Here is a 55,879-nt window from a genome sequence, read left to right as displayed (position 1 = left end):
CGCCGCTTACGACCAACGGGAATTTCCAAGCGTGGATCTTGATTACACCGAACAGCAGAAGGCCTTCCGCCAGGAAGTGCGCTCCTGGCTCGAAAAGCATGTTCCCGGCAAGCCGCTGCCGTCCTTCGACACCAGCCGCGAGGGTTTTGAGGCGCATCGCGCCTGGGAACGCGTGCTGGCCGACGGCCGCTGGGGCATGGTGACCTGGCCGGAAAGCTATGGCGGACGCGGGCTCGACCTGATCCAGTGGCTGATCTTCGAGGAAGAATATTACCGCGCCGGTGCACCTCTGCGCGTCAACCAGAACGGCATCTTCCTGCTCGGGCCGACGCTGATGGAGTACGGCACGGAGGAGCAGAAGGCCCGCTTCCTGACGGCGATGGCCTCGGGCGACGAAATCTGGGCGCAGGCCTGGTCAGAGCCGCAGGCCGGTTCCGACCTTGCTGCCGTGCGCGCAACAGCCATTCTCGAACGCGACGAATATGTACTCAAGGGCCACAAGATCTGGTCCTCGCGCGCCGTCTTCGCCGACTGGGCCTTCGGCCTGTTCCGCACCGATCCGGCCTCGCAACGCCACAAGGGCCTGTCGCTGATCTTCTTCCCGCTCAACGCGCCCGGTGTGCGCGTGCAGGCGATCCCGCAGATCGACGGAGAGACCGGCTTTGCCGAAATCTTCCTCGACGATGTGCGCGTGCCTGCCTTCAACCGCCTCGGCGGCGAAGGCGAGGGCTGGAACATCTGCATGGCAACCGCCGGCTTCGAGCGCGGGCTGATGCTGCGCAGCCCGGCGCGCTTCCAGGTGGCGGCGCGCAAGCTGGTCGAACTGTTCAAGGCGCATGAGGCGGAAGTAGAGCCGACGGTGCGCGCGGCGGTGCTGCAATCCTGGATGGACGCCGAGGCCTACGCGCTGTCGATCTATGCCACAGCCTCGCGGCTCGCCGCCGGCGGCCATATCGGCGCCGAGGCCAGCACCAACAAGATCTTCTGGTCGGAAATGGACATCGCCATGCACAAGGCGGCATTGTCGATCCTGGGCGCGCGCGCGGAGCTGCTGCGCACGGCGCCCGAAGCCGGCGACATCGGCCGCTGGCTCGACGGCTACTTCTTCTCGCTGGCCGGGCCGATCTATGCCGGCTCGAACGAGATCCAGCGCAACATCATCGCCGAGCGCATGCTCGGTCTGCCGCGCGCATAAGGGGAGGCGAAAAGATGGATTTCCGTTTCTCCGAAGAACAGACGATGACGGCGGATGTGGTGCGCGAGCTGCTCGCCGATGTCTGCCAGCCGGCCGACCTCCGCCGGCTAATGGGCGCTGGCGTTGCCCGCGACGAGGCGCGATGGACCAAGATTGTCGAGATGGGGCTCGCCGGCGCGCTGGTCGCCGAAGACAAGGGCGGGCTCGGCTTGTCGGCAATCGACTTCGTGCAGATCGCCGAGGCTTGCGGCTACGCCGGGCTGCCGGAGCCGCTTGTCGAGAATGCGGGTGTGGTGTTGCCGCTGCTCGCGGCCTTCTCCGCCAACGGCCGGGCGGCCGCACTGCTTGAAAGCGCTCTTGTTGGCGACGTCACTGTCACGGTGGCGCACCCGACCAATCCGTTCGTCGCCGATGCCGATACCGCCGAGGCGGTGCTCGTCGTTCGAGACGGTGCCGTGCATCTGATCGAAACCGCCAAGGCGAAGATCGTGGCGCAGCCCAGTGTCGATCCGTTCCGCCGGCTGTTCACGGTCGAGTTCGAGCCGAGCGACGCAACGCTGATCGCTGGCGCCGATGAGGCCGCAGGGCCGCTGGCCGCCGCGCTCGACCGTGGCGCGCTGTTTGCGGCTGCCCAAATGCAGGGCATTGCCCAGCGCTGCGTCGATCTCGGCGTCGCCTATGCCAAGGAACGCCAGCAATTTGGCAAGCCGATCGGCTCCTATCAGGCGGTGAAGCACCATCTCGCCACCGCCCAGGTGAAGATCGAGTTCGCCCGGCCGGTGCTGCATGCGGCAGCTGCACAGCTGGAGAACGCCGACCTCTACAGCCGCGCCCGCATTTCGCAGGCCAAGCTCGCCTGCACCGACGCTTCCGACGTTGCCGCCCGCACCTCGATCCAGGTTCACGGCGCCATGGGCTATTCCTGGGAGGTGGACGTGCACTTCTTCCTCAAGCGCGGCATTGCGCTCACCAACTGGTGGGGCGGCCCCGCCTTCCACCGCGAGCGTGTCGCCGCCCGCGTTTTCGCGCGTCCGCTCGGACCCGAACACACCTTTGCCAGAGAGGCCGAACATGCCTGAAGCCTATATCGTCGACGCCGTCCGCACGCCGGTCGGCCGCAAGAAGGGCGCGCTCGCGCAGATGCACTCCGCTGATCTCGGTGCTCAGCCGATCAAGGCGCTGATGGCGCGCACCGGCGTCGATCCGAATGCGGTCGATGACGTTATCTACGGCTGCACCGACACGATCGGCTCGCAGGCCGGCGACATTGCCCGCACCTGTTGGCTGGTGGCTGGCCTGCCCGACCATGTGCCTGGCGTGACCGTTGATCGCCAGTGCGGTTCGGCCCAGCAGGCGGTGCATTTCGCCGCCCAGGCGGTGATGAGCGGCACGCAGGACCTGGTGATCGCCGGCGGCGTGCAGAACATGAACATGATCCCGATGGCGTCGGCCATGCTGGTCGGACCGCAATTCGGCTTCCCCGATCCGTTCAGCACCTCGCCGGGCTGGCTTGCCCGCTACGGCGACCAGGAGGTCGGCCAGTTCCGTTCGGCCGAGATGATCGCCGAGAAGTGGCAGTGCAGCCGCGAGGAAATGGAGCAGTTCGCGCTCGAAAGCCACCAGCGGGCGATTGCCGCCATCGACGCAGGCCGTTTCGTAAACGAGATTGTTCCGATCGGCGACTTCGCCGTGGACGAGACGCCGCGCCGCGACACGACGCTTGAGAAGATGGCGACGTTGAAGACACTGATCGAGGGCGGCCGCGTGCATGCAGGTGTTGCCAGCCAGAATTCCGATGCGTCGGCGGCACTGCTGATCGCCTCGGAGCAGGCGGTGAAGGACCACAACCTCAAGCCGCGCGCCCGCATCCACCACATCAGCGTGCGCGGCGACGATCCCATCTGGATGCTGACCGCACCGATCCCGGCAACGCGCCATGCGCTGGCCAAGACCGGACTGAAGATCGAGGACATCGACCTGTTCGAATGCAACGAGGCGTTTGCCTCGATCCCGCTCGCCTGGATCAAGGATCTTGGCGTGCCGCGCGACAAGGTCAACGTCAATGGCGGCGCCATCGCGCTCGGCCACCCGCTGGGCGCCACGGGCGCACGCATCATGACGACGATGCTGAACGAGCTCGAGCGCCGCAAGGGGCGCTATGCGCTCCAGACCATGTGCGAAGGCGGCGGCCAGGCTAACGTGACGATCATCGAAAGGCTCTGACCATGCCGGTCTATTCCTTCGAGGGCATCGTGCCTGTGGTCGATCCGAGCACATACCTGCATCCGACGGCCGTGCTGATCGGCGACGTGACCATCGGGCCGCGCTGCTACATCGGCCCGGGCGCTTCGCTGCGGGGGGATTTTGGCCGTATCGCGGTGATTGGCGATGCCAGCGTGCAGGATAACTGCACCTTGCACACCGGCGCGGGTTCCGACTGCGTCGTCGGCCGAGGTGCTACCGTGGGCCATGGCGCGATCCTGCATGGCTGCACGGTGGGCGAAAACGCGCTGATCGGCATGAATGCCGTGGTGCTCGATGGTGCGGTCATCGGCGACGACAGCCTGGTGGCGGCACTCAGCCTGGTGAAGAACGAGGTGGTGACGCCGCCGCGCAGCCTGATTGCCGGCAATCCGGCCAAGGTGATCAAGGAGATGCCGGAAGCCGCGATCATCTGGCGCAACAATGGCGACGGCGAATATCAAAGGCTGGCCGACAGGTCGCTTGCCGATCTCGTGGAATGTGAACCGCTGCGTGCGGCGGAGCCAGAGCGCAAGCGCAATGCCGGGCAGGCGCGCGCCGTGCGGCTGTCGACTGGGACAAAGTGAGAAGGACTGACATGGCAGGGATCTGCGAAAACAGGGTTGTGATCGTCACCGGTGCTGGCCGCGGCCTGGGCCGCGCCTATGCGCTCGGCCTCGCCGCCGAAGGCGCCAAGGTCGTGGTCAACGATCTCGGCGTTGGCACCCATGGCGACGCGACGACGGAGACGCCGGCGCAGCAGGTGGTCGACGAGATCAGAGCGATGGGTGGACAGGCCGTTGCCAACTATGACGACGTCACCGATTTCGAGGCCGGCGGCCGCATCGTCAAGGCAGCGCTCGATGCCTTTGGCGACCTGCATGCCGTGGTCAACAATGCCGGCTTCGTGCGCGACCGCATGTTCGTATCGTGCACACCTGAAGAGTGGGATGCGGTGCTGCGCGTGCATCTGCGTGGCCATTTCTGCACCAGCCGCCACGCTGTCGACTACTGGCGCGCCCAGCAGAAGGCGGGCAAGCCGGTCGACGCACGCATCGTCAACACCTCGTCGGGTGCCGGCCTGCAGGGCAGCGTCGGCCAGAGCGCCTATTCGGCGGCCAAGGGCGGCATCGCCTCGCTGACCTTGGTGCAGGCAGCTGAGCTTCGCCGCTATGGCATCACCGCCAACGGCTTGGCGCCGAACGCGCGCACGCGCATGACCGAAACCGCCTTTGCCGATGCCATGCAGGCGAAGGATGGCGAGTTCGACATCTTTGCTCCGGAAAACACGGCACCGCTCGTCGCCTGGCTGTGCAGCTCGGCATCGGCCGATGTGACCGGCCAGATCTTCGAGCTGATCGGCGGCAAGATCCGCGTGACGCTCGGCTGGAACGACGGCCCTGAGTTCGAGAAGGGCAGCCGCTGGGAAGCAGCAGCGCTTGGAGACAAGATCAAGGAACTGGTCGCAGAGCGCCCGGCACCGAAGGCCGTCTACGGCGCATAGACGAGCATACCGGGAAGTAGTCGAAAGGGCGTCGGGCAACCGGCGCCCTTTTTTCTTTGCCAGACAGCTCTCCCGAAACGGTGGCGGTCGCACGGCAGGGCCGGCCAGGAAAAAGGGCGGCGCTTGCGCACCGCCCTTTGATCGAACTCTGTGCATGCCGCTCCGGACCCAGCGTCGGAGGGCAGGCGGGTGCGGTCAGGCGTCTTGGGGGACCTCTTCGCGCAAGAGGTTCTTGAGCACCTTGCCTTGAGGGCTGGTCGGTAGTGACGGGCGGATCTCGACGCTGCGCGGGCATTTGTAGTTCGCCATGTTGGCGCGCGACCAGTCGATGATTTCCTTTTCGGTGGCGCTGGTGCCTGGACGAAGCACCACATAGGCCTTGCCGACTTCGCCGAGACGCTCGTCCGGCACGCCGATGACGGCGACGATGCCGATCGCCGGATGCGTGCTGAGCATGCGTTCGATCTCGGCCGGATAGCAGTTGAAGCCGCCGGTGATGTACATGTCCTTGAGGCGGTCCTCGATGCGCAAATTGCCGTCCGCGTCGAAGTAGCCGACGTCGCCGGTGTGCAGCCAGCCCTCGGCGTCGATGGTCCTGGCGGTCGCTTCGGGGTCGTTGAAATAGCCCTTCATGACGATGTAACCGCGGATGACGACCTCGCCGGGCTGGCCGTCTGGCAGGAAATTCCTGTGGTCGTCCATGATGCGGACTTCGACGCCGGGTGCGGCCTTGCCTGCCGTGTTGGCGATGACGTCGTCGCTGTCGGTCGCCAGGCACATGGTGCCGTAGCCGCCGCATTCGGTCAGGCCGTAGCCGTTGACGACGCCGGCAAAGCCGAGTTCCTCGCGCATGCGGCGGATCAGGATCGAGGGCACAACCGCACCGCCGGTGACGCCGAGGCGCAGGCTTGACGTGTCGAACTTCGCCAACTCAGGATGCTGCAGCATGCCCTGGAAAATGGCGGGCGGACCGGGGATGACGCTGATCTTTTCCTCCGAGACGCGCTTGAGGATCTCGCCGGCATCGTAAGTGAGGTGCGGCATCAGAACGGCGCCACGCATCATCGAAACGATGGCACCCGAGCGGTAGCCGAAAGCGTGGAAGAAGGGTGGGATGACCAGGATGCGGTCATGCTCGCGGATGCCGACGCGCGTCGCCCAAGCGTCAATGGCCTTGAGGCACTGCTGGTGGCCGTACATGACGCCCTTCGGGTAACCCGTGGTGCCAGAGGTGAAGAGCATGTCGCAGAGATCGTCGGGACCGACCGACGCCTCGCGCTCGGCCAGCTCGGCGTCGCTGACGCCGTCGCCTGCGGCAACGAAGCTGTCCCAGTTCTGGTCGCCGTTGCGTGTATCGCCGATGACCACGACCTGGCGCAGGGTGTCGCGCGTTTCGGCCTTCAGCTGGTCGGGGTAGTAGGTCCCCAGGAACGTACCGGCAGAAAACAGCATCGAGGTGCCGCTGCGCTTGACCAGTTCGGCGATTTCGATGCCCTTGAAGCGCGTGCTGGCCGGGATCAGGACAGCGCCTGCGGTAACCAGGCCGAGCGCCGTGGCGAACCACTGCCAGGTGTTGGGAGCCCAGATCATGATCCGGTCGCCTTTCTGCACGCCGGCGGCGACCATCGCCTTCGCAACGCGGCGGCGCATGGCGTCGAGCTCGACGAAGTTCAACGTAACGCCGCCATCCTCGACCGCCATCCGCGTGCCATAAACTTCGGCTGCGCGCGCGCAGAGATTTTGAATGGTGGTGAATTTCCAGTCGGCGTCTTCTGATATCATCTGGTTACCTGTCCGGCGCGGGCCGATACGACGATTTGGCTGGGCGCTTGTGTGCCAACCGGGCTAGTTTGCCGGAACATAGGCATGGGAGGCCGCCCGGCATCGTCCGAAGGGACGAATAATCCCGCCAAAGATCGACTTAAAGCCGTGTAGAACTGCGCGCAACGGCAGATGCGCGACGACGCCCGAGCAGCCTGGAGTTTCGACATGAGCAACGCCCCGCAACCGGCCCTGGCGACCTTCGAGGGAAGGGTTGTCCTCGTCACCGGCGGCACCAAGGGCATCGGCCGGGCGATTGCCGAGGGCTTCCTGGGTGCAGGCGCCACCGTTGTCGTCTGCGCCCGCACCGAGCCGGACAGTCTGCCGCATTCGAACGGGCGCCGGGCGATCTTCATGCAATGCGACGTTCGCACGGCGCAGGCCTGCAAGGAGCTTGTCGACCGTGTCGGCGAAGAGCATGGCCGGATCGACGTTCTGGTCAACAATGCCGGCGGCTCCCCCCATGTCGACGCAGCCACCGTGTCGCCACGCTTCTCCGACGCCATCGTCAACCTCAACCTGATGGCGCCTGTCTACCTTTCACAGGCGGTCTACCACTGGATGGCCAGGCTGCCGGAGGGCGGCAACATCATCAATATCGCCAGCGTTTCCGGCCGTCGGCCGTCGCCGGGCACCTCGGTCTACGGCGCGGCCAAAGCCGGCCTGCTCAGCCTGACCACAAGCCTTGCCCAGGAATGGGCGCCCAAGGTACGCGTCAACGCCATCATCGTCGGGTTGATCGAAACCGAAAAGGCCGACGAGACTTATGGTTCGCGCGAGGCGCAGCAGGCGATCGCCGCATCCGTGCCGATGCAGCGCATGGGCCGCGGCGATGATATCGCGCGCGCCGCACTCTATCTCGCCAGCCCGACGGCGACCTTCGTCACCGGCGCGACGCTCGAGGTGCATGGCGGCGGCGAGACGCCATTGTTCCTCGACCTGATCAAGCGTTACGCACCGGACGCGAGCTGACGGTGGCCGATCGGGCGGAAGCTCAAGGCGCCGTGCCCGATCACGACCAGCTGGTCGTGTTGCTTTATGCCGGCATCAGCGAGGCCAGTCCGTTCGACGGTTTCCTCAAGGCGTTGCGCGCGGCCGTCGATGCCGAGAGCAGCACGCTGATCATCGAGCGCCAGCGCCGCGACAGGCCGGGCGCCATCTATTCCGGCGCGGCCTCCGAGGAACGCATCGCCCGCTACAATGCACTTTACAAGCAAGATCCCTTCATCGACCTGCCGCTTGGCAAGGTGACGACGCTGGCCGAGCTCGTTGGCGAGGAAGGTTTTTCGCATTCGGAGTTCATGACAAATTTCATGACCGGCTCTGGCTGGATGCATGTCGTGGGCGCCGATATCGTCGAGGCGTCGGGTGCAAGGGTGCGGATGCGCGCAACGCGGGTGCTGGGCCGCGACAATTTCGGAACAAGTGAGCGCGAGACGTTCCAGCGGCTGCTGCCGCATCTGACGCAAGCGATGAGCCTGTTCCTGCGGCTCAACGGCCTTGAATCCGAACGCGAGCTTTTTGCCGGCGCGCTTGGACGGCTGGCGGTCGGTGCGATCATCGTCGACAAGGAGTGCCGCATCCTGCAGGCAACGCCGCAGGCCGAGGCGATCCTGGCCGAAAAGGACGTGCTGAAGAACGACCGCGGCCGGCTGCGCCTGCTCGATGATGCAGGTCCGAGCGGTGCGTTCACCGCGGCCGTCGCGGAGATCGCCGAAGCGGACCCCGCCTCCTTTGCCGGCTCGCGGGCGTTTTCGATCCATCGCTCCAGCGGCGAAGCGCTCGGCCTCGTCGTCCGGCCGGCACCACATTCCGCCAAGCTGCATGCGCCATTGCGCGGGGCGGCACTCGTCATCATCGCCGACGCCGGCAGCACGGTGGCGCCGCAGCCGGCGATCCTCGTCCGGCTGTTCGGCCTGACGCCGGCCGAAGCCGAACTCGCCGCACTGATGGGGCAGGGCCTCGACCTCGACGACGCCAGCGCAGCCCTCGGCGTCACCAAGAACACGGCCAAGGCACATCTGCGCATGGTGTTTTCCAAGACCGGCGTTTCCAGGCAGAGCGAGCTGGTCCGGCTGCTTTTGCGCTCGGTCGACGAACTGAGCTAGAGCCTTTCCGCTTTTCTACGAAACGCGGCAAGGCTCCAGCTTCTCGCCCTGACGCAACTCCGCACGGAAAACCGCGCCACACTTTTCCTGGAGTTGCTTGGCTCGCCCGTTCGAACGATGCCGCAAGGCGAGCCCTGCGCGATGATCCGTTCATTGAAGGACGTCGGCAGGAGGAGCGCGAAATGTCCGTTGAGATCAACGAGCTGGTGACGGACACGCGGGCGGCGATGCGCCGGCTGGCAAAATCGGTCGTCATCCTGACCACGAATTACCATGGCCAGCGGCTGGCCATGGCGGCAACCGCCGTCGACAGCCTGAGCATGGAGCCGCCATCGTTGCTTGCATGCGTCAATCGCAGCGCGTCGATCTTTGCCGCCTTCCAGGCGAAGTCGCCTTTCTGCGTCAACATATTGGCGCGCAATCATGAAGCATTGGCGCAACGCTGCGGCGGCCAGGTGAAGGGCGAGGCCCGCTTTGCCGAGGGCGATTGGCGCGAGCGTGACGGCATTCCCTATCTCGGCGATGCGCAGGCCAACATTTTCTGCGCCAATGACGGCGAGTTCTATTACGGCACCCACGGCGTGTTCGTCGGACGGGTCACCGACGTCGCACTGTTCGGCAGCATCGAACCGCTGATCTATGCCGATTCCCGTTATGTCGGGGCCCATCTTTCCATGTGACCATGGTTCGTAAGACCCACAGATGAAAAGGCCGGCATCTAGTGCCGGCCTTTTCGTTTGATGGCAGAGACAAGCGACCGGCCGGATGTACCGGTCGCGTGTACGGATCATTCGGCAGCGGCGACGCGCAGCTTCTTGCCGCGGAAATGGGGGATGACTTCGGAGCCGATCAGTTCGATCGTTTCCATGATCGCTTCGTGCGGTACCGTGCCCATCTGCGACAGGAACATGATCTCGTCGGCGCCAGCCTCGAACAGCCGTTCGACATAGCGGATGCAGTCGTCAGGCGTGCCGTAGGCATCGTTGATGTCGTCGAGATAGCCATAGGCCTGTGGATTGTAGGCGATCTTGTCTTCGCCGAGCTTGGCGAACTTGTGCTCGCGCACCTTGTCGAGCGCGGCCAGATGCTCTTGCGGGCTCATGTCGTCGACCTTCGGCTTTGGGCCACCCTGGTACCAGTGGGAAAGAGCCTCGGCAAAGAAGCGCTGGCCGCGCAGGCCGATGCGGCGAGCCTTGTCGCGGTCGCGCATGACGATGGCCGGGCACAGCGCCGACAGGTGCTCGGTCGGGCGGAAGCCGACCTGATCCTCTGGCTTGCGCTCGGCGAAGGCCTTGCGATAGGCGTCGCTCTTGGTCTTGATCTCGTCAGGTCCGCCGAAACCCATGACCAGTGCGCCGAGGCCGCGCGAACCTGCCGTCACCACCGCTTCCCAACGCGTGCAGGCCATGTACATGCGAGGATGCGGTTGCTGCAGCGGCTTGGGGTGCACCGGGCGGGCGGGGAACTTGATGTACTGGCCGTCATGCTCGACGCTGTCTTCGGTGAAGAGGCGTGGGATCAGGTACATGCTCTCGTCGATCAGCGGCTGCAGGTCGGACAGCTGGTAGCCGAAGGCGCCGGCTTCCTGCTGGCTGCCGCCCTTGCCAACGCCGAAATTGACGCGACCGTTCGACAGGATGTCAAGCATGGCGACGCGTTCGGCCACCTTGATCGGGTGGTTCATCGCCGGCGGCAGGCAGACGACGCCATGGCCGATCTCGAGCTTCTTCGTCTGGCCGGCGACGAAGGCCAGGAACGTCTCCGGCGCTGACATGTGCGAATATTGGGTCAATCCGTGGTGCTCGACGCACCAGACGCCGTCGAAACCATGCCTGTCGAGCTGGACGCATTGCTCGGCCATCTCGCGAAACACCTGCTGTTCGGCCTCGCGATGGGTTTCGGCGATCTGTGCCTCGTAGATCATGGAAAATTTCACTGGCAGGCTCCTCCGCTTGAGACAAATGCCCTCTCGGCATGGGCACAACTTTCTGGCGGGAGCCCCGGAAATTCATCGTTCGATCGGGTGAGGGCGTTGCCGCAGGGCGGCGGCTGTTGGGCCAGAACGGAAACGCGCTGGCTCAATTCAATGGTCCTTATGGACGATGTGTGGCAATCGCGTTAGGCCGAAACGGCGGCATCGATTTCCGTGGAGACCAGACTATGACTTCCAGCATTCGCAGCCGGCGCGCGCTCATCGCCGCCCTGATGTCGTTCACCGCCCTTGCCGGCGCAGGCGCAGCCCAGGCCGAGGAGACAATCAAGATCGGCGGCATCATGTCGCTGACCGGCGCGGGTGCATCGATCGGCAAGAATGCCGAAGTGGCGTGGAAGCGCGCCGTCGACGATATCAACGCCGCCGGGGGCATCCTGGGCAAGAAGGTCGAGCTGGTGCTTGCCGACACCATGACCGACCCGACGCATGGCGTGAGCGAGATGCGCCGCCTGATCGAAAGCGAGAAGGTGCAGGCGGTTGTCGGTCCTGCGACCAGCCAGGAAACAACGCCGCTGATGCCAATTGGCACCGAGGCCAACATCGCCCAGATTTCGAGTGCTGCCTCGACGCAGCTGACCCCGCAGGTCGGCCCTTACCACTTCTCGACCTCGCCGATCGGCGAGAACCAGATGATCCCGAACATCGCCTATGCGCTCGACACGCTGAAGCTGACCAAGCTGGCGCTGATCTCGGACAATGGCGGTATGTCGAAGGCGGCGGTGACCGACATCGTCAACTACATGAAGAGCAAGGGCGTCGAGCCGGTCGCCATCCAGGAATTCGCCTTCCGCACCGAGGATATGACCCCGCAGCTGTTTTCGCTGCGCAACTCCGAGGCGGAAGCTGTGCTGCTGATCAACTCGATCGGCGACGACGCGCGCAAGATGCTGGAAAACCGCTACGATATCGGCTGGGACGTGCCGGTACTGGCAAGCCTGACCATGACCAACTATGCCGTCGGCAACGCCGCCACGATCGGCACCGAGCCGTTCGAAGGCATCTATTCCGTGCAGTTCGAAGGCATGACCTATTGCCCGGGCGATGCGCTCGGCGAAAAGGCATTCGCCAAGTTCGCCGAGAAGGCCAAGGCCGACATCGCCGACCTCGACCGCATGGGCGGGCCTTCGGCGCTGGTGCCCTACTACATCCAGCCCTTCATCCTGGCGGCCGCGATGAACGGCTCGGGCAAGACCGACGGCAAGTCGGTGGCGGCCTGGATCGAGGCCAATGCGGGCGAGATCAAGACGCTGACCGGCAAGCTGGCTGCCAGCGCCGACAACCACTTCCTGCCGTCGGTGGAGAGCCTCAAGGTTGTCAAGAACCCGTATCAGTTGCGCGAGGATGGCCTGGTCGAGCGCGCCGACTGCGTAAAGTAAGCAGAAGAACGGTTCATCTGTTGAAGGTGTCGCCGGTTTCCGGCGGCGCCTTTTTCGTGGGCTCACCCGATCGAACGATGCTGCAACGCCCTTGGTTGGCTTCAATCGAAGCCAGGTATCAGGGAGGAGTTGATGGCCGAAATGAAGGGCAGGGTGGCGTTGGTGACTGGCGCTGCCAACGGAATCGGTCGCGCCACGGCACTCGCTTTCGCCAGCCGGGGCGCGTCGGTGGTTCTTGCTGACACGGACGAAGCCGGCATTCGTGCCTTGGCCAATGAAATTGACAAGGTGGGCGGCGAGGCGATCGCGGTCTCGACCAACGTTGGCGATGCCGAGCAGTGCAAGAACATGGTCGAGGCCACACGCAAGCGTTTTGGCCGCCTCGACATGGCTTTCAACAACGCCGGCATTTCCGGCGGTGGGCCAGACCGCGCCGATGTTGCTGCCTACGATCTCGATGTATGGCGCAAGGTCATGGACATCAATTTGTCGGGCGTTTTCTACTGCACGAAATACGAGCTCCCGCTGATGCTGGAGGGCGGTGGCGGGGCGATCGTCAACACGAGCTCGATCATGGGGTTTCGCAGCAGTCCCAATATCGCAGCCTATGTCGCGGCCAAGCATGGGGTGCTGGGCCTCACCAAGGTGGTCTGCGAGGAATACGCCTCACGTAACATCCGCTGCAACGCAGTTGCGCCAGGCGTCGTCGAAACGCCCATGACCAGGCGCTTCTTCGAAAATGCCGATATTGGCCGAGCGGCACTGGCAACGATCCCGCAATCACGCTTCGGTCAGCCGAACGATCTTGCGGAAGCGGTCGTATGGCTGTGCTCGTCAGCCGCCGCCTATGTCAACGGCGTCTGCCTGCCGGTCGATGGCGGGTTCTTGGCTCGCTGAATCGGGCATCAACCAACAAACATCCTGGAAACTTACTGGCCCACCCGACGGTCCGCCGGCGATGCTGGGTGCCGGAAGCGCCAAGGCCGAAGATACCATCAAGATCGGCGGCCTGGTGTCGGTCACCGGAGGCGCGGCATCGATCGGCAAGATTGCCGAGACCGCTTGGAGGCTGGCGATCGACGAGATCAATGCGTCAGGCGGTGTGTTGGGCAAGAAAATCGAGTTGGTCATGGCCGACACGATGAGTGATCCGACGCACGCCCTGAACGAGGCGCGGCGCCTGGTCGATAGCGAAAAGGTGGAGGCCGTGCTCGGTCCGGCGACAAGCCAGGAAACGGTGCCGACACTTGCTGTGACCACCGCCGGCAAGGTGACGCAGATTTCAACCGCCGCATCGACCCAGATTACGGTGGAAACGGCACCGTATCATTTCACCACGTCGCCACGGGGTGCCAACCAACTCATTCCCAGCATCGATTATGCGCTCAACACTTTGAAGGTCACCAGGATCGGATTGATCTCCGACAATGGCGGGGCGGCGAAATCAGCCATTGCCGACATTGTTCCCTACATGAAGGACAAAGGCGTCGAACCTTCTGGCGTGCAGGAATTCACCTTCCGCACCGAAGACATGACGCCCCAATTGCTGGGGCTACGAGGTTCCGGGGCAGAAGTTCTGGTTTTGATGAATTCGACTGGAGACGATGCCCGCAAGTTCCTCGAAAACCGGATGGATATTGGCTGGAACGTGCCGGTGCTGGCCAGCCCGGCGATGACAACGACTGCCGTGGGCAACGCAACAGTCCTCGGACATGAACCGTTCGAGGGTGTTTACAGCCTGCAGTTCGAAGGGCTGACCTATTGCGATGGAGATCCGCTTGGCGGGTCGCTGTTTGCGCAATACACCAAGCGCGCCAAGGCCGCTGTCCCGGATCTCGAACGTATCGGTGGGCCAGCATCGCTTCAGCTCTACTACATCCAGCCCTATCTGCTGGCAGCTGCGATGAATGGCTCAGGTAAGACCGACGGACCGACGCTGACTGCCTGGTTGGAAAACAACGTCCAGACGGTGGACACCATAGTTGGCAGGCTGTCGGCCAGCTCCAGCAATCACTTTCTGCCACCTGCAACCAGCCTGAAGATCGTCAGGAACCCGGACCAGCCACGCGAGGACGGCCTCGTTGAGCGCGCCGACTGCGCGCAGTAAGCAGCAGAACGGTTCATCTGTTGAAGGCGTCGCCGGAATCCGGCGGCGCTTTTTCGTGGGCTCACCCGATCGAACGATGCGACTGGCTGCGGGGCCGTCCTTCATTCAGGCGGAAAAGTGGGAGGTCGACGATGGACATGACGCTCGATGCGGATATCGCTGCCATGGCGGAGATCATCGCCAGGCGGCCACCGCTCAACCTTGCCAATGTCGATATCCCGGCCCTGCGCGCGGCAGTGAATGCGGCGGGATGGCCGACGGAACGCACCGAGATGGCCTCGGTCGAAGATATCAGTGTCGCCGGTGGCGTTGGTACGATACCGGCGCGGCTCTACAAGCCTCGACAAGACGACACTCTGCCGCTGCTCGTTTTCCTGCATGGCGGCGGGTTCGTGCTGTGCTCGCTAGAAACGCATGACAATTTCTGCCGGGCGCTGGCCAAGGCGGGAGACTGCGCGGTCCTGTCTGTCGATTACCGGCTAGCGCCTGAGCACAGGTTTCCGGCGGCCTATGAGGACGCGCAGACCGCGTTTGAATGGGCCGTAGCCAATGCGGCAGCGCTGGGCTGCGATCCGCAACGGCTCGCGCTTGCCGGAGACAGCGCCGGCGGCAACCTGGCGGCAGCAGCGGCGCTGCATGCGTCGCCTGATGCGCGCCGGGTGCTGCGGCACCTCGTGCTGTTTTATCCCGCCGCAGACCCCACGGCCTCAGGCGCGAGCTACGAGACCTATCCGCAGACGCCGTTCCTCAGCGCAGAGATGATGCGCTGGTACTGGCGCCAATATGTCGGCGAGCCGGCCGATCTGGTCGATCCGCGGGTGGCGCTGCTGAGGTCTGGCGACATCGCCAACTTGCCTGAGATGACAGTAGCCATTGCCGAATTCGACCCGTTGCGCAGCGAAGTCGAGGCCTTCTGCATGGCGCTGGCCGAGGCGGGCGTCGATATCGAGGCGCGACATTATGACGGCGTCTCGCACGGCTTTGCCAGCATGGTCGGGCTGGTCGGCAAGGCGCGGCTCGCCATCGACCACGCCGGCGCGAGACTGCGTGATGCATTCGCTGCGAGGGGCTGAGATGCTGGAGCAACGGTTGGCGCGTGCCGAGGCAATGCTCGACATCATCGCGCTCGAGGCGTGTTATGCCCGCGCCTGGGACTGCGGCGACGGCAATGCCTGGGCCGATGTGTTCACTGGCGACGGCGTGTTCGAGATAGCCGCGGTCGGCGACCGCCCGGCGCTCAAGGTCGAGGGCAAGGACCAGCTGTCGACTTTCTGCCTGGATTTCACGTCAAAATTCACCGGCGTGCACGTGCCGGGGCTGCCGTTGCTCGAAATCGACGGCGACGAGGCCACGGGGCACCTGCATTTCCAGTTCGTCGCCATCGGCCGTCTCGGGACGAACCACACGATGAGCCGCACCGCCTGCGGCCAGTACGACGTGCGCTATCGCAGGACTGAAACCGGCTGGCGCATGCTGCATCGACTTGAAAAGGCGTTCAGCAGCGCACGCTCTGAATTCTTCGATTTCTGAAAGTTCATCGTCTTTCCTCGAGGATCAGGTCGGCGGCGCGCCAGGCCAGCGCCATGACGGGGCCGTTGGTATTGCCCGAGATCGGCACCGGGATCACCGAGGCATCGATGACACGCAAACCTTCGAGGCCGCGGACGCGCAGCCGCTCGTCGACAACGGCATCGGCGTCGTTGCCCATCCGGCAGGTGCCGACCGCATGCAGCCCCGACACGAAGGTCGAGCGGAAGGCTGCCAGCAACTCGTCGTCGGTTTGAAGGGCCTTGCCCGGCCACAGCTCTTCCTTGACGAAGGGGTGCAAGGCCGGCTGGGCAACGAAGTTGCGCATGATACGCATCATGGCAACCGCTGTGCGCCTGTCGTGCTCGGTCGCCAGCCAGTTCGGCCGTATCGAGGGCATGTCATCCATGTCAGGCGTGCGGATCGTGACCTCGCCGCGGCTCTCTGGCCGCAGGGCGTAGCCGATGATGGTGAGGCCTGGCTTGTCCTCCAGCTTCAGCTGTCCCTGCAGCAGCCCCCGGGCGAAGGTATAGGGCGACAGCGACAGCTGCAGGTCGGCATAGTCGACATCGGGCGATGAGCGGACAAAGCCGCCCATTTCGGACGCGCCAAAACTCATCAGCCCCGTGCCGGCGAGGTAGTAGCGCAGGACTTCACCGATCAGGCGCAGGCCGCCGAGCCGGCGATTGTGGCCGTGAAGCCCAGCGAGGCGATAGGGCAGTGCGACGACCAGATGCTCGGCGAAGTTCCGGCCGACTCCGGGCAGTTCGGCCACGATCCCGACACCGGCTGCCGAGAGCACTTCCGGCCGGCCGATACCGGAGACCTGCAGCAATTGCGGCGACTGGATCGCGCCGCAGGCGACGATGACCTCCTGTGAGGCGCGAGCGATGCGCCTTTTGCCGCCAGCAAGATATTCGACGCCGACAGCCCGCTGGCCCTCGAACAGGATGCGTTGCACCTGCGCACCTGTACGCACGACGAGGTTCTTGCGTTTCATCGCCGGGCGCAGGAACGCTCGCGCGGCACTCATGCGCCGACCCCGGTGGTCGACCGTGTGGGTGTAGGCGCCGATGCCTTCGCGCCTGTCGCCGTTGAGATCGTCGAGATGCTCAAGCCCAAGTGAGGCGCCGGCGTCGAGGATGGCTTTGCCTAACGGATCGCCGAGTGGATGGCTGCTCACTTGCAGCGGGCCATCGCCGCCCCTGATGGCATTGCCACCAAGCTGGTGCTTCTCGATCTTGCGGAAAACCGGTGCAATGTCCGACCAGCTCCAGCCGCTCACGCCGAAGCTCGCCCAGCTGTCGTAGTCCTCGGGCGCGCCGCGGCAATAAAGCATGCCGTTGATCGAGCTCGATCCGCCCAATCCGCGGCCGCGCGCCCAGGTTTCGTCCCGAGGCCGGTCCTTTTCATGCTCGACAGGAAAGTTCCAGGAGCGCTTGGGGTGTTTTGTCAATTTGACCCATGCCCGGGGCATGCGGACGAAGAGATGAAGGTCGGACGGACCGGCCTCCAGCACAAGCACCCTGTGTCCCGGATCTTCGCTCAGCCTGCTGGCCAGCACGCAGCCGGCCGAGCCGGCGCCGACGATGATGGTGTCGAATTCGCTCATGCCGCGATGTCTGGACCACCTGTGGCCGCTCGCATCCCGCAAACGAACTACCCGGGCGAGGGTGGCAGCGGTCCAGATGGGCCAGAATGTGCGCTAGTCCGCATGGACGATGTTTGGCCTTCGCGCATCCTGTGATTTCACCCTGAGGAGTCGTCACGCCATGCCGCGTGGCGGCCTTGCGCGCATTCGAATGCCGGCGCGCATCCAGACCGGCAGTTGAAGCCTAAGTTCCTGGGGAGGAATGACATGAAGAAATCCATTCTCGCGGCAGCCCTGCTGCTGTCGACCGCGCTGACTGCCGCCGCGCAGGATGCCAGCGTCAAGCTCGGCGTGCTCAACGACCAGAGCTCGTCTTTCTCCGCGCTCGGCGGCACCGAGGTGACCGAGGCGGTCAAGCTCGCCATTTCCGACTTCGGCGGCGAAGTGCTTGGCAAGCCGGTCGAACTGGTGTCGGCCGACCACCAGAACAAGCCGGAAATCGCGCTTTCGATCGCCCGCGAATGGCTGGAGCGTGACAATGTCGATGCGCTGTTCGACGTTGCCAACTCGGCGATCGCGCTTTCGGTCAACAACTTGCTTGGCGAGCAAAAGAAGCTCGGCTTCTTCGTCTCGCCGATGACCGACAAGATGACCGAGGCCGACTGCAACGGCTACGGCCTTGCCTGGGCCTATGACGCCTATTCGCAGGTGCGTTCGTCGGTCAGCGCCCAGCTCAAGGCAGGTGGCGAGACCTGGTTCATCCTGTCGCCCGACTACGAGGCCGGCAAGGTGATGGAAGCCGGCGTCAAGACCGCGGTCGAAGACGAAGGCGGCAAGATACTCGGCCAGGTGCGCGCGCCGCTCGGCACCACCGATTTCTCGTCCTACATCCTCCAGGCCCAGGCGTCCGGCGCCAAGGTGCTGGCGCTGACCGTCAACGGTCCCGAATTGATCAACGCGCTTAAGCAGGTGCAGGAGTTCGGCCTGATCGACCAGGGCATGCGTGTGGCGGTGACCGTGCTGCACCAGTCGGACGCGCGCGCCATCGGACTCGAGGCGCTGAAAGGCATCCAGTTCGCCGCCGCCTGGTACTGGAACACCGATGACGCTTCCAAGCACTTCAAGGAAGAGATGCAGAAGAAAACCGGCAACGCGCCGGGCTGGGTCGCAGCTGGCGCCTATTCGGCTGCCACCAACTACCTCAACGCCGTCAAGGCGGCCGGCACCGACGAGCCGACCGCCGTGCTCGCCAAGCTGCGCGAAGGCAAGATCAACGACCTGTTCGCCAAGAACGCGACGCTTTTGCCCAACGGCCGCCTGGCGCACGACATGCAACTGCTCGAAGTGCGTGCGCCCGGTGAAGCGGCAGACGCGCAGGACGTGTTCAAGGTCGTGACCACTGTCCCGGCCGACCAGGCCTTCCGCTCTATCGACAAGAGCGCCTGCAAGCTGGGCAAGAGCTGAGCCTCGATGCCGGGCTGCGATATCGCGGTCCGGCATTCGACCTGTGGGAGCAACGACGTGCCGGGCTATCTGATCTTCGAGATCGAGGTTACCGACGAGGCGGCCTGGAGGCACTATCGCGAGTTTGCCGGGCCGATCATGGCTGCAAGCGGCGGGCGTTTCGTCTTGTCGAGCGATCGCATCGAAAGCCTCGAGGGCGGCTGGCAGCCGGCGTCGATCTCAGTGGTCGAGTTCCCGAGCACTGACGATGCCCGCCGCTTCTACCATTCAGCCGGCTACCAGAAGGTGGTGGGGCTGCGGCAGCTGGCATCACGCGGCAAGGGCATTCTCGTCGATGCATGACGAACGGCCCCTGCCGCGCATTTTCTAGAGAACGTGGAGGACAAGGTGCGACAAGGCACTGCGGACGACTACATCATCGAGGCGTCCGGGCTGAGCCGGTATTTCTACGGCTTCGCAGCCGTGAAGGACGTTGACCTCAAGGTCCGGCGCAACACTATCCACGCGCTGATCGGCCCCAATGGCGCCGGCAAGACGACGACGTTCAACCTGATCACCAAGTTCCTTTCGCCGAGCGAAGGCACGATCCGCTACAATGGCGAGGACATCACCGCGCTGAAGCCGGAAGAGGTGGCGCGCAAGGGCATCGTGCGTTCGTTCCAGATCTCGGCGGTGTTCCCGCGCATGAGCGTGCGCGAGAACGTGCGCATGGCGCTACAGCGGCCGACGGGTACTTCCTACCGCTTCTGGCAGAGCGAACGCACGCTTGGGGTGCTCAACGACCGCATCGACGAGTTGCTCGATTCCGTCGGCATGCTCAACTATCGCGATCACGTCGCAGTCAACCTGCCTTACGGGCGCAAGCGCGCGCTGGAGATCGCAACGACGCTGGCGCTCGATCCCGAGATGCTGCTGCTTGACGAGCCGACCTCGGGCATGGGCCACGAGGATGTCGACCGCATCGCCGAACTGATCCGCAAGGTATCAAGCGACCGCACCATCCTGATGGTCGAGCACAATCTGTCGGTCGTTGCCGCACTTTCCGACACCATCACTGTGCTGGCGCAGGGGCGTGTGCTCGCCGAGGGCAATTACGAGACCGTGTCGCGCGACCCGCGCGTAATCGAAGCCTACATCGGTGGCGCAGATGACTGAGATTTCCAAGGTGGTTCTCGACATCGCCGACCTGCATGCCTGGTATGGCGAGAGCAAAGCCCTGCATGGCATGAATTTCGAAATCCGCGAGGGCGAGCTCGTCACGCTGCTGGGCCGCAACGGTGCCGGCAAGACCACGGCGCTGCGCTGCATCATGGGGCTGGTGCGCAAGAAGACCGGAGCCATCACCTATCGCGGTGACAATCTCGCCGCCAGGGCGCCGGAGATCATCGCCCGGCGCGGTATTGCCTATTGCCCGGAGGAGCGCGGCATCTTCTCGAGCCTGTCGGTTGCCGAAAACCTGGAGCTGCCGCCCGTCATCGCCAAGGGCGGCATGACGGTGGACGAAATCCTCGAACTGTTCCCCAATCTCAAGGCGCGCTGGCAGAGCCCCGGCACCAAGCTGTCGGGCGGCGAGCAGCAGATGCTGGCCATCGGCCGCATCCTGCGCACGGGTGCCAAGCTTTTGATCTTCGACGAACCGACCGAGGGCCTTGCGCCCGTAATCGTCAAGCAGATCGCGGTCGTGCTCGAAAAGCTGAAGGCGAGGGGCTTCACCATCCTGCTGGTCGAGCAGAATTTCCGCTTCGCTGCAAAACTCGCCGACCGGCATTTCGTCGTTGACCACGGCAAGGTCGTCGAACGCTTCAGCCGCGACGAGCTCGCCGGCAACGAAGCCAAGATCCAAGCTTATCTCGGGGTGTGATGGCCATGATGGACCTGATTGGCGTTCCGCCTGCACTGCTTTTCGGCCAGCTTCTCGTCGGCCTCATCAACGGCTCGTTCTACGCAATGATGAGCCTCGGCGTGGCGATCATCTTCGGCATGCTGCGCATCGGCAACTTCGTTCATGGCGCGCAGTATATGCTGGGCGCGTTCGGCGCGTGGTATCTCATGCGCCTGCCCGAGCTGTTTCCCGGCCTCGGCCTGCCATCCATCGGCTACTGGTGGGCGCTGGTCATCGTGCCGCTGGTGGTGGCCGTCATCGGCGCGCTGATGGAGCGCATCTTCATTCGCCGCGTCTACGATCTCGATCATGCCTATGGCCTGCTCTTAACCGTCGGCCTGGCCATGGCGATCGAAGGTGCGTTCAACGTCTATTACGGTGCGGCCGGTCAGATGTATGGCGTGCCTGATACGCTGAAGGGCGGCATCAATCTCGGCTTCATGTTCCTGCCGATCTACCGTGCCTGGGTGATCGCGGTGGCAATCGTCGTCTGCTTCGGCACCTGGTATGTCGTCGAGCGCACCAAGCTCGGCTCCTACCTGCGCGCCGCGACCGAAAATCCCGACCTCGTGCGCGCTTTCGGCATCAACGTGCCGCGTCTTCTGATGCTGACCTACGCCTTCGGCGTCGGCCTCGCCGGTTTTGCCGGCGTCATGGCCGCACCGATCTACCAGGTCAGCCCGCAGATGGGGCAGGGCATCATCATCACCATCTTCGCGGTGGTTGTGATCGGCGGCATGGGCTCGATCTTCGGTGCGATTGTCTCGGGCCTGATGCTGGGCGTGATCGAAGGCCTGACCAAGGTGTTTTATCCGCAGGCGTCGTCGACGGTCATCTTCATCATCATGGCACTGGTGCTGATCTTCCGCCCGGCAGGCCTGTTCGGCAAGGAAACGACCAGCCATTCTGTCGCCGACGTCTCGTCGGGCCGCTCCGGCAGTTTCCTTGAAAACGGCCGCCTGTGGTTGGCGATCTTCGCCATCGGAGGCGGCCTGCTGCCGTTCGTGATCTACCCAGTCATGGGCATGAAGATCCTGGTTCTGGCGCTGTTTGCACTCGCCTACAATCTGATCTTCGGCTATGTCGGCCTGCTCGCTTTCGGCCATGCCGCCTTCTATGGCGCCTCGTCTTATGTGACGGCCCACGCGGCCGCTGCCTGGGGGCTGCCGACCGAGCTTTGCATCCTGCTCGGCGTTTCGGTTGCCACCGCCATCGGCGTTCTGTTCGGGTGGCTGGCAATCCGCCGGCAGGGGCTCTACTTCGCCATGATCACGCTGGCGCTGGCGCAGATCATCTATTTCTACGCCGTGCAGGCGCCGTGGACCCATGGCGAGGACGGCATCCAGTCGGTGCCGCGCGGCACGCTGTTCGGCCTCATCGACCTCTCCAACACGCTGAACATGTATTACGTCACGCTCGTCGTGTTCCTTGTCGGCTTCGCCTTCGTCTACCGCATCATCCATTCGCCCTTCGGCCAGACGCTGAAGTCGATCCGCGAGAACGAGCCGCGCGCCATTTCGCTCGGCTATTCGACCGACCGCTTCAAGCTGATCGCGTTCACGCTTTCGGCGATGCTGTCAGGCGTCGCAGGCGGCCTCAAGGCGATCATCTTCCAGCTGGCGTCGCTGGCCGACGTGTTCTTCATGACCTCGGCGGACGTGCTGTTGATGACGCTGATCGGCGGCGTCGGCACCCTGCTCGGACCGGTGGTCGGTGCGGCTGTTCTGGTGACGCTGCAGCGCGAACTTGCGACGCTCGGCGCCTGGGTGGTGGTTGTACAGGGGGCGATCTTCGTGCTTTGCGTGCTGTTCCTGCGCAAGGGCATTGTCGGCACGCTTGAGGAATTCCTGTCGAACCGTGCCGAGCGCAAGGCGCAGAAGGGCGTCAAGACCACCGAAGCCGTTGCCAAGACCGAGGCCGCACAGTGAGCATTCCATCGACCGTAGTCATCGGCATGGGGCCTGGCCTCGGCCAGGCCCTGGTCAAGAAATTTGCCCGCGAAGGCCACCGCGTAGCCTTCGTCGGGCGGCGCGCCGAGGCGATAGCGCGATATGAGCACGAGCTGCGGTCCGAGGGGCTAGACGTTGCCGGGTTTGTCGGCGACGCCGGCAAACCAAAGGACATGGACCGGGTTCATGCCTCTATCCGCGAGCAGCATGGCGATGCGGACGTGTTGCTCTACAATGCTGCAATCGTCGAGCCGGCCCGCTTTGTCACGCCGTCCCGCATGGACGAGGTGAAATATGGCACGGCCGACGGCTGGCGCTCGCATGGCGAAGCGGCCAGCGTCGACTACGTCGTGGATGCCTTCAGGACCAATGTCGCCGGAGCGCTGCATGCCGCGCAGGCGGTGGCACCCAGGATGATCGAGCGCGGCCGGGGCACGATCCTGCTGACTGGTGGTGTGCTCGCCTTCGGACCCTGGATCGAATGGGGCGTGACTTCGCTCGGCAAGGCAGCACTCCGCAGCCTCGGGCATTCGCTGGAGAAGGAGCTGTCTCCTGCGGGCATCCAGGTGTCGACCGTCGCCATCCATGGCACGATGCAGGCCGGAACGCCTTACGACCACGATCTCATCGCCGACGCCTACTGGCACTTGCACGTCCAGCCGCGTGAGCAGTGGAGCCCGGACTTCCATTTCCGGGCCGACGCCGCGGACGGCGGAGACCCGGACGCATGACTGTGCCCGCGATCCGCTTCGACGGCATGCGGGCACTGGTAACAGGCGGCGCAAGCGGCATCGGCGAGACGGCAGCCAAGCTGCTGTCGGATCTCGGCGCACGGGTGGTCATTGCTGATCTTAGCCGGGCGAACCTCGACGGGGCCGCGTTGCGCACGGGCGCGGTCGGGGCGACCCAAGGCGATGTCGCCAGCGAAGCCGATGCGGAACGCATGGCAAGCGAAGCGATTGCCATGCTCGGCGGCCTCGATCTGGTGTTCAATTCAGCCGGCATTGGTGACGATCTGGTGCCGCTGCATGAGCAGTCGGTGGAGCGTTGGCAGCGCGTGGTCGACGTCAATCTGGGCGGCACCTACTTGATGTGCCGGGCGGCGTCGCGTCCCATGCTGGCACAGAAGCGAGGGGCGATCGTCAACGTGTCGTCCATCGTGGGGATCGGCGGCTTTCCAAGGCGCTCGGCCTATGCGGCGGCCAAGGCCGGCATCAACCACCTGACGCATACGCTGGCCTGCGAATGGGGGCCGTCGGGCATCCGGGTCAACGCGATCGCGCCGGCCTATACGCGCACGCCGATGGTCGAGGCACTGCTCGAGCGCAAGGCGTTCGATCCGACGATCCTCGAACGACGCACGCCGCTCGGCCGGCTGGCGCTGCCGACGGAAATGGCGCAGGCGGCCGTGTTCCTGCTGTCGGACTGGGCCTCCTACATTACGGGCACCGTGCTGCCGGTCGATGGCGGCTGGAGCGCGTTCGGTGGCGCTGGCGACGTAGCCAGCGCCTGATAAAGCTCCATTGGTTCATCAAAAAATATCGCCAACATACTGACAGATAAAGAAAAGGCTGCGCAGTGCACGGCCTTTCGCTTTGGCGCTTACGGGCTCACTTGTTCCTGAAATCGGCGATGCGGTTTTCCCGCAGTGCCAGCACCAGCTCGCGCTTGCGGATCTTGGCGGCTTCCACCGGCATGGTGTCGATGAAGTGGACAGCGCGCGGGGCCTTGTAGGCGGCGAGGCTCTCGCGGCAGTAGCGGATCAGTTCTTCGGCCGTCGCGTCGTGCCCGGAGGCCTTGACGATGACTGCGACCGGGATTTCGCCCTTGCTCTCGTCGGGCGCGCCGACGACCGCGCACATGGCGACAGCAGGATGCTTGTAGAGCAGCGCCTCGATCTCGAGCGGATAGACGTTATGGCCGCCGGCGATGATGACGTCCTTCTTGCGGTCGACGATGAACAGGTAGCCGTCCTCGTCGACATAGCCGAGGTCGCCGGATTTCCAGCCGCCATTGCCGAACGCCTCGGCAGTCGCCTTTTCGTCCTGCCAGTAGCCCTGGGCGACGCAATCGCCCGAGATGATGACCTCGCCGATCTCGCCTTGCGGGATGGCATTGCCCTCATCGTCGACGATCGAGATACGTGAACTGCCGACGGCAAGGCCTGCCGAACCCGCCTTGCGGATGCCTGATGTCGGCTCCATGACGTTCTGCCCGCTGGTTTCGGTCGAGCCGTAGACCTGGGTGACACGGGCGCCCGAAAGCTCCTCGAAGCGGCGGATGACAGGCTGCGGCACGGGCGAGCCGCCCGTCGTGCAGATGCGCAGCGAAGACAAGTCATGCTTTGCCGGGTCGACCTCATTGACCATGTAGACATACATGGTCGGTGTGCCGCCAAAATAGGTGGCCTTGTAGCGGCCGATGTCGGCGAGAACGCGCTGCGTGTCCCAACGCTCGTGCAGAACGATGGTGCCGCCGGTGTAGAGGCACAGGTTCAGCGTCACCGTCAGGCCGAAATTGGTGAACAGCGGCACGGCGCAAAGGTAGGTTTCCTCGGCAAAGCGCGTCCGGTGCGACACCATCATGTCGCGCAGCGTCGAGCACTGGTTGAGCTGCGATTGCGCAGCACCCTTTGGGGCACCCGTCGTGCCCGAGGTGAAGAACAGGGCGCAGATGTCGTCGATGTGGCAGGCTACATCCTCGAAGGTCGAGGGTGCCTGAGCCATCAGCGTCGATAGATCATCTGCCCCGCCGTTGCCGGAGGCGACAAGGCAGTGGGCGAGGTCGGTGAACTCGTTGCGGATTTGCGAGAAATAGGACCAGGTCGAGCCATCGGCGACCAATGCCTTCATGCCGGTCTGGGTGACGATCTTGCGCAGCTCGGCATGACGGAACATGGCGCTCAACGGAGCAGGGATCGCGCCGAGCCGCTGGCAGGCCCAGAAGCCGATCGCCATCATCGGCGTGCTCGGCAGATAGAGGCCGACGCGGTCGCCCTTGGCCACGCCGCGCGCCTTCAAAACACTGGCCAGCTGGGCGGTCAGTTCGGCGAAGCGCGCATAGGTGATCGTTTCCTTGTCGGTGACGATGAAGTTGCGCTCGCCGATCAGCCGCGCGTTCCGCGCCAGCACCTGGCTCAGGATTTCCATGCTCGTATTCCTGCAGTCGAAATTGGGATTCTGCGCCGACTAGAGAACCCGGCCGGAAAGCCGGACATCGTCTGCACAGACTAAATGATATCCGGCGCGGCGGTCACGAAATCAGGATGCCGCCGTCGATGGGCAGCTGATGCCCGGTCATCTTCCGCGATTCGTCCGAGGCCAGGTAAAGCGCCGCATTGGCAACGTCGATCGGCTCGGCAATGCCAAGCAGATAGGCGTCGAACTGGGCCTTGAGATGCGGCTCGCGCTCGAAAAAGCCGAGCACCCGGTCGGTGGCGACGGCACCCGGCACCAGCACGTTGACGCGGATGTTGTCCTTGGCGAATTCCACCGCCATCGAGCGGGTCAGCGAGATGACGCCGCCCTTGGCCGCCGAATAGGCGTCACGATTGGGGATGCCCATGGCGCCGACGATGGACGAGCAGTTGACGATCGAGCCGCCACCCGACTGCTGCATCAACGGGATGGCATTGCGGCAGCAGACCCAGGTGCCGAAGAGGTCGAGCTTGATGCAACGCCAGAACTCCTCGAACGGCGCTACCGTCACCGGGCCATCCGCGGAGCTTGAGCCGCCGGCATTGTTGTAGAGCACGTCGAGCCGGCCCCATGTGCCCATCACCGTCTTGAACGCGGCCTCGACGCTTTCGGGTTCAGTCACGTCGGTCTCCACATAGAGGGCAGTGCCGCCCGAGCCGTTGATGGAGGCGGCGATGGCCTCGCCCTTGTCGCGGCTGCGACCTGCGACCGCGACCCTGGCACCTTCCTGCGCGAACAGCCGTGCCGCCGCCTCGCCGATGCCGCCGGTGGCGCCTGATATGAATGCAATTTTGCCTGCCAGACGGGCCATGCTTGTTCTCCTCGAAACGTACCCGCGAACCTGCGCGCGTCAGCGCCGGCAACATCGTCCGAAGGGACTAACGCCGCCGCGCAATTCCACCGTTTCGCAGCCCAAAGGCGGGGTTCCTTGCGACTAGTCCCATCAGACGATGTTGTCGGTCTGCCCCTGTCCCATTCCTTGACTCGATTGAAGAATTTGGCAGTGCCGAAATGGCAGCAAGAAGCGGCGTAGGGAAATGAAGGCAGTCATCTGCAGGGAGTTCGCCCCAAGGGCTGAGCTCAGGATAGAAGAAGTCCCGGCACCCGTGGCAAAGCCCGGGCAGGTGGTGATCCGCATCGAGGCATGCGGCATCAACTTCTTCGACGGGCTGATGGTCGAGGGCAAGTACCAGACCAAGCCTGAACTGCCTTTCACGCCGGGCAGCGAAGCCGCTGGCGTCATCATCTCGGTCGGCTCAGGCGTCGAACGTCTGAAGGTGGGCATGCGCGTCCTGGCCTTCGCCGGCATCGGCGGCTATGGCGAACAGGTCGCGGTCGATGCCTGGAAGGTGTTTCCGATCCCTGCCGAGATGAGCTTCGTCGAGGCCGCCGGTTTTCTCATTACCTATGCGACTTCGCATCACGCATTGAAGGATCGGGCGCAGATCAAGCCGGGCGAGACCCTGCTCGTACTGGGGGCCGCCGGTGGCGTCGGATTGACCACAGTCGAGCTCGGCAAGCAGATGGGCGCACGCGTTATCGCCGCCGCCTCCAGCGACGAGAAGCTGGCGCTTTGCCGCCAGTACGGCGCCGACGAGACCATCAATTACTCGACCGAGGACCTTCGCCAGCGGCTCAAGGAGCTGACGAACGGGCAGGGCGTCGACGTCGTCTATGATCCGGTCGGCGGCGCGCTGACCGAAACGGCGGTGCGCAATCTCGCACTGTTCGGTCGCCATCTGGTGATCGGCTTTGCCGCCGGCGACATTCCCAAGATCGCGCTCAACCTTCTGCTGCTCAAGCAGTCGGCGTTGCTCGGCGTGTTCTGGGGCGCTTATGCGCGCTCGGCGCCGGAAAAGAACGCAGCAAACATCGCCGAGCTGATGGACTGGTTCGCCCAAGGCAAGCTCAGGCCGCATATCTCGGCCGAGTATCCACTCGAACGCTTCGCCGAAGCGCTCGACGTGGTGATGGAGCGTGCCGTGAAGGGCAAGGTCGTTCTGGTGACAGGCAATTCAGGAAATAGCAGGGAAGGAGTGCCGGCATGACCGAGCAACTCGTCAAGACCGTCTCGGTCGCAAAGTGTGGCAACATCGTCGTCGCCACCGTCGACAATCCGCCCGTCAACGCGCTGTCGCATTCGGTGCGCGCCGGGCTGATCGAGGCCGTTCAGGCGCTGGAAAGCGACGCGGAAGCACGCGCCATGGTCATCGTCTGCGCGGGCCGCACCTTCATTGCCGGCGCCGACATCCACGAGTTCAAGAAGCCTATGGTGGCGCCGCTGCTGGGCGAGGTGATCGACACCCTGGACGCCGCCACCAAGCCGATCGTCGCCGCCATCCACGGCACGGCTCTCGGTGGTGGTCTCGAAGTGGCGCTCGCCTGCAGCTATCGCATCGCACTCGACGGCGCCAAGGTCGGCCTGCCTGAGGTCAAGCTCGGCATTCTTCCGGGTTCGGGCGGCACGGTTCGCCTGCCACGCCTGGCAGGTGTCGAACAGGCCCTGACGATGATCAGCGAAGGCGGCCAGATTTCGGTGCGCGACGCCCGCGAAAAGGGCATCGTCGATGAAGTTGTGTCAGGGGACCTCAAGGCTGCGGCCATTGCCTTTGCCGAGAAGGTGATTGCCGATGGCGCAAAGGTTCGCCGCACCAGCGACTTGCCGGTGCCTGCCTTCGATCCGGCCGTACTGGAGACAAGCCGCACGGCATTGTCCAAGAAATACAAAGGTTTCAAGGCACCTCTTGTTGCGGTTGACCTGATCAGAATGGTCACCGAGACGCCAGTCGCGGAGGCGACTGCGATCGAATACAAGACCTGCAAGGAACTGCTGGTTTCGCCGCAGTCCAAGGCACTGCGCCATATCTTCGCCGCCGAGCGCGAGGCGTTGAAGATTGACGGCGTCGGTGCCGAGGTGAAGCCGCGCGACATCAAGAAGGTTGCGATCGTCGGTCCTGGCACGATGGGTCGGGGCATCGCCGCTTGCTTCCTCAACATCGGCATTCCGGTGACGCTGATCGGCCTCACGGACGAAGGCCTGGCTTCCGCTACCAAGGCGATTGGCAAGATCTATGAAGGCTCAGTCAAGCGCGGCAGCCTGACGGCCGAAGAGATGGAGCGCCGCATGGCGCTGCTGACGCCGACGACGTCCTATGACGGTATTGGCGACGTCGACCTGGTGATCGAGGCGGTAACCGAACAGCTCGACGTCAAGAAAGAGGTGTTTGCCAAGCTCGACGCTGTCTTGCGCGACGATGCGATCATCGCAACCAACACCTCGTTCCTCGACATCGAGGAACTGGCGGCGACCAGCAAGAATGCGACCCGGGTTGCCGGCATGCACTTCTTCAATCCGGCCAATGTCATGAAGCTGCTCGAAAACGTCCGGGCGGCGAAGACGGCTCCCGACGTGCTCGCCACCACCACTGCGCTGGGCAAGCGCCTCGGCAAGGTGCCTGTCATGGTCGGGCGTTCCGAGGGTTTCGTTGCCAACCGCATGCTTTCCAAGCGGACGCGCGAAGCACAGTTTTTGCTTGAGGACGGTGCGACACCGCAGCAGGTCGACCGCGTGCTAACCGCCTTCGGCTTTCCCATCGGCCCGTTCGCGCTGGCGGATCTCGCCGGCATGGACATCATGGCAGCGGCACGGGCCGCGCGTGTCGCCCGCATGTCGCCGCGCGAGCAGCAGTGCAACATCGTCGACCGCCTGGTGGCAGCTGGCCGCCTCGGCCAGAAGTCGGGCGCCGGCTACTATGTCTATGACGAGAACCGGAAGGCCTCGCATGACCCCGCAGTGGACGAAATGCTCGACGCGCACCGCCGCGAACGCGGCTTCACCGCGCGCACCATCACCGATGAGGAAATCCTCGAACGCTGCCTCTACGCCATGGTCAACGAGGCAGCCAAGATCCTCGATGAAGGTGCGGCCGCACGGCCGAGCGATATCGACGTCATCTGGACCAACGGCTTCGGCTTCCCGACCTATCTGGGCGGACCGATGTTTTATGCCGACCAAGTCGGCCTGCCGAAGGTCAAGGCGGCGCTCGACAAGTATGCGGGCCTCGTGGGCGATCAATATTTCAAGCCGGCCGCGCTCATAGAGCGGCTGGTAGCCGAGGGCAGGGGCCTTTACGGCTGACGCCGTGGATCCTTGCCGAAACATTACGAAGAACAAACGGATTAGGTATCTATGAACAAGGAAATGGACCTGAAAGCGGTCGTTGGCGATTTGCGCGACGGCATGACGATCGGCTTTGGCGGCTGGGGTCCACGCCGCAAGCCGATGGCGCTGGTGCGCGAGATTCTGCGCTCGGACCTCAAGGACCTGACGCTGGTCGCCTATGGTGGCCCCGAGATCGGCATGCTGTGTGCGGCCGGCAAGGTCAAGAAACTGATGTACGGCTTCGTGTCGCTCGATGCGATGCCGATCGAGCCCTATTTCCGCAAGGCGCGCGAAGCCGGTGCAGTCGAGGTTTCCGAGCTGGACGAAGGCCTCCTCCTGCTCGGCCTGCAGGCAGCCGGCCACAATTTGCCGTTCGCCGCGACGCGCGTCGGGCTTGGCTCGGACGTCATGAAGTACAATCCGCACTTCAAGACTGTGAAGTCACCCTATGACGACGGCGAAGTGCTGCTCGCCATGCCCGCGATCAAGCTCGACGTGGCTTTGATACACACCAGCCGTGCCGACCGGCTGGGCAACACCCAGACCGATGGTCCGGACCCGTTCTTCGACGGCCTGTTCGCACGCGCCGCCGACAAGGTGTTTGTCACCACTGAAGTTCTGGTCGACCGCATCGGCGACGAATATTCCGACAAGGCCAAGTCGAACCTGTTCGAGCGTTGCCTGGTCACCGGCGTGGTCAAGGCGCCGCTCGGTGCACACCCGACGGCGGCTCACGATGCCTATGGCTGGGACATGGGGCACCTCAAGGCCTATGCCGCGTCGGCAACCGAAGAGGGCGGCTGGCAGGGCTATGTCGACCAATACGTGAAGGGCGATGAGGCCAGCTACATCGCGAGCGTGGGCGGCGAAGCCCAGATCCGCGCCCTGCCGCTCCCCATTTTCTGATCGGATACGACATGACGACTGCAAAAGAATTCACTCTTGCCGAACTTATCATCGCCACCGGCGCGCAAACCTGGGCGGCGGATGGCGAAGTTCTGGCCACCGGCATCGGCCCGTTGCCGCGCCTTGCGGCTGGCCTTGCCAAGCTGACTTGCGCTCCGGGCATCATGATGACCGACGGCGAAGCCTACCTCGTCGAGGACCCGATCCCGCTTGGACCGCGCGGCGACTACAAGCCGAAGCTTTCCGGCTGGATGCCCTACAGCCGCGTCTTCGACAGCGTCTGGAGCGGCCGCCGCCATGCCATGGTGACGCCGGTTCAGGTCGATCGCTACGGCCAGGGCAACATCTCCGCTCTCGGCGGCGATTTCAAGAAGCCGAAGGTGGCGATGCTGGGCGTTCGCGGTTTCCCGGGTAATTCGATCTGCCACAAGAACTCGATGTTCCTGCCCAACCACTCCAAGCGCACCTTCGTCGAAGGTGAAGTCGATGTGGTGGCAAGCGTCGGCTACAACGCCAAGAACTGGCCGGAAGGCGCCAAGCCTGCCGACGTCAAGCTCGGCGTGGTCATCACCGACCTTTGCGTGTTCGACTTCAACGGTCCTGACCATGCAGCCCAGGTGCTGTCGCTGCATCCGGGCGTGACCTTCGAGCAGGTGCAGGAGGCGACCGGTTTCCCGCTGCTGCGTGCCGAAGGCATGACCACCACGGCGGCACCGACCGAAGAACAGCTGGCGATCATCGCCAGGCTCGACCCGCACAATGTCCGCGCCACGGTGCTGAAGGGCAATCCTGCCGGCGTTCGCGCTGCCTGATGCGCACGCGCCGCCGGTGAAACAGCCGGCGGCACCTCTCTCGAAATACCAGCGGCGGACGGAATATGGACTTCGAATACAGCGCAAAGACCAAAGACCTGCTCGAGCGTCTCAATGCTTTCATGGATGAGCACGTCTATCCAAACGAACACCGCTATCACGAGGAAGTGGAAGCCGATCGCTGGGGTCATCCGGCCGTCCTTGAAGAACTGAAGGCAAAAGCCAAGGCCGCCGGACTGTGGAACCTGTTCCTGCCGGAATCCCGTCATGGCGCGGGCCTCACCAACACCGAATACGCGCCGCTCTGCGAAGTCATGGGCCGGGTGCATTTCTCGTCGCAGATATTCAATTGTTCGGCACCTGACACCGGCAACATGGAAACCATAGAGCGCTATGGCACCGAAGAGCAGAAGGCGCGCTGGCTGCCTGGTATGCTCGACGGTTCGATCCGCTCCGCCTTCGCCATGACCGAGCCCGATGTCGCTTCGAGCGACGCCACCAACATCCAGAGTTCGATCGTCCGCGACGGCGACGACTACGTCATCAATGGCCGCAAGTGGTGGATCTCGGGCGTCGGCGACCGCCATTGCGAACTGCTGATCTTCATGGGCAAGACCGATCCAAGTGCTGCCAAGCACCAGCAGCAGTCGATGATCCTGGTGCCGATGGACACGCCCGGCATCAAGGTGCTGCGCCCGATGACAGTGTTCGGCTATGACGACGCACCGCACGGTCACATGGACATGACGTTCGAGAACGTCCGCGTGCCGGCAACCAACATGCTGCTCGGCGAAGGCCGTGGCTTTGAAATCGCGCAAGGCCGTCTCGGGCCCGGCCGCATCCACCACTGCATGCGCCTGATCGGCCTGGCCGAACGTTGCCTTGAGCTGATGTGCAGGCGCGTGAAGAACCGCATTGCCTTCGGCCGGCCGATCGGCGAGCAGTCGGTGACGCTGGAGCGCATCGCCGAGTCCCGCATCATGATTGACCAGGCACGCCTTCTGACGCTGAAGGCCGCCTACATGATGGACACTGTCGGCAACAAGGCCGCGCGCGCCGAGATCGGCATGATCAAGGTCGCGGCGCCCAACATGGCCTGCAAGGTCATCGACTGGGCGATCCAGGCGCATGGCGCGGCCGGCGTGTCGCAGGATTTCGTGCTCGCCAACTATTATGCGCATGCCCGCAAGCTGCGTTTCGCCGACGGCCCCGACGAGGTACACCGCAACCAGATCGGGCGCATCGAACTCGCCAAATACTTGGACTGACCGGGGAGGCGCGCCATGGATGCCAGCCGTTTCGTCGGCACCGAGCCGCTTGCCGCCGACAGCAAGATCGACGTCGCGCGGCTGCATGCCTATCTCAGGGCCAACATCGAAGGCTGCGAGGGTGCACTTACCGTCGAGCGCTTCCGTGGCGGCCAGTCCAACCCGACGATGCTGCTGTCGTTCGATGGCAAGCGTCGTCTGGTGCTGCGCAAGAAGCCCGACGGCATATTGTTGCCGTCGGCGCACGCGGTCGACCGCGAATTCCGCGTCATCAGCGCGCTGCGCGAAACCGACGTGCCAGTCGCGGGCGCCAAGCTTTTGTGCGAGGACGAGAGCATTGTCGGTGCGATGTTCTATGTCATGGATTTCGTCGAGGGCCGCTCGTTCTGGTCGCCTTCACTGCCAGATCAATCGCCGGCGGAGCGCCGCGCCATCTACATGGAGATGAACCGCGTCGCGGCGGCGCTCCACAACACCGACTACAGGGCTGTAGGGCTCGAAAGCTTCGGCAAACCGGGAGAATATGTCGCCAGACAGGTGGCGCGCTGGTCCAAGCAGTATCGCGCCTCGGAGACCGAAACCATCGAGGCAATGGACCGGCTGATCGACTGGCTTCCCACCAACATTCCACCTGAAACACGCACATCACTGATCCACGGCGATTTCCGCATCGACAACATGCTGTTCCATCCGACCGAGCCGCGGGTTCTGGCGCTCGTCGACTGGGAGCTGTCGACGCTCGGCGAGCCGATAGCGGACTTTGCCTATCACATGCTGACATGGCGCTTTCCAAACAAGCCCTATCGCGGGCTCGGCGACCTCGACATTGCCGCTCTCGGCATTCCTGACGAGCGCACATATCGCGACGCCTATCTCAAGGCGACCGGGCAGGACGGCGTGTCGGACCGCCATTGGTATGCCTATCTCGCCTACAGCCTGTTTCGCGTTGCCGGGATCCGCCAGGGCATCATGAAGCGTGTGGTCGACGGCAACGCTGCGAATGCGCATGCCCGCGAAGCCGGCGCGCTGGCGAGGCCTGTGGCCGAATTTGGCTGGCACTACGCCGAACTGGCGATGAAATCATAGGGGGAATGAGCCGCATGAGCACGACGCAGACGCTGTATCCGGTCGAAGGCACGGCCATCGTTATTGGCGGCAGCGGCGGTGTAGGCGCCGAGATCTGCCGGGTGCTGGCACGCGACGGCTGCGACGTGGCGCTGACCTATCACAGCAACCAGGCCAAGGCGGAGGCCGCTGCGGAGGCCGTGCGTGGCGAGGGCCGCAAGGCATCCACCCACAAGCTCAACATCGAAGATGTCGAGGCGACCCGTACCTTCATCGACGGCGTGGCCGAGGCTGGCGGCATTCATACGGTGGTCTATGCCGCCGGGCCGCTTGTGCCGCTGATCCATCTCAGCAAGATCGAGCCCGAGCAGATGCGCAAGCACCTGATGCAGGACGCTTTCGGCTTCTTCAACGTCGTCCATTATGCCATCCCGCATCTACGCAAGACGCGCGGGTCTTTCGTCGCCTGCCAGAGTTCCGCGCAGTATCGATTTGCCGCCGCCGACGGCCTGTCGGTGGTGCCGAAATCGGCCGTGCATGCACTGATGAAGGGCGTCGCCAAGGAAGAGGGGCGCTACGGCATCCGCTCCAATGGCGTGGCGCTCGGGATCATCGAGACCGGCCAGCACACCGAGCTCAGCAAGCTCGGCTACATCGACGACAAGTACATGCAGGCAGCCGCCATGGCCACGCCACTGCGCCCCAACGGCAAGGCGATCGACATCGCCGAGGCCGTGTCGTTCCTGGCGTCGAGTCGCGCCGGGTTCATCTCGGGCGAGGTGATCAATGTCGACGGCGGCTACCACGTCTGACCGCAATTCTCGCGCGGGCAAAAACGCCCGCGCCGCTGTCTTCCAGGCGCATCGTGCTCTCCGCCATCGATGTCGGACCGATGCGGTAGTCTTTTCAGACGATGTTTGGCAGCCCTGCCGCTCCTAGCAAGTAGTTGGAAAACTTCGGTTCCGGACCCTTCGCAGCAGATTTGATCGCCGCGTTTGTTGCCCGGTTTCTTGCCGAAAACAACTCTTCTGGAGCAGTCCTTTGCGTGAAGCCGTCATCGTTTCCGTCGCCCGCACCCCCATCGGCAAAGCCTTTCGTGGCGCCTTCAACGACACCGAGGCTCCCGCGCTGTCCGGTCATGTGGTGCGCGAAGCGGTCAAGCGTGCCGGCATAGCGCCCGACGCCATCGAAGATGTCATTCTGGGTTGTTCTGCCCAGCAGGGCACGCAGGGCTACAACATCGGCCGCCTGACCGCAGCCGCCGCCGGCCTGCCGGACAGCGTGCCCGGCATGTCCATCGACCGCATGTGCTCGTCGGGCCTGATGGCTGTGTCGATCGCCGCCAAGCAGATCATCGTCGATGGCATGGAGACGGTTGTCGCCGGCGGTGTCGAATCGATCAGCCTGACCCAGAACAAGCACAAGAACACTTTTCGCGCGCGTTCGCAGGCCGTGGTCGAACAGTGGCCGCACATGTACATGACGATGATCGAGACCGCCGAGATCGTCGCCAGGAAGTATGGCATCAGCCGCGACGCACAGGACGAGTTTTCGCTGGCCAGCCAGCTGCGCACAGCTGCCGCCCACCAGGCCGGCCGCTTCGACGACGAGATCGTGCCGATGGCGTCGCGCAAGATGTTGGTCAACAAGGAAACCAACGAGACCAGCTTCCAGGACGTGACGCTGATGCAGGACGAGGGCTTCCGCGCCGACACCAACCTCGAAGGCCTGGCCAAGCTGAAGCCTGTCTTCGCCGACGGCGAGGTGATCAAGACAGGCGAATACGTCACCGCCGGCAATTCATCGCAGCTTTCGGATGGTGCTGCGGCACTCGTGGTCATGGAAGCCAGGCGCGCCGAACAGCTCGGCCTCAAGCCGCTGGGCGCCTATCGCGGCATGACAGTGGCCGGTTGCGCGCCTGAGGAGATGGGCATCGGCCCGATCTTCGCGGTGCCGAAACTGTTGCAAAAGCACGGCCTCAAGGTCGACGACATCGGCCTGTGGGAACTCAACGAGGCTTTCGCCAGCCAGGCCGTCTACTGCCGCGATACGCTCGGCATCGATCCCGACAAGCTCAACGTCAATGGCGGCGCCATCGCCGTCGGCCATCCGTTCGGCATGACCGGCGCGCGCACCACGGGCCATGTGCTGATCGAAGGCCGTCGTCGCGGCGTGAAATACGGCGTCGTCACCATGTGCGTCGGCGGCGGCATGGGGGCCGCCGGCCTGTTCGAAATCTTCAACTAACCAGAAAAAACCGGGAGGGTTCGATGACTGGAACTGAGATCGAAATTCAACAGGGTCTCAGGCCCATACTCGGACCCGCAACACAGCTCGGATTTGTCGTCCGCGACATCGAAGAGGCCATGCGCCACTGGATCGACGTGTTTGGCGTCGGTCCTTTCATCTTCATGGAGCGCGGTGTCAGCCAGCCGGTCGGCACGACCTATCATCGCGGACAAGCGGTGCAGGTCGAACTCAGGCTGGCATTCGCCTATATGGGCGACGTCCAGATCGAGCTGATCGAACAGACCAACGACGCCTCGTCGCCCTATACGGATTTCCTGAACGAAGGCCGCGAAGGCCTGCAGCACCTGGGCTTCTGGGTGCATGATCATGACGAGGCGACCGCCAGGGTCGAGGCGGCTGGCTACGCGCGCGACTACGAGATCCGGGTCGCCGGCCAGACGCAGTCGATCATCTACTACAAGTCGCCGTCAGTTTACGGCCCGATGCTGGAGATTGTTCCGCCGATGTGGCGCCGGTCGCGCCAGGCGGTGCTGGAGCATATCCGCACCTACACCGGCACCGATCCAATCATCCGTTTCGATACCTACAGCGCCTTCATCCAGCACGCAGGCGTTACGTTCGACTGATCCAGCCCTTGCGCGAAGAAAGGCCGTCGGGAACCGGCGGCAGTTTTCTATTTGACCAGTTTTTCCAGCTCGTCGATCTGCTGGCGCAGGCCAGAGATCGTCTGGCGCACGGCTTCGGCGTCGCGTGGGCGGTCTTCGTGGGCGCGCAGGCCGGCAAGCGCCATGTCAGCGATGATCTCGCCGATCTCCTGGGGTGTCTTTGCGCCCGAGGGGGAATACCAGCGCGATGTCCAGTTGGCCATGCCGATCACCGCGAAGGCCGTGACCTTGGGGTCGACGGTCCGGAACTCGCCGCTGGCGATCCCGTCCGATATGCAGCGGACATAGAAATCATAGATATGGCGGCGGCCCTGGTTGTAGAGCGGGCCGAGGGCTTCGGGAATCTGGGTTTCGAGCCGCGACAGGAGGATGAAGCGCGAGCCTGACGAGAGGCGGCGAACGATGCCGTCGACGATGGCGCGGCGCAGCCGCTCCGACGCCGACAAGCCGGGCTCGGCCATCAGTTCCTGCAGCCGGTGCGAAGGCGTCAGCGCCTCCGATTCGACCAGTGCCGCCAGCATTTCTTCCTTGTTGCGGAAGTAGTGATAGACCGCCGAACGGCCGAGGCCGAGCGCCTGGGCGATGTCGTTGATGCTGGTCTGGACATAGCCCTTGCTGTCGAACAGCTCGGCGGCAATGTCGATCAGTTGCTCGCGCACCAACTCCTTGCGCGGATTGGTTGTCGCGCGCGCGGAAGCATCGCGATCTAGATATTCTGCGCCTGCGCCGCCGTCCATCTGTGCCATACGCGCTATCCTGCTCAAGGCCGCAGCTCCACGCCCTGGATACTCGCCGGACTGTTCGACAACCGGAGGTCGAATCGCCCGAAGGGCACGCTGCTGGCCGGATCGAATATAATACGGTTCGCGTTTCTGTAAGCCTGCCGTGATGCAGGATTTGTGTCGTCTGGCATCTGTGTCACGATTTTGCTTCACCGAGATCGCCGGAAAGCGGTCGATACAGCGGGGCGCCGAACATGGGGCGGCGCGATGCGGGCAATCGGCCGTCGGCGTCGACGACGCCATAGCGGCCTGCCAGTTCGGTCGAATAGAAGGTACCGCCGGTGAGCGCCATGGCATCCCCCGCGGCATGGATGGCCGCCAGGACGCGGCCGATGAAGAACGGCGTTTCGATATGCGGCAGGTTGCCGGCGTTGTCACCGACCACGCCGCCGGCGGCGATGCCCGCCAGCGTGCGTTCGGTGCCGATCAGTCCCGGCCACAGCGATATTGCCGCAACGCCGAACGGCCTCAGTTCATGCGCCATGTCGTGGGCTAGCTTGTCCTGGCCGGCTTTGCCGACACCGTAGGGCAGGCTGTGGCGATAAATCTTGCCGCCAGGCCCGGAGGTGTTGGCGATCAGCCCGGAGCGCTGGCGAACCATGATCGAGGCTGCGAAATGGCTGGCGGCATAGCTCGAGCGCAGGCCGACATCGATCATGTCGCGCCACAGCGACAGCGGGCGTTCCCAGAAATTGCCGTCGGGCACTGCCCAGTCGGGCATGGCGAAGGCGTTATTGACCAGGAGGTCGAGCCGGCCTCGTTCGGCATCGACGCGCTTGAACAGAGCTTCGGTCTGGCTGTCGTCAAGGTGATCGCAGATAGCGGCGATGCCCTTGCCGCCGGACTTATCTGTGGCTTCGGCGGTATCGCGAACAGTCCCACCCCATGGGCCGATAGCCTTTCGGTCGCTGCGACCGGTGCAATAGACGGTGAAGCCGGCCTCGCCGAGTGCGATGGCGATGCCTCGGCCGAGGCCACGGCTGGCGCCGGTGACGACGGCGACCGGGCGGGACTTTTCTGCGCTGCTCAATTCGGCTTCCTCGCATAGCCGAGGCCAAGCGGCTGCTGCTTGCCGGCCAACGTCTCGGCGAAGGCTGCTCCGACGGCTGCGTAGGTCCAGTCGCCTTCGAGCACCGGATCGGCGATCAGCGGATGGGTGACGAAGGACAGCTGCTTGCCGGCGATGCGAACGACCTGGCCGTTGATCTTCTCCGACGCATCGGAAAGCAGGAAGCTAACGACCGGCGCGTTGATCTCGGGATCGGGCAGGGCGGCGTAGTGCACCTCGCGGCTGGCGGCCTGCTCGGCCATCAAGGCCTTGTTCTGGGCAGCCATTGCGGTTTCGGCCAGTGGTGACAGCGCATTGACGCGCACGCCCGAGCCGCGCAGCTCCATGGCCCAGCTGTAGGTCAGCGAAGCGACCCCTCCCTTGGTGGCACCGTAGCCGCCGAGTGCGACGTCACCGGCTTGAGAGCCCGACGCGACATTGACGATCGAGCCCCCTTGGCCGGCGGCGAGCATGCGCCGCGCGGCGTGGCTGGCGCAGGCGGCGGTACCGATGAGGTTGATCTCGACCATGCGGCGCATGTCAGCCTCGGTGAGGTCGAGGATCTTGCCGATCCGAAGGATGCCGGCATTGTTGACGATGCCTGATATGGCGCCGAAGGCGTCGATGCAGGCATCGACGAGCGAATGGGCATAGCTCCAGGACGAGACGTCGCCAGCGTGGGCAACAGCCTTGCCGCCAGCAGCCATGATCGAATCGACAGTCGCCTGCGCCGCCTGGGCGCTGATGTCGTTGACGACGACCGCAGCACCAAGGCGCGCGGCATGGCGCGAATAGGCTGCTCCCAGCCCTGACCCGGCGCCGGTGATCACCACCGACTTGCCTTGAAGTGAATTCATTGCGTGTCCTCCCGGCCTGCCACCATGAGGGGGCGGTGCCGTCGGGGCATCCCACGTTCGGACGATGCCGGCGGCGAACGCATCCTGGGGCCTGAGGAGGAAGAAAACCGGGTCAGCTGCTCTGGGTCACTCCGCTCGACAGCAAATCGCGGGCCTCCGGCTGGCCGTCGAGCAAGCGATTGACTCGGTTCTGCACCCGCCATCCTTCAGGGGTGCGGACAAGTTCCCAGCGGTTGGCGCTGGCACGCTCGACACGCCAATGGTCGCCTTGATTGAGGTAGACACGCGAATAGCCTGTCGCCACCGCACGGTCGCCGTCGACAGCGATATGCGGCATGCTCAATACATGGGCACAGCCGTCGGCGACGTAATGGATATGCGGCTCGATGTCGACCAGCGAGCCGACGTTCCCGGCACCGACAAGCGGGTCGCCGCCGAAATCATAGGTGCCATCCTTGGCCCAGAGCGAGGCCGTGACGCTGCCGGTGCGGCTGTCGACAGAGGGGCCATAGGTCGCAAACAGCTGGTAGATGTCGAGCTGGTCCTCCAGCCCCTTGATGCGCGCCTCCAGCGCCGCAAACCGTGCTTCGATATCCGACATGTCTTGCCCTCTGCCTTGTTCGTCGGCCCTATAGCTGCCGCACCCGGCGCGTCCGCCATCGTTCGTTTGGGGGATGAAGCTGCTTTGATCTGACGCAACGCTGGCCTGATTTCAGGGGAGGACTGAATGGACCTGGCAGAGCGGATCGCGGCCGAGCACGAATGCGCCAAGCTGGTGCAGCGCTACTGTATCCTTGTCGACGAATACAGGCACGAAGAACTTGTGGCGCTGTGGGCGGCTGACGGACTGTGGGAGACCTGGAAGGGCCCGCTCAACGGTCATGCCGAGATGCGCGCCTATCTCGACGCCAAGGCTCAGACCGACACGACGATCCACATCGCCCACAACATCGTCATCGATTTGGTTGACGAGAACCACGCCACCGGCGTCGCCGCATTCGCCTATTTCGGAACCAGCTGCGACGATCCGAAGGCGACTGTGCCGCGCGTCGTCGGCCGCTATTTCGACCGCTTCGTCCGCACCATGGACGGGTGGCGCTTCGCCCACCGGCGAACCGACATGACCTTTCGCTCCAGCTGAACCGCGCTCAGCCGACCGTCTGGGCGCCGTCGACAACCAGGACCGCGCCGGTGACGAAACAGGCCTCGTCGGATGCCAGATAGGCGAAGGCGCTGGCGATGTCTTCGGGCTCGCCGCTTTCCTTGCCGGCAAGCTTGGGTGGCTTGACCATGATATCATGATTCTGGTCTTCGATCGGCTGCAGCCCGGTGCCGATCTCAGTGCGGACCCGGCCGGGGCAAATGGCATTAAAGCGCACGCCCTTGGGCGCGTATTCAGTCGCAAGCGACTTGGTCATGGCGATGATGCCGGCCTTGGAGGCGGCGTAGGCTGCGGCATATGCGATGCCTTGCAGGCCTGCGGTGGATGCCGTGGAGACGACATTGCCGCGCGAGGCGATGAGCGCCGGCAAAGCCTGATGCACGATGTGGAAGACACTTTCGAGATTGATGCCGAACACCAGCGACCAGTCGTCGCCGGTCTGGTTGGCGAAGTGGTCGCGCCGGTAGATGCCGGCGTTGTTGATCAGGCTGTCGAGGCGGCCGTGGAGCGCGAGCGCGCCGTCCACCATCCTGCGCGCTGAAATCTTGTCGGCAGCGTCATAGGCAAGCGCATCCGCGCGGATTCCGAACTGTTCGCTGGCCAAGGCGCAGACCTGCCTTGCGCCTTCGAAGTTGCGGTCGGCGAGGATCAGCGTCGCGCCCTCGCAGGCCAGGCGCAGTGCCGTGGCGCGGCCGATGCCCGATGCGGCTCCGGTGACGAGCACCACCTTGTTGTCGAAACGCTTGAGCGCCATAGTCACCTCCCGTGCAGCGTGCGACCGCTTCGGGCCGATGGCTCGGAGTAGACTAGCCGGGGCAGCGTACCAGCATCCCACATTTGGACGATGTTGCTGGCGCTGGCAGATGGCATCCGGCATGAAGTGTTTCGTTGCGATGTCCTCTTGGAGCCGCGGCGCCGCCCCATTTCGTGCCCGACAGGACCGCATGATCATCGAATTCACACCCGACCAGCAGATGATCCGCGAGGAAGCGCAGCGCTTCTTACGCGAACAGTCTTCCTCCGAGGCTACCAGGCGGGTCGTCGATGCCGGCGCAAGCCACGATGTCGGCTTGTGGAACAGCATTTCGCACGAGCTTGGCTGGTGCGCCATGGCAATCCCCGAGGAGTTTGGCGGGCTGGGGCTCGGCGCGACCGAAGTGGCGATGCTGATGGAACTTACCGGTGCGCGACTTGCCTGCGTGCCATTCTGGTCGACGGTGTGCCTGGCGGCACCACTCATCGAGGCGGCCGGAAGCGAGGACGCCAAGACGCGCTATCTCGGTGCCATCGCCGCAGGCGAGATCGCCGCGACTGTCGCTTTTGGCGATCTTTCCGTGGCAGACCCGCTGGCGGTCACTTCGGTCAAGGCGGTGAAATCGGCGGGCGGTTATGTGCTGACCGGCAAGGTGGCGCAGGTGATCGACCTTGCCGTCGCCGATCTGGTGATTGTGCCGGCCAAGCTCGATAACGGCGCGATCGCCCTGTTCACGCTCGAGCGCGACGCCGGACAGGTGATCGTGCCACTCAAGGTGCTGGACGGAACGCGTCCAATCGCATCGCTTGAGTTGGCTGGCGTCGCGGTCTCGGCGGCACAGCGTGTCGACGCCGGCGGACTTACCGCTGCGGCGGCGCAGTCAGCGCTTGCGTTCGCCAATCTCGGACTGGCCGCAGAACAGCTTGGCGCGGCGCAGGGCGCGCTCGACGTGACGCTCGCCTACATCGCCGAGCGGGTGCAGTTCGGACGTACCATCGCGTCCTTCCAGGCGATCAAGCACCGCTGCGCCGAACTGGTGGTCGGCATTGCCGAAGCACGCTCGCTGGTCTTCGGCGCGGCCGCGAGCCTGGGCGAGGCCGACGCCGACGAAAGCGCGCTCGAAATATCAGGCGCACGCGTGCTTGCCTCCGACCTGCAGTTCCGTGCTGCCGAAGAAGCGATCCAGCTGCATGGCGGCGTTGGCTTCACCTGGGAATATGATCCACATCTCTACTTCAAGCGTGCGCAGGCGAGCGCCGCGCTGCTCGGCGCGCGGGATGCTCATCTCGACAGCATTGCCGCATCTGTCTTCGGCGACGGAGGTCAGAAATGAGCGACCTGGACACCTTCCGCGCCGAAGTGCGCGAGTGGATGGCAAGCCATCTCACGGGCAAGTTCGCGGAACTGAAATTTCGTGGCGGTTCCGGCGAGGGCGATGCCCTGCCGGAACTGCGCAAGGAATGGGAGCGCGAGCTGGCGGCCGGCCGCTGGACCTGCCCGGGCTGGCCTCGGGAACATGGCGGGCGCGGCCTGTCAGTTGCCGAGCAGGTCGCCTTCCAGGAAGAATACAGCCGCGCCGGGGGACCGGGCCGCATGGGGCATATCGGCGAAGGCCTGATGGGGCCGACGCTGATCGCCTTTGGCACCGAGGAACAGAAGAAGCGCTTCCTGCCCGGCATCCTCAACGGCACGGAGTTCTGGTGCCAGGGCTATTCCGAGCCGAGTGCTGGCTCCGACTTCGGCAACATCAAGACCCGCGCCAAACTCGACCCGGTATCCGGCGACTGGATCGTCTCTGGCCAGAAGGTGTGGACGTCGCTTGCGCATCTGTCCGACTGGATCTTTGTCGTGGCACGTTGCGAGGAGGGTTCGGTCGGCCGCAACGGCTTGATCTTTCTGTTGATGCCGCTCGCTCAATCAGGCGTCGAAATCCACCCGATCAAGCAAATCGGCGGCGGCGCCGAGTTCAATTCGGTGTTTTTCGATGACGCGCGCGCCAACGCCAGGGACGTGGTCGGACAGCCCGGCGATGGCTGGAAGATTGCGATGGCGCTTCTCGGCTTCGAGCGCGGCATCTCGACGCTCGGCCAGCAGATGAGCTTCCAGCAGGAACTCGACCTTATCGTCGAGATATCCAAGGAAAATGGCTCCGACCGGTCGCCCGCGATCCGCCAGCGCGTCGCCTATGCCTGGACCGGCCTGCGCGCCATGCGCTATCTCGCCATGCGCGTGCTGAGCGACGACCAGTCGGCGGAAACGCGCCGCGAGGCGCTGACCTACAAGTACCAATGGTCGAACTGGCACCGCGACCTCGGCCGCCTGGCCATGGACGTGCTGAAGATGGATGCCAACGTCGTTTCGCACGATCCGCGACGTGAGCGCCTGCAGCAGATGTTCCTGTTTGCGCGCGCCGACACGATCTACGGCGGCACCAACGAAATCCAACTCAACATCATCGCCGAGCAAGGGCTCGGCATGCCCAGGGAGCCGCGCGGCAAGCTGTAAGCCGCGGCAACTTGGCGCATAGGTTTGGGAGGACCTGAATGGGCATTCGACAGGCGGACCTCAACGAACTCGCGGCGCGAGACGCGCTGCGGCGGCTGGTGACGGCCTATTCGCGAGCGGTCGACCGGCGCGACTTCAAGCTGCTGCGCAGCCTCTATCACGACGAGGCGTTCGAGGAGCATGGCGACATGTTCACCGGCGGACCGGACGAATACATGGCCTTCGTCGAAAAGGCGCTGTCGAGCTATGCCGCGACCGCGCACTACGTGGTCAACACCAGCTTCGAGATCGAAAGGGATCGTGCCGAGGGCGAGGTCTACAAGATCAACTATCACCGCACGCACGGGCCCGATGCCCATGAGGTGATCACTGGCAGCCGCAGCCTCGATCGCTACAGGCGCGACGACGGCGAGTGGCGTTTCCTCGGACGCTCGATCACGCTGGACTGGTCGACCAGGCGTGCCGTCGACGCCGACGCCTACAGGGATTTCGCCGCCGGCAGCCCGCCTGGACGACCCGGACCCGACGACCTGTCCTACCAGGTCCTGACGCTTTTCGGCCGCCACGGCTGACGCCCAAACCAGTTTTCAGACTACGATTTCCACAGGGAGGGAAAGCATGACTGACCAAAGACAATTCGCCGGCAAGATCGCCGTTGTGACAGGCGCCGGAAATGGCATCGGGCGCGCGGCGGCCATCGCCTATGCCCAGGAGGGCGCCGACGTTGCCATCCTCGACCGCGAGGCCGAGGCACTGGCAGAGACCGCCGAGCTGGTGCGGGCTCACAAGGTCAAGGCGCTGCCGCTGGTCGGCGATATGATGAACCAGGAGGTTGTCGTCGACAGCTTTGCCCGTATCAAGCGCGAGCTTGGCCCGGTCGACATCCTGCTCAACAATATCGGCCAGACCGCGCGGGAGAACTATTCCGAGTTCTGGCAGGCCAAGCCCGAGACGCTGCAGTTTGTGGTCGGCGTGTCGCTCATGACCACACTCACCTGTACGCGCCAGGTCGTCGAGGACATGCGCGAGCGCCGTTCGGGCAAGATCGTCTCGATCTCTTCGGATTCGGCGATGAACGGCGACATCGGCACCGTCGACTATGCATCGGCCAAGGCCGGCGTGCTCGGCTTCACCCGTGCGCTGGCCCGCGAACTCGGGCCGTTCAAGGTCAACGTCAATGCCGTCTGCCCGGGGCCGACCAACACGCGCGCCATGCAACGCATCCCCAAGGATGCCTATGAGCGGGCCAAGAACATGATCCCGCTCGGCGAACTCAGCGAGCCGGAAGACATTGCAAACGCTGTGGTTTTCCTGTCGAGCGACAAGTCGCGCTTCATCACCGGCCAGACGCTGATGGTCAATGGCGGGCGCGTCTTCTACTGATCGTTTCCGTTAGTTCATTCAGACGATGTTCCGCTTTGTGCGGCGCATCATTTGAAACAAGACAGTGCGATCGCCCAGGCAGAAATGGGCGCTCGCCGGAACCAGCAAGAGAGAATGACCATGAGCCTGCATACCGTCCTGTGCGAACGCCTCGGCAGCCGCTACCCGGTGGTGCAGACTGCAATGGGCTGGGTCGCCGACGCTAACCTGACGGCCGCAACCTGCAACGCCGGCGGCTTCGGCTTCTTTGCCGGTGCTACAACCGAGCCAGGCGATGTCGAAAACCAGATCCTTGCCATTAAGGCCAAGACCGATCGTCCGTTCGGCGTCAACTTCCACATGTTCCAGCCTAATGCCGAGGAAGTCATCTCGGCGGTCATCAAGCACAAGGTTCGTGCCGTCAGCTACGGCCGCGGGCCCGATGCGAAGACCATCAAGCGGCTGAAGGATGCCGGCGTGGTGTGCATGCCCACCGTCGGCGCGGTCAAGCACGCGATCAAGGCGGTCGAACTCGGCGCCGATATCATCACCGTGCAGGGCGGCGAGGGCGGCGGCCATACGGGTGCCGTGCCGACCACCATTCTTTTGCCGCAGGTTCTGGATGCGGTGAAGGTGCCGGTGGTTGCCGCCGGCGGCTTCTTCGACGGGCGCGGCCTTGCCGCAGCCCTCAGCTACGGTGCGGCGGGCATCGCCATGGGCACGCGCTTCCTGATGACCAAGGAATCGCCGGTGCCGCGTTCGGCGCTCGACCGCTATCTCGCCACCAAGGACCCGACGCTGATCCGCACGACGACGGCAGTCGACGGCCTGCCGCAACGTTTCATCGAGAACGCCGAAATCAGGCGTCTCGAAAGCATGGGCCTGCCGGCGCGGCTCGCCATGAGCATGAAATACGCGCGCCAGTGGGGCAAGGAGAGCGGGCTCGGCCCGATCGCCATGGCCAGGCTCGGCCTCAAGGTGCTGTCGAGCGGCGAGAACAGCTTCGCCCAGACGGTGATGGCACCGAACCTGCCGACGCTGGTGCAGCGCGGTGTCGTCGAGGGCAACACCGAAAGCGGCCTGCTGCCTTCGGGCCAGGCCGCTGCGATGATCGACAAGCTGGAGAGCTGCGAAGAGCTGATCGCCCGCATCGTCAGCGAGGCGGAAGCACGGCTCAAGGCCGTCTCGGCGCTCGTCGCCGCCAACTGATTGGAGAGAATTCGATGAGCGACCAATTCTGGACCAGGATCGAAGACGGCATTGCCGAACTGGTGATCGAAAACCCACCGGTCAACGCGCTCGACAGTATCGGCTGGCGCAGGCTGTCTCAGGAGATCGACGCGCTCAACGCCAATGCCGATGTCCGCGTGATCGTGATCCGCGCCGAGGGCCGGGGTTTTTGCGCCGGGGTCGACATCAAGGAACTGCAGAAGCATCCCGAGCGCATACCTGAAGTGAATGCCGGCAACTGGGAGACTTTCCGAGCGGTGCATCGCGGGCTGAAGCCGGTGATCGTGGCCGCGCACGGTTACATCCTCGGCGGCGGCATCGGCATCTGCGGCTCGGCCGACATCATCCTGTGTTCGCCCGACGCGACCTTCGGCGTGCCCGAAGTCGACCGCGGCGCGCTCGGCGCCGGCGCACATCTGCAGCGCCTGTTTCCGGTGCAGAAGGTGCGTCAGATGTACTTCACCGGTGAACCGATCGATGCGGCCGAGGCCTTTCGCCTAGGCGCTGTCGAAAAGATCGTACCGCGCGAGGAACTGCGCGATGCGGCCATCAAGCTTGCCAGGACCATTGCCGCCAAGAGCGCGATCATGATCCGCCTCGCCAAGGAGGCGCTGAACGGCATCGAGGACGGCGACCTCGAGAAGAAATACCGCTGGGAGCAGGGTTTTACGGCCCAGGCCTACCTGACCCAGGAATCGCAGGAGGCGCGCGACGCCTTCGTCGGCAAGCGCGACGCCGACTTCAAGAAGTAACCAGACCAGGACGCCCGACATGACCGCCACCAAGATCCTTCCCGCCCCGCCCTACGTCGAAGGCCATGGCCTGCTCAAGGGCCGCTCGGTGCTCATCACCGCGGCTGCAGGCGTCGGTATCGGCTTCGCAGCCGCCCGCAAGGCGATCGAGGAAGGCTGCCGCGCCATCATGATCTCCGACGTCCACGAGCGCCGGCTGGCGGAAGCTGCCGAGAAGTTGCGCGCGTGTTCGCCGACCGTCGAGATCTACAGCCAGCTTTGCAACGTCACCGACGAGGAACAGGTACAGGCACTGGTCGATGCAGCTGAAGACAAGCTTGGCGGCATCGACGTGCTGATCAACAATGCCGGCCTCGGCGGCCTGAAGCCCGTGGTCGAGATGACCGACCAGGAATGGAACCTGGTGCTCGACGTGACGCTGACCGGCACCATGCGCATGACGCGCGCAGCACTCAAGAAGATGCAGCCACGCGGCAAGGGCGCCATCGTCAACAACGCCTCCGTGCTCGGCTGGCGCGCCCAGAAAGGCCAGTCGCATTACGCCGCAGCCAAGGCCGGCGTGATGGCCTTCACGCGTTGCTCGGCGGTGGAAGCGGCGGAATACGGCATCCGCATCAATGCGGTGTCGCCGTCGATCGCCATGCACGACTTTCTCAAGAAATCAGCGCCGCAGGAACAGCTCGACGCACTGACCAGCCTCGAAGCCTTTGGCCGCGCGGCGGAAGTGTGGGAAATCGCCAATGTCATGATGTTCCTCGCCAGCGATTATGCCGGCTACATGGTCGGCGAGATCGTCTCCGTCTCCAGCCAGAGGGCCTGACGATGGGCCTGGTCTTCTCCTCGCCGGATGAAGCGGTGGCTGCCATCGGCCAGAGCCTCGGCTCGACCGACTGGCTCGTCATCGACCAGGCGCGCATCGACATGTTCGCTGAGGCGACCGGCGATCATCAGTGGATCCATGTCGATCCCGTGCGCGCCAAGGACGGCCCGTTTGGCGGCACGGTGGCGCATGGCTGCCTGACGTTCTCGCTGATCAACGGCTTCCTGCCCGACCTGTTCAAGGCCGAGGGCATGAACATGGGCATCAACTATGGCTGCGACCGGTTGCGCTTTCCAGCGCCCGTGCCGGTGAACTCAAGGGTTCGCGCCACGGGCGAAGTGGTCAACGCCGAGTTCTTGCCGGGCAATGCCGTGCAGACGACGGTGCGCGTGACCATCGAGATCGAGGGTTCGGTCAAGCCCGGCTGCGTCGCCGACATGGTCGGCCGCTACTACTTCTGAGGCGCCCAGCGCTTCTGCCACCGGAGGTGACAATGGACAATACAGGCAACGCGCAGGCCGAGATCCTGGCGCGGCTGGACCGGCTCGAGTCGCGCGACGAGATTCGCCAGCTGATCTCGAAATATTCACTGGCACTCGACATGCGCGACATGAACGCGATGGCCTCGCTGTTTGCACCCGACGTCAAGGTTGGCGGCGGCAAGTCGGGCAGGGCAGCATTGCGCGACTGGCTCGATGAGACGATGCGCAAGCAGTTCGACGGCACCTCGCACCATGTCGGCACGACGATCATCGAGTTCGTCGACGCCGACAACGCCGTGGGCGTGGTCTATTCCAAGAACGAGCACGAATGCGGCGCCGAGTGGGTCATCATGCAGATGATGTATCACGACCGCTACGAGCGCATTGACGGGCGCTGGTGCTTCCGCCGTCGCCAGCCGCTGTACTGGTACGCCACCGACCTCAACAAGCCGCCCATCGGTTCGCGCAAGATGCGCTGGCCCGGCCGCGAGCCCTATGAAGGCTCGTTTCACGAGCTGTTCCCGTCCTGGAAGGAGTTCTGGGCGCGCTCAGGCCCCGACGAGGCGCTGCCGGAGCCGGCACCGCTCGAAGCTTTCATCGAAACCATGCGCAGAGGTAATGAAATCCGTGGCAACCGTGTGCGCTGAGAAACTGACGACTGACGGGCTGATCTCCGAGAAGCTGTTCCAGCCGATCAAGGTCGGCAGCCTGGAGCTGTCCAATCGCATCGCGATGGCGCCGATGTCGCGCTATTTCTGCGCCGACGGTGTGCCGCACGAGAAGGTACAGGCCTATTACTCGCGCCGGGCGCTGAACCAGGTCGGGCTGATCATCACCGAGGCGACCTATATCGGCCACCCGACCGCGCCGAGCTACGAAGGCGTGCCAGACTTCCATGGCGAGGCGGCACTTGCCGGCTGGGCCAAGGTCCGTGCGGCCGTGCATGCCGCCGGCGGCAAGATCTTCCCGCAGCTGTGGCATACAGGCAGCTTCCGTAACTCCGCCATGGCACCGCAGCCGGGGGTGCCGGGCGTTGGTCCGTCGGAAAACCTCAACGCCTTTACTGGTCATCCTGAAACAAGCAAGGCGATGACCGAGAAGGATATCTTCGAGGTCATCGAGGCCTATGCCGAGGCAGCGGAGGCCGCACAGCGTCTCGGCTTCGACGGCGTCGAGATTCATGGCGCGCATGGCTATCTGATCGACGAGTTTTTCTGGGCGACGTCCAACCGCCGCACCGACCGCTATGGCGGCAACCGGCGCGAGCGTACGCGTTTCGCCGTCGAGGTGATCGCGGCAATGCGCGGCCGCGTTGGGCCGGACTTCCCGATCTCCTTCCGCTACTCGCAGTGGAAGCAGCAGGATTACACGGCCGTGCTGGGCGAAACACCCGCCGAACTGGCCGAGGTTTTGCAGCCGCTGGTCGACGCCGGCGTCAGCATCATGCACTGCTCGACGCGCCGCATATGGGAACCGGGTTTCGCGGCAGAGGGCGATATGACGCTCGCCGGCTGGACGAAGAAGATCACCGGCCTGCCGGTCATTGCCGTCGGTGGCGTCGGTCTCGACCGGCCGGGCCTCAACGCCGCCGAAATCGCGCCGCTCGACGTGATCGAAAAGCCGCTCGCGCGCGGCGAGTTCGACATACTGGCCGTCGGCCGCGCGCTGCTGGCCGATCCGGCCTGGGCCATGAAGATCAAGCAGGGCCGCAGCCAAGAGGGCGTCGGATACTCCAAGGAGCAGCTCAAGTCGCTGTTCTAAGCAAGATCGGCGCCCCGACGGCAAGTCGGGCGCGCCTTCTTCCTGCGGCAGGCCACGAACCTGCCTCCAGAAAAATAGACACAAAAAGAAGCGCCGGGGACATTGTCCACGGCACTTTCAGTTTGGGTCGACAGGGAGTTGGGAGGATTGTCGATCAGGCGGCCTGGCGCGGGCCGTGGCCGAGGATGACAGCACTGTTCAGCACAAGGCGGACCAGTTCCGTCTGGCGCGTGATGCCGCTCTTGGAGAAGATCGAGCGCAGATGCGCGCGCGCGGTGTTGCGGGAGATGTCGAGCGAAGTGGCGGCATCCTCGAGCGACAGTCCGGCGGTCAGGCGTCGGGCAACGGCGGCTTCCGCTGGCGTCAGGTCGAACAGCTGGCGCACGAGATCGCCCTCGACCTCCAGATTGGCCTCTGGATCACGGATGTAGACGGCGACAGCCGAACTGGCTGCCGCGGCATTGTCCTTGCTGCCACGGATCGGCCGTACGATGACACCCAGGTTGCGTGAGCCCGACTGCTTGGTCAGCGACAGGCCGCGGGACTTCGTGCCCTCGTCGTCGGCAGCGCTCTGCATGGCAGCCTTGATCGCGGTCTGGAAGTCGCGGTCTTCCTTGGCCGAGGTGGCGCGCAGCTTGTTGCCCTGGATCTGCAGGCCGTCGCGGGCTTCGAGCAAGCGGCTGGCGGCATCTGAAGCACGGATGATCTTGCCGGAATGGTCGAGGATGACGACACCGACATAAAGCTTGTCCATGACGTCGGAATAAAGCCTGCGCTCCACCTCGGTGGCGCCCATGCGCCAGGACGTCTCGACGCCACGCGCCAGCTGGGAGACGAGGATTTCGCAAACGGAGGCCGCATCGTCGTCGAACTTGGCCCCGGCACGGTCACGGAAGAGCCACAGCGTGTAGCGGGCGGAATCGTCTGATGTCACATGGGTCGCCGACAGCGGCTGGCAGCGCTCCGAGAGATAGGCCAGTTGCGCGGGGCGGGCGAGGGCGGCGCCCGCGGCATCGGTCATCTGTTCGTCGATCTCGGTGAAGGCATAATAGGTCTCGCCGGTGCGCAGGCGATCCTCGATCACGAGAACGGCGGCATAGGCGTCGAACTGCTCGCGAACCAGCTCGAGCGAGCTGCGCAGCGGCTTGCCGTTCATCAGGCTGTCGGAGACGCGGTTGAGGAAATGGCCGAATTCGACGATCGATCTGGAGTGAAAGGTCAAGGCAGTAGCTCCCAATATCCGCCGCACGGGGGCGTGCGGGACCGGTGCCCGACGAGAGTTCGCCGGGTGGCATGTAGAAGTTGGATCGTGGCAAGGGCCGCAGCCGGCCCAGGCTCGGCGTATCAGGATGGCGGGGGGAAACCACGTCGGGCCAGGTGCCGGACGGACGATGATCCAGTTGTCATGCTGAGTATGCTGGAACCGGTCATCGCGCTTCCTCCCGAATGCGAAATGAATGATGTCGACATATATGTCATTAAATTGACACGTCGTCAAATTCGAAATGCGTTGCGTGGAATTTTTGACGCGGTGTCAGCGACGGATGAATTGCAGGCAGGCTGCAAACGAAACGGGCCGGATCTTGCGACCCGGCCCGCATGTTCAGGAAATGGCTGAAAAGCTTCAGGCGCCGCAGTCGGCGCGCTCGACCAGGCCGTCTTCACGCGGCTTGTAGGGGTTCTTGACGACCTTGATCGACTCGGGTGCCGGCAGGAAGTGGCTCTTGGCACTGGCCTGGATCGGACCGGTAAGCATCTCGACCTTGGATGCATTGGCCTGCAGCCAGGCAGCGATCGACTCGCCGTCGGTCTTGCCCGAGCCATTGATCGCAGCCGCGAGAACGACCGGCTGGATGTAGTAGGGGATCAGCGCCGAGGCACCGCCCATGCGGTCGACGTCGGCAACCTGTTCCTTGGCGCGCTTGACGAATTTGGCGAAGGCATTCTCGCCAACCGCATCGCTCGGGCAATAGGTCATGCCGACGAACTGCACGCTGTAGACGTCCTTGAACGCCTCCTCGCCCACCACGGCGGCGTTGCCGACCGCATAGTTGGTCATCGTCTGGTTTGCCAGCACCGGCACGTCCCAGCCGATGTCGGCACGGTTCTCGAGCAGCTTGCGCGAGTCGTCGCCGATCGAGTTGATCAGCAGGATCGCCTCGGCACCCGAACTGCGCATCTGGAACAGCTGCGGGGTCATGTCCTCGGTGCGGAAGGCGAATTCCTGTACCGCGGTCGGCTCGACGCCCTTGGACTTGAGGTAGTCGACGATCTCGACAACGGCCGCCTTGGACATGCCGCCATTGTCGGAGATGAGCGCCAGCTTCTTGAGCTTGAGCACGTCGATGGCGAAATCGATGTTCGGCTTCATCTGGTTCAGGCCGGTGACCGAGCCCGAGAAGTGGAACGGACCCGCTTCGGGCGTCAGCTGCGTTGATGCCGCCGATGAAATCTGCGCGACTTTCTTTTCGCCGGAGATCGGGACCACGGGGATGGTCTCCTGGCTGGTGGCCGGGCCGACGAGCACCTGGACCTTCTCGTTTTCGATCAGGCGGCGAACCTCGCTCACCGCGTGGGTCGGGTCGGTCATGGTGTCGCCGAGAACCAGTTCGGCCTTCTTGCCGAGAATGCCGCCAGCGGCATTGATGTCCTCGATGGCCAGCTTCCAGCCCACTTCGGCTGTCTTGCCGATCGACGCGCCGCCGCCGGTCATCGACATGATGCCGCCGATCTTGATGGTCTCTTCGGCTTGCGAGATGCCTGACGACAGGGCCAGTGCCGCCACCGAAACCATTCCGATGGCAGTGCGACGTGTAATGGAATTATTCCATTGGAAGTTCATGCGTTTCTCCTCCGCTTACTTCGACCGACAACCAGTCATGGCCGTTGGTTCGAAACATCGTCCGCTTGGACGATGGGTAGCTTCGGCAGGCGGAATTCATCAGTCCGGGCTAAACAATGCCGATACGGAAGCGCATGCTAGCGTTTCGGCGCCTTGGTCACGATGGCCCGCGCCAGGGCTGGCTCCGGCAGTTTTCGCCAGGCCAGCCAGGCGAGTACGGCGCCGAGCCCCATCAACGGCACGACGACCGACATGCCCAGCATGGCATCGCCGAGGAAACCGGCCGCAACGGTGCCAAGCAGGCCGCTGCCCATCTGCATGAAACCGCTCAGCGAGGCCGAAGCCCCCGCATTGTCGGGAAAGGCGGCGACTGTCGCCACAGACATGGCCGGCATGACGAAGGCGTTGCCGAAGACGAACATCGCCATCGGCAGCATGACCGAAACGAAGGTCGGCTCGTATAGCCCCAGGAAGATCGTCATGGCCACTGCTCCTGCGCCGCTGATCGCCAGCCCGACAGGCACCATCCGAGCGGCGCCATAGCGAGGGATGAGGCTGCGCATGACCAGCGAGCCGGATATGAAGCTCGCCGACTGGAACAGCATCGCCAGGCCGAACTGCGCCGGGGTGAGGCCTAGCCGATCCATCAGGATGAAGGGCAGTACCGTCGCCTGTGTGTAGTAGGCGCCAAGCGTGCCGGCGATGACAAGGCTGGAGAACAGGAAGTAACTGTTGCCGAGCAACATTCCATAGGTGCGGATGACGGCCTGCGGCCGTGCGCGGCTCGGGTCGCGCTCGACGGTCTCGACCAGCGCAAGACGGACGGTTAGCAGCGCGGCGATGCCCATCAGGAACATGATCGAAAAGATGGCATGCCAGCCGAAGACCTGCATCACTAGTCCGCCGACGGTCGGCGCAAGAGCCGGGGCGAGTGCCAGGATCAGCGTGATGAGATTGAGGATGCGCGCCGACTGTTCGTGAGCGAACAGGTCACGCACGATGGCGCGCGAAAGCGAAAGGCCGACCGCGGCACCCGCGCCCTGCAGCAGGCGAGACAGGATCAGCACCTCGATGGAGGGCGCAACCAATGCGCCCAGGCTGCCGACCAGGTAAATACCGAGGAAGGCAAGCGTCACCGGCTTGCGGCCATAGCCATCGGACAGTGGGCCACAAACCAGCTGGGTCAGGGCAAAGCCCGCGAAATAGAGGCCGAGCGTCATCTTCACCGCCTCTTCAGTGGTGCCGAAGGCATCGACGATTTCAGGCATCGCCGGCGTGAACAGCGACAGCGAGGCAGGGCCGAGACCGGCAAGCACCGCCCCAACGACGGTGACGCGCCGCTCGCTCATCAGGCCGGGACGCTTGTCTTGCTGGTCTGATGTCATGGCGCTGGCCCTGGCTGGAATGGATGGCAGGTGCCGGGTGCGGCCAACTGCCTGTCTCCAGATCGAACCGGTGTCGGCAACGGTCATCCGTCATACGGACTAGCGCGCGGAATATTGGGTTGCGCGCCGGCGAAAAGCAAAAAGGGCCGCAAGATGATGCGGCCCTTCGTGAAGTGGTCTTCGAGACGGATTTTCAGACGGCCGAGCCGTAGAGGTCGTAGGCGTCGGCTTTGTCGATCTTGACGGTGACGATGTCACCCACGCGCAGCGGCCGGCGCGACTGGATGTGCACCGAACCGTCGATCTCTGGAGCGTCGTATTTGGTGCGGCCCTTGGCGGTCGTGCCATTTGCCTCGTCGATGATGACGGGCAGGCGCTTGCCGACCTTCTTGGCCTGCTGGGCGGCCGAGATCTTCTGCTGGCGCTGCATGAAGCGGTGCCAGCGGGCTCCCTTGACCTCTTCTGGCACTTGCTCGAGGCCGAGATCGTTGGAACGCGCGCCATTGACCGGCTCGTATTTGAAGCAGCCTGCACGATCGATCTTGGCGTCGTCGATCCAGTCGAGCAGCATCTCGAAATCTTCGTCAGTCTCGCCGGGGAAGCCGACGATGAAGGTCGAGCGGATGGCGAGATCGGGGCAGACCTCGCGCCAGCCGCGAATGCGCTCAAGCGCCTTTTCGCCATGGGCCGGGCGGCGCATGTTCTTCAGCACCTGCGGCGAGGCGTGCTGGAAGGGGATGTCGAGGTAGGGCAGGATCTTGCCCTCGGCCATCAGCGGGATGACGTCGGCGACATGCGGGTAGGGATAGACGTAGTGCATGCGCACCCAGATGCCGAGCTCGCCGAGTTCCTGCGACAGGTCGAGGAATTTTGCCTTGACCTCACGGTCCTTCCACGGGCTGGTCGCGTATTTGATGTCGATGCCGTAGGCGCTGGTGTCCTGCGAGATGACCAGCAGTTCCTTGACGCCGGCATTGGCGAGCTTTTCCGCCTCGCGCAGCACGTCGCCAGCCGGACGTGAGACCAGATCGCCGCGCAGGTCGGGAATGATGCA

At 64.1% G+C, this 55,879-nt stretch carries 55 protein-coding genes and 1 pseudogene (1 of these 56 running past the window's edge); 42 read left to right on the top strand and 14 right to left on the bottom strand.

The genetic code is table 11. The features are described from left to right. Positions 1 to 31: 31 nt before the first annotated feature. From J1C56_RS03840 to J1C56_RS03820, 5 genes are read left to right on the top strand one after another with little or no spacing between them, the layout of a single operon-like run. Positions 32 to 1,195, top strand: a complete 1,164-nt coding sequence (locus J1C56_RS03840) for an acyl-CoA dehydrogenase family protein (protein ID WP_214386117.1) — start codon at positions 32 to 34, stop codon at positions 1,193 to 1,195. A gap of 14 nt (positions 1,196 to 1,209) precedes the next feature. Then, positions 1,210 to 2,274, top strand: a complete 1,065-nt coding sequence (locus J1C56_RS03835; RefSeq protein ID WP_214386115.1) for an acyl-CoA dehydrogenase family protein — start codon at positions 1,210 to 1,212, stop codon at positions 2,272 to 2,274. After that, positions 2,267 to 3,418, top strand: coding sequence for an acetyl-CoA C-acetyltransferase (locus J1C56_RS03830; protein ID WP_214386113.1), 1,152 nt, complete (start codon positions 2,267 to 2,269; stop codon positions 3,416 to 3,418). The genes J1C56_RS03835 and J1C56_RS03830 overlap by 8 nt, the downstream gene beginning before the upstream one ends. A 2-nt stretch (positions 3,419 to 3,420) precedes the next feature. Further along, positions 3,421 to 4,023: a gamma carbonic anhydrase family protein gene (locus tag J1C56_RS03825; protein WP_214386111.1), complete on the top strand. Its 603-nt coding sequence runs from the start codon at positions 3,421 to 3,423 to the stop codon at positions 4,021 to 4,023. An 11-nt stretch (positions 4,024 to 4,034) separates the two neighbouring features. Beyond that, positions 4,035 to 4,940 carry an SDR family oxidoreductase gene (locus J1C56_RS03820; RefSeq protein WP_214386109.1) on the top strand — a complete coding sequence of 302 codons (906 nt, stop codon included), beginning with the start codon at positions 4,035 to 4,037 and terminating at the stop codon, positions 4,938 to 4,940. A gap of 195 nt (positions 4,941 to 5,135) precedes the next feature. Here J1C56_RS03820 and J1C56_RS03815 read toward each other — a convergent pair whose 3' ends face one another. After that, positions 5,136 to 6,722 (bottom strand): FadD3 family acyl-CoA ligase, encoded by a 1,587-nt coding sequence (locus J1C56_RS03815; protein ID WP_214386107.1) that lies wholly within the window; start codon positions 6,720 to 6,722, stop codon positions 5,136 to 5,138. A 207-nt stretch (positions 6,723 to 6,929) separates the two neighbouring features. Between J1C56_RS03815 and J1C56_RS03810 the strand changes: the two genes are divergently transcribed. The 3 genes from J1C56_RS03810 (at position 6,930) to J1C56_RS03800 (ending at position 9,549) form a co-directional block, all read left to right on the top strand. Further along, positions 6,930 to 7,733 (top strand): SDR family oxidoreductase, encoded by an 804-nt coding sequence (locus tag J1C56_RS03810; protein ID WP_214386105.1) that lies wholly within the window; start codon positions 6,930 to 6,932, stop codon positions 7,731 to 7,733. Between the two features lie 2 nt (positions 7,734 to 7,735). Then, positions 7,736 to 8,869, top strand: a complete 1,134-nt coding sequence (locus J1C56_RS03805; RefSeq protein WP_214386103.1) for a helix-turn-helix transcriptional regulator — start codon at positions 7,736 to 7,738, stop codon at positions 8,867 to 8,869. Positions 8,870 to 9,051: 182 nt separating this feature from the next. Further along, complete coding sequence (locus J1C56_RS03800) at positions 9,052 to 9,549, top strand: flavin reductase family protein (RefSeq protein WP_214386101.1); 498 nt, start codon at positions 9,052 to 9,054, stop codon at positions 9,547 to 9,549. Between the two features lie 107 nt (positions 9,550 to 9,656). Here the strand turns inward: J1C56_RS03800 and J1C56_RS03795 are convergent, their stop codons facing one another. Next, positions 9,657 to 10,805 (bottom strand): LLM class flavin-dependent oxidoreductase, encoded by a 1,149-nt coding sequence (locus J1C56_RS03795; protein ID WP_214386099.1) that lies wholly within the window; start codon positions 10,803 to 10,805, stop codon positions 9,657 to 9,659. Between the two features lie 224 nt (positions 10,806 to 11,029). On the opposite strand from J1C56_RS03795, the gene J1C56_RS03790 reads away from it, so the two are divergent. From J1C56_RS03790 to J1C56_RS03770, 5 genes are all read left to right on the top strand, one after another. Further along, on the top strand, positions 11,030 to 12,238 hold the full coding sequence (locus J1C56_RS03790; protein WP_214386097.1) for an ABC transporter substrate-binding protein: 1,209 nt from the start codon (positions 11,030 to 11,032) through the stop codon (positions 12,236 to 12,238). A gap of 132 nt (positions 12,239 to 12,370) precedes the next feature. Then, positions 12,371 to 13,135, top strand: a complete 765-nt coding sequence (locus J1C56_RS03785) for an SDR family NAD(P)-dependent oxidoreductase (RefSeq protein ID WP_214386095.1) — start codon at positions 12,371 to 12,373, stop codon at positions 13,133 to 13,135. Continuing rightward, complete coding sequence (locus tag J1C56_RS03780) at positions 13,086 to 14,345, top strand: ABC transporter substrate-binding protein (protein WP_246591169.1); 1,260 nt, start codon at positions 13,086 to 13,088, stop codon at positions 14,343 to 14,345. The genes J1C56_RS03785 and J1C56_RS03780 overlap by 50 nt, the downstream gene beginning before the upstream one ends. A gap of 131 nt (positions 14,346 to 14,476) precedes the next feature. Further along, positions 14,477 to 15,418 (top strand): alpha/beta hydrolase, encoded by a 942-nt coding sequence (locus tag J1C56_RS03775; RefSeq protein WP_214386093.1) that lies wholly within the window; start codon positions 14,477 to 14,479, stop codon positions 15,416 to 15,418. Between the two features lie 34 nt (positions 15,419 to 15,452). Next, positions 15,453 to 15,875 carry a nuclear transport factor 2 family protein gene (locus J1C56_RS03770; protein WP_214386091.1) on the top strand — a complete coding sequence of 141 codons (423 nt, stop codon included), beginning with the start codon at positions 15,453 to 15,455 and terminating at the stop codon, positions 15,873 to 15,875. A gap of 4 nt (positions 15,876 to 15,879) precedes the next feature. On the opposite strand, the gene J1C56_RS03765 is transcribed toward J1C56_RS03770, so the two are convergent. Continuing rightward, on the bottom strand, positions 15,880 to 17,484 hold the full coding sequence (locus tag J1C56_RS03765) for a GMC family oxidoreductase (RefSeq protein ID WP_214386089.1): 1,605 nt from the start codon (positions 17,482 to 17,484) through the stop codon (positions 15,880 to 15,882). 246 nt (positions 17,485 to 17,730) lie between these two features. On the opposite strand from J1C56_RS03765, the gene J1C56_RS03760 reads away from it, so the two are divergent. The 8 genes and pseudogenes from J1C56_RS03760 to J1C56_RS03730 all read left to right on the top strand — a co-directional run bounded on the left by J1C56_RS03760 (position 17,731) and on the right by J1C56_RS03730 (position 24,271). Further along, positions 17,731 to 18,927: an ABC transporter substrate-binding protein gene (locus tag J1C56_RS03760; protein ID WP_214386087.1), complete on the top strand. Its 1,197-nt coding sequence runs from the start codon at positions 17,731 to 17,733 to the stop codon at positions 18,925 to 18,927. 57 nt (positions 18,928 to 18,984) lie between these two features. After that, on the top strand, positions 18,985 to 19,269 hold the full coding sequence (locus tag J1C56_RS03755; RefSeq protein WP_214386085.1) for a DUF1330 domain-containing protein: 285 nt from the start codon (positions 18,985 to 18,987) through the stop codon (positions 19,267 to 19,269). Positions 19,270 to 19,314: 45 nt separating this feature from the next. Then, positions 19,315 to 20,082 carry an ABC transporter ATP-binding protein gene (locus tag J1C56_RS03750; RefSeq protein WP_338001395.1) on the top strand — a complete coding sequence of 256 codons (768 nt, stop codon included), beginning with the start codon at positions 19,315 to 19,317 and terminating at the stop codon, positions 20,080 to 20,082. Then, positions 20,075 to 20,788: an ABC transporter ATP-binding protein gene (locus J1C56_RS03745; RefSeq protein WP_214386081.1), complete on the top strand. Its 714-nt coding sequence runs from the start codon at positions 20,075 to 20,077 to the stop codon at positions 20,786 to 20,788. Before J1C56_RS03750 ends, J1C56_RS03745 begins: the two co-directional genes overlap by 8 nt. A gap of 5 nt (positions 20,789 to 20,793) precedes the next feature. Further along, positions 20,794 to 21,702: pseudogene (locus tag J1C56_RS32750) on the top strand (branched-chain amino acid ABC transporter permease); the annotation flags it as partial. Between the two features lie 126 nt (positions 21,703 to 21,828). Continuing rightward, on the top strand, positions 21,829 to 22,737 hold the full coding sequence (locus tag J1C56_RS32745) for a branched-chain amino acid ABC transporter permease (RefSeq protein WP_338001400.1): 909 nt from the start codon (positions 21,829 to 21,831) through the stop codon (positions 22,735 to 22,737). After that, a complete protein-coding gene (locus tag J1C56_RS03735) occupies positions 22,734 to 23,489 on the top strand; it encodes an SDR family NAD(P)-dependent oxidoreductase (protein WP_338001394.1) in 756 nt (251 codons plus the stop codon). The genes J1C56_RS32745 and J1C56_RS03735 overlap by 4 nt, the downstream gene beginning before the upstream one ends. Beyond that, positions 23,486 to 24,271, top strand: a complete 786-nt coding sequence (locus J1C56_RS03730) for an SDR family NAD(P)-dependent oxidoreductase (protein WP_246591099.1) — start codon at positions 23,486 to 23,488, stop codon at positions 24,269 to 24,271. The genes J1C56_RS03735 and J1C56_RS03730 overlap by 4 nt, the downstream gene beginning before the upstream one ends. Before the next feature lie 97 nt (positions 24,272 to 24,368). On the opposite strand, the gene J1C56_RS03725 is transcribed toward J1C56_RS03730, so the two are convergent. After that, the gene (locus tag J1C56_RS03725) at positions 24,369 to 25,907 is read right to left on the bottom strand and encodes a class I adenylate-forming enzyme family protein (protein WP_214386077.1); all 1,539 of its coding nucleotides are present in this window, start codon (positions 25,905 to 25,907) and stop codon (positions 24,369 to 24,371) included. A 103-nt stretch (positions 25,908 to 26,010) separates the two neighbouring features. Next, positions 26,011 to 26,766: an SDR family NAD(P)-dependent oxidoreductase gene (locus J1C56_RS03720; protein WP_214386075.1), complete on the bottom strand. Its 756-nt coding sequence runs from the start codon at positions 26,764 to 26,766 to the stop codon at positions 26,011 to 26,013. Positions 26,767 to 26,992: 226 nt separating this feature from the next. Here J1C56_RS03720 and J1C56_RS03715 point away from each other — a divergent pair, with 226 nt between their 5' ends. From J1C56_RS03715 to J1C56_RS03675, 9 genes are all read left to right on the top strand, one after another. Then, the gene (locus tag J1C56_RS03715) at positions 26,993 to 28,003 is read left to right on the top strand and encodes an NADPH:quinone oxidoreductase family protein (protein WP_214386073.1); all 1,011 of its coding nucleotides are present in this window, start codon (positions 26,993 to 26,995) and stop codon (positions 28,001 to 28,003) included. Beyond that, positions 28,000 to 30,093 carry a 3-hydroxyacyl-CoA dehydrogenase NAD-binding domain-containing protein gene (locus J1C56_RS03710; RefSeq protein ID WP_214386071.1) on the top strand — a complete coding sequence of 698 codons (2,094 nt, stop codon included), beginning with the start codon at positions 28,000 to 28,002 and terminating at the stop codon, positions 30,091 to 30,093. The genes J1C56_RS03715 and J1C56_RS03710 overlap by 4 nt, the downstream gene beginning before the upstream one ends. A gap of 51 nt (positions 30,094 to 30,144) precedes the next feature. After that, positions 30,145 to 31,023, top strand: coding sequence for a CoA transferase subunit A (locus tag J1C56_RS03705; RefSeq protein ID WP_214386069.1), 879 nt, complete (start codon positions 30,145 to 30,147; stop codon positions 31,021 to 31,023). A gap of 11 nt (positions 31,024 to 31,034) precedes the next feature. Then, positions 31,035 to 31,835 (top strand): CoA-transferase subunit beta, encoded by an 801-nt coding sequence (locus J1C56_RS03700; protein WP_214386067.1) that lies wholly within the window; start codon positions 31,035 to 31,037, stop codon positions 31,833 to 31,835. Positions 31,836 to 31,900: 65 nt separating this feature from the next. Continuing rightward, entirely contained in the window at positions 31,901 to 33,103 is a 1,203-nt protein-coding gene (locus tag J1C56_RS03695) for an acyl-CoA dehydrogenase family protein (protein WP_214386065.1), read from the top strand. Positions 33,104 to 33,118: 15 nt separating this feature from the next. Then, positions 33,119 to 34,189, top strand: coding sequence for a phosphotransferase family protein (locus J1C56_RS03690; RefSeq protein ID WP_214386063.1), 1,071 nt, complete (start codon positions 33,119 to 33,121; stop codon positions 34,187 to 34,189). 14 nt (positions 34,190 to 34,203) lie between these two features. Continuing rightward, positions 34,204 to 34,980 (top strand): SDR family NAD(P)-dependent oxidoreductase, encoded by a 777-nt coding sequence (locus J1C56_RS03685; RefSeq protein ID WP_214386061.1) that lies wholly within the window; start codon positions 34,204 to 34,206, stop codon positions 34,978 to 34,980. Between the two features lie 229 nt (positions 34,981 to 35,209). Further along, positions 35,210 to 36,415 (top strand): acetyl-CoA C-acyltransferase, encoded by a 1,206-nt coding sequence (locus tag J1C56_RS03680; RefSeq protein WP_214386060.1) that lies wholly within the window; start codon positions 35,210 to 35,212, stop codon positions 36,413 to 36,415. A gap of 23 nt (positions 36,416 to 36,438) precedes the next feature. Further along, a complete protein-coding gene (locus J1C56_RS03675; protein WP_214386058.1) occupies positions 36,439 to 37,044 on the top strand; it encodes a VOC family protein in 606 nt (201 codons plus the stop codon). Positions 37,045 to 37,091: 47 nt separating this feature from the next. Here the strand turns inward: J1C56_RS03675 and J1C56_RS03670 are convergent, their stop codons facing one another. The 4 genes from J1C56_RS03670 to J1C56_RS03655 form a co-directional block, all read right to left on the bottom strand. Then, on the bottom strand, positions 37,092 to 37,829 hold the full coding sequence (locus J1C56_RS03670) for a TetR/AcrR family transcriptional regulator (protein ID WP_246591097.1): 738 nt from the start codon (positions 37,827 to 37,829) through the stop codon (positions 37,092 to 37,094). A gap of 172 nt (positions 37,830 to 38,001) precedes the next feature. Beyond that, on the bottom strand, positions 38,002 to 38,895 hold the full coding sequence (locus tag J1C56_RS03665; RefSeq protein WP_214386054.1) for an SDR family NAD(P)-dependent oxidoreductase: 894 nt from the start codon (positions 38,893 to 38,895) through the stop codon (positions 38,002 to 38,004). Beyond that, positions 38,892 to 39,770, bottom strand: coding sequence for an SDR family NAD(P)-dependent oxidoreductase (locus J1C56_RS03660; protein WP_214386052.1), 879 nt, complete (start codon positions 39,768 to 39,770; stop codon positions 38,892 to 38,894). The genes J1C56_RS03665 and J1C56_RS03660 overlap by 4 nt, the downstream gene beginning before the upstream one ends. Before the next feature lie 112 nt (positions 39,771 to 39,882). Beyond that, complete coding sequence (locus tag J1C56_RS03655; protein WP_214386050.1) at positions 39,883 to 40,371, bottom strand: nuclear transport factor 2 family protein; 489 nt, start codon at positions 40,369 to 40,371, stop codon at positions 39,883 to 39,885. Positions 40,372 to 40,497: 126 nt separating this feature from the next. Here J1C56_RS03655 and J1C56_RS03650 point away from each other — a divergent pair, with 126 nt between their 5' ends. Next, on the top strand, positions 40,498 to 40,911 hold the full coding sequence (locus J1C56_RS03650) for a nuclear transport factor 2 family protein (protein ID WP_214386048.1): 414 nt from the start codon (positions 40,498 to 40,500) through the stop codon (positions 40,909 to 40,911). Positions 40,912 to 40,918: 7 nt separating this feature from the next. Here J1C56_RS03650 and J1C56_RS03645 read toward each other — a convergent pair whose 3' ends face one another. After that, positions 40,919 to 41,686: an SDR family NAD(P)-dependent oxidoreductase gene (locus tag J1C56_RS03645; RefSeq protein WP_214386046.1), complete on the bottom strand. Its 768-nt coding sequence runs from the start codon at positions 41,684 to 41,686 to the stop codon at positions 40,919 to 40,921. Between the two features lie 190 nt (positions 41,687 to 41,876). Here J1C56_RS03645 and J1C56_RS03640 point away from each other — a divergent pair, with 190 nt between their 5' ends. The 10 genes from J1C56_RS03640 (at position 41,877) to J1C56_RS03595 (ending at position 50,598) form a co-directional block, all read left to right on the top strand. Continuing rightward, positions 41,877 to 43,019, top strand: a complete 1,143-nt coding sequence (locus J1C56_RS03640; RefSeq protein ID WP_214386044.1) for an acyl-CoA dehydrogenase family protein — start codon at positions 41,877 to 41,879, stop codon at positions 43,017 to 43,019. Next, positions 43,016 to 44,191 (top strand): acyl-CoA dehydrogenase family protein, encoded by a 1,176-nt coding sequence (locus J1C56_RS03635; RefSeq protein ID WP_214386042.1) that lies wholly within the window; start codon positions 43,016 to 43,018, stop codon positions 44,189 to 44,191. The genes J1C56_RS03640 and J1C56_RS03635 overlap by 4 nt, the downstream gene beginning before the upstream one ends. A 38-nt stretch (positions 44,192 to 44,229) precedes the next feature. Continuing rightward, a complete protein-coding gene (locus tag J1C56_RS03630; protein WP_214386040.1) occupies positions 44,230 to 44,763 on the top strand; it encodes a nuclear transport factor 2 family protein in 534 nt (177 codons plus the stop codon). A 46-nt stretch (positions 44,764 to 44,809) separates the two neighbouring features. Then, the gene (locus tag J1C56_RS03625; protein ID WP_214386038.1) at positions 44,810 to 45,574 is read left to right on the top strand and encodes an SDR family NAD(P)-dependent oxidoreductase; all 765 of its coding nucleotides are present in this window, start codon (positions 44,810 to 44,812) and stop codon (positions 45,572 to 45,574) included. Positions 45,575 to 45,694: 120 nt separating this feature from the next. Next, entirely contained in the window at positions 45,695 to 46,762 is a 1,068-nt protein-coding gene (locus tag J1C56_RS03620) for an NAD(P)H-dependent flavin oxidoreductase (protein WP_214386036.1), read from the top strand. Between the two features lie 14 nt (positions 46,763 to 46,776). Next, the gene (locus J1C56_RS03615) at positions 46,777 to 47,535 is read left to right on the top strand and encodes an enoyl-CoA hydratase family protein (protein WP_214386034.1); all 759 of its coding nucleotides are present in this window, start codon (positions 46,777 to 46,779) and stop codon (positions 47,533 to 47,535) included. A gap of 19 nt (positions 47,536 to 47,554) precedes the next feature. Beyond that, positions 47,555 to 48,355 carry an SDR family oxidoreductase gene (locus tag J1C56_RS03610; RefSeq protein ID WP_214386031.1) on the top strand — a complete coding sequence of 267 codons (801 nt, stop codon included), beginning with the start codon at positions 47,555 to 47,557 and terminating at the stop codon, positions 48,353 to 48,355. Positions 48,356 to 48,357: 2 nt separating this feature from the next. Then, a complete protein-coding gene (locus J1C56_RS03605) occupies positions 48,358 to 48,816 on the top strand; it encodes a MaoC family dehydratase (RefSeq protein ID WP_214386029.1) in 459 nt (152 codons plus the stop codon). A 32-nt stretch (positions 48,817 to 48,848) separates the two neighbouring features. Beyond that, positions 48,849 to 49,484, top strand: coding sequence for a nuclear transport factor 2 family protein (locus J1C56_RS03600; protein ID WP_214386026.1), 636 nt, complete (start codon positions 48,849 to 48,851; stop codon positions 49,482 to 49,484). After that, the gene (locus J1C56_RS03595) at positions 49,456 to 50,598 is read left to right on the top strand and encodes an NADH:flavin oxidoreductase (protein ID WP_246591095.1); all 1,143 of its coding nucleotides are present in this window, start codon (positions 49,456 to 49,458) and stop codon (positions 50,596 to 50,598) included. The genes J1C56_RS03600 and J1C56_RS03595 overlap by 29 nt, the downstream gene beginning before the upstream one ends. 154 nt (positions 50,599 to 50,752) lie before the next feature. On the opposite strand, the gene J1C56_RS03590 is transcribed toward J1C56_RS03595, so the two are convergent. Then, a complete protein-coding gene (locus J1C56_RS03590; protein ID WP_214386024.1) occupies positions 50,753 to 51,820 on the bottom strand; it encodes a helix-turn-helix transcriptional regulator in 1,068 nt (355 codons plus the stop codon). A 183-nt stretch (positions 51,821 to 52,003) separates the two neighbouring features. Between J1C56_RS03590 and J1C56_RS03585 the strand changes: the two genes are divergently transcribed. Then, complete coding sequence (locus tag J1C56_RS03585) at positions 52,004 to 52,216, top strand: hypothetical protein (protein ID WP_214386022.1); 213 nt, start codon at positions 52,004 to 52,006, stop codon at positions 52,214 to 52,216. Between the two features lie 6 nt (positions 52,217 to 52,222). Here J1C56_RS03585 and J1C56_RS03580 read toward each other — a convergent pair whose 3' ends face one another. From J1C56_RS03580 to rimO, 3 genes are all read right to left on the bottom strand, one after another. Then, a complete protein-coding gene (locus tag J1C56_RS03580; RefSeq protein ID WP_246591093.1) occupies positions 52,223 to 53,440 on the bottom strand; it encodes an ABC transporter substrate-binding protein in 1,218 nt (405 codons plus the stop codon). Between the two features lie 137 nt (positions 53,441 to 53,577). Further along, the gene (locus J1C56_RS03575; protein WP_214386020.1) at positions 53,578 to 54,825 is read right to left on the bottom strand and encodes a multidrug effflux MFS transporter; all 1,248 of its coding nucleotides are present in this window, start codon (positions 54,823 to 54,825) and stop codon (positions 53,578 to 53,580) included. Between the two features lie 193 nt (positions 54,826 to 55,018). Then, positions 55,019 to 55,879, bottom strand: the 3' portion of a protein-coding gene (gene rimO / locus J1C56_RS03570; protein WP_214386018.1) for a 30S ribosomal protein S12 methylthiotransferase RimO. 456 nt of this gene lie beyond the right edge of the window; 861 of the gene's 1,317 nt are visible here — the last part of the coding sequence; its start codon lies off the right edge, out of view — the gene reads right to left on this strand; the stop codon is at positions 55,019 to 55,021.

This window comes from Aminobacter anthyllidis (genome assembly GCF_018555685.1).
GTDB classification, from domain to species: Bacteria; Pseudomonadota; Alphaproteobacteria; order Rhizobiales; family Rhizobiaceae; genus Aminobacter; species Aminobacter anthyllidis.
The sequence above is the reverse complement of the archived record's forward strand: the minus strand, read 5'-3'. Positions and strand labels throughout refer to the sequence as shown.

Coding starts and splice junctions, on each gene's coding strand:
- J1C56_RS03835 (WP_214386115.1), top strand. CDS start 1,210: ATGGATTTCCGTTTCTCCGAAGAACAGACGATGACGGCGGATGTGGTG.
- J1C56_RS03830 (WP_214386113.1), top strand. CDS start 2,267: ATGCCTGAAGCCTATATCGTCGACGCCGTCCGCACGCCGGTCGGCCGC.
- J1C56_RS03825 (WP_214386111.1), top strand. CDS start 3,421: ATGCCGGTCTATTCCTTCGAGGGCATCGTGCCTGTGGTCGATCCGAGC.
- J1C56_RS03820 (WP_214386109.1), top strand. CDS start 4,035: ATGGCAGGGATCTGCGAAAACAGGGTTGTGATCGTCACCGGTGCTGGC.
- J1C56_RS03815 (WP_214386107.1), bottom strand. CDS start 6,722: ATGATATCAGAAGACGCCGACTGGAAATTCACCACCATTCAAAATCTC.
- J1C56_RS03810 (WP_214386105.1), top strand. CDS start 6,930: ATGAGCAACGCCCCGCAACCGGCCCTGGCGACCTTCGAGGGAAGGGTT.
- J1C56_RS03800 (WP_214386101.1), top strand. CDS start 9,052: ATGTCCGTTGAGATCAACGAGCTGGTGACGGACACGCGGGCGGCGATG.
- J1C56_RS03790 (WP_214386097.1), top strand. CDS start 11,030: ATGACTTCCAGCATTCGCAGCCGGCGCGCGCTCATCGCCGCCCTGATG.
- J1C56_RS03785 (WP_214386095.1), top strand. CDS start 12,371: ATGGCCGAAATGAAGGGCAGGGTGGCGTTGGTGACTGGCGCTGCCAAC.
- J1C56_RS03780 (WP_246591169.1), top strand. CDS start 13,086: ATGTCAACGGCGTCTGCCTGCCGGTCGATGGCGGGTTCTTGGCTCGCT.
- J1C56_RS03775 (WP_214386093.1), top strand. CDS start 14,477: ATGGACATGACGCTCGATGCGGATATCGCTGCCATGGCGGAGATCATC.
- J1C56_RS03770 (WP_214386091.1), top strand. CDS start 15,453: ATGCTCGACATCATCGCGCTCGAGGCGTGTTATGCCCGCGCCTGGGAC.
- J1C56_RS03765 (WP_214386089.1), bottom strand. CDS start 17,484: ATGAGCGAATTCGACACCATCATCGTCGGCGCCGGCTCGGCCGGCTGC.
- J1C56_RS03760 (WP_214386087.1), top strand. CDS start 17,731: ATGAAGAAATCCATTCTCGCGGCAGCCCTGCTGCTGTCGACCGCGCTG.
- J1C56_RS03745 (WP_214386081.1), top strand. CDS start 20,075: ATGACTGAGATTTCCAAGGTGGTTCTCGACATCGCCGACCTGCATGCC.
- J1C56_RS32745 (WP_338001400.1), top strand. CDS start 21,829: ATGGGCATGAAGATCCTGGTTCTGGCGCTGTTTGCACTCGCCTACAAT.
- J1C56_RS03730 (WP_246591099.1), top strand. CDS start 23,486: ATGACTGTGCCCGCGATCCGCTTCGACGGCATGCGGGCACTGGTAACA.
- J1C56_RS03725 (WP_214386077.1), bottom strand. CDS start 25,907: ATGGAAATCCTGAGCCAGGTGCTGGCGCGGAACGCGCGGCTGATCGGC.
- J1C56_RS03720 (WP_214386075.1), bottom strand. CDS start 26,766: ATGGCCCGTCTGGCAGGCAAAATTGCATTCATATCAGGCGCCACCGGC.
- J1C56_RS03715 (WP_214386073.1), top strand. CDS start 26,993: ATGAAGGCAGTCATCTGCAGGGAGTTCGCCCCAAGGGCTGAGCTCAGG.
- J1C56_RS03710 (WP_214386071.1), top strand. CDS start 28,000: ATGACCGAGCAACTCGTCAAGACCGTCTCGGTCGCAAAGTGTGGCAAC.
- J1C56_RS03705 (WP_214386069.1), top strand. CDS start 30,145: ATGAACAAGGAAATGGACCTGAAAGCGGTCGTTGGCGATTTGCGCGAC.
- J1C56_RS03700 (WP_214386067.1), top strand. CDS start 31,035: ATGACGACTGCAAAAGAATTCACTCTTGCCGAACTTATCATCGCCACC.
- J1C56_RS03695 (WP_214386065.1), top strand. CDS start 31,901: ATGGACTTCGAATACAGCGCAAAGACCAAAGACCTGCTCGAGCGTCTC.
- J1C56_RS03690 (WP_214386063.1), top strand. CDS start 33,119: ATGGATGCCAGCCGTTTCGTCGGCACCGAGCCGCTTGCCGCCGACAGC.
- J1C56_RS03685 (WP_214386061.1), top strand. CDS start 34,204: ATGAGCACGACGCAGACGCTGTATCCGGTCGAAGGCACGGCCATCGTT.
- J1C56_RS03675 (WP_214386058.1), top strand. CDS start 36,439: ATGACTGGAACTGAGATCGAAATTCAACAGGGTCTCAGGCCCATACTC.
- J1C56_RS03670 (WP_246591097.1), bottom strand. CDS start 37,829: ATGGCACAGATGGACGGCGGCGCAGGCGCAGAATATCTAGATCGCGAT.
- J1C56_RS03660 (WP_214386052.1), bottom strand. CDS start 39,770: ATGAATTCACTTCAAGGCAAGTCGGTGGTGATCACCGGCGCCGGGTCA.
- J1C56_RS03655 (WP_214386050.1), bottom strand. CDS start 40,371: ATGTCGGATATCGAAGCACGGTTTGCGGCGCTGGAGGCGCGCATCAAG.
- J1C56_RS03650 (WP_214386048.1), top strand. CDS start 40,498: ATGGACCTGGCAGAGCGGATCGCGGCCGAGCACGAATGCGCCAAGCTG.
- J1C56_RS03645 (WP_214386046.1), bottom strand. CDS start 41,686: ATGGCGCTCAAGCGTTTCGACAACAAGGTGGTGCTCGTCACCGGAGCC.
- J1C56_RS03640 (WP_214386044.1), top strand. CDS start 41,877: ATGATCATCGAATTCACACCCGACCAGCAGATGATCCGCGAGGAAGCG.
- J1C56_RS03635 (WP_214386042.1), top strand. CDS start 43,016: ATGAGCGACCTGGACACCTTCCGCGCCGAAGTGCGCGAGTGGATGGCA.
- J1C56_RS03630 (WP_214386040.1), top strand. CDS start 44,230: ATGGGCATTCGACAGGCGGACCTCAACGAACTCGCGGCGCGAGACGCG.
- J1C56_RS03625 (WP_214386038.1), top strand. CDS start 44,810: ATGACTGACCAAAGACAATTCGCCGGCAAGATCGCCGTTGTGACAGGC.
- J1C56_RS03620 (WP_214386036.1), top strand. CDS start 45,695: ATGAGCCTGCATACCGTCCTGTGCGAACGCCTCGGCAGCCGCTACCCG.
- J1C56_RS03615 (WP_214386034.1), top strand. CDS start 46,777: ATGAGCGACCAATTCTGGACCAGGATCGAAGACGGCATTGCCGAACTG.
- J1C56_RS03610 (WP_214386031.1), top strand. CDS start 47,555: ATGACCGCCACCAAGATCCTTCCCGCCCCGCCCTACGTCGAAGGCCAT.
- J1C56_RS03605 (WP_214386029.1), top strand. CDS start 48,358: ATGGGCCTGGTCTTCTCCTCGCCGGATGAAGCGGTGGCTGCCATCGGC.
- J1C56_RS03600 (WP_214386026.1), top strand. CDS start 48,849: ATGGACAATACAGGCAACGCGCAGGCCGAGATCCTGGCGCGGCTGGAC.
- J1C56_RS03595 (WP_246591095.1), top strand. CDS start 49,456: ATGAAATCCGTGGCAACCGTGTGCGCTGAGAAACTGACGACTGACGGG.
- J1C56_RS03585 (WP_214386022.1), top strand. CDS start 52,004: ATGCTGAGTATGCTGGAACCGGTCATCGCGCTTCCTCCCGAATGCGAA.
- J1C56_RS03580 (WP_246591093.1), bottom strand. CDS start 53,440: ATGAACTTCCAATGGAATAATTCCATTACACGTCGCACTGCCATCGGA.
- J1C56_RS03575 (WP_214386020.1), bottom strand. CDS start 54,825: ATGACATCAGACCAGCAAGACAAGCGTCCCGGCCTGATGAGCGAGCGG.